Origin of the sequence: Agromyces laixinhei, assembly GCF_006337065.1 — a bacterium.
Classification (GTDB): Bacteria; Actinomycetota; Actinomycetes; order Actinomycetales; family Microbacteriaceae; genus Agromyces; species Agromyces laixinhei.
On the sequence record NZ_CP040872.1, the window covers coordinates 2949910 to 3003896 of the forward strand.

Annotated in this window: 55 protein-coding genes, 2 tRNA genes and 1 pseudogene (2 of these 58 only partly in view); 28 read left to right on the forward strand and 30 right to left on the reverse strand. The window is 70.0% G+C overall.

Annotation, left to right across the window (positions count from 1 at the left end; genetic code table 11):
• Positions 1–800, reverse strand: partial view of an LLM class flavin-dependent oxidoreductase gene (locus FHG54_RS13990; RefSeq protein ID WP_420837429.1) — the 5' portion only. The gene continues 256 nt to the left of window position 1, outside the view; 800 of the gene's 1056 nt are visible here — the first part of the coding sequence; it begins with the start codon at positions 798–800; its stop codon lies off the left edge, out of view.
• Positions 801–962: 162 nt separating this feature from the next.
• Between FHG54_RS13990 and FHG54_RS13995 the strand changes: the two genes are divergently transcribed.
• Together FHG54_RS13995 and FHG54_RS14000 are read left to right on the forward strand one after the other, a co-directional pair.
• Positions 963–1616 carry an NADPH-dependent F420 reductase gene (locus FHG54_RS13995; RefSeq protein WP_139417817.1) on the forward strand — a complete coding sequence of 218 codons (654 nt, stop codon included), beginning with the start codon at positions 963–965 and terminating at the stop codon, positions 1614–1616.
• Positions 1617–1662: 46 nt separating this feature from the next.
• Positions 1663–2376 (forward strand): DNA alkylation repair protein, encoded by a 714-nt coding sequence (locus FHG54_RS14000; protein ID WP_139417818.1) that lies wholly within the window; start codon positions 1663–1665, stop codon positions 2374–2376.
• Positions 2377–2397: 21 nt separating this feature from the next.
• Here the strand turns inward: FHG54_RS14000 and FHG54_RS14005 are convergent, their stop codons facing one another.
• From FHG54_RS14005 to galU, 5 genes are all read right to left on the reverse strand, one after another.
• Positions 2398–3903 carry an MFS transporter gene (locus FHG54_RS14005; RefSeq protein WP_139417819.1) on the reverse strand — a complete coding sequence of 502 codons (1506 nt, stop codon included), beginning with the start codon at positions 3901–3903 and terminating at the stop codon, positions 2398–2400.
• Positions 3904–4002: 99 nt separating this feature from the next.
• Positions 4003–4078: transfer RNA gene (locus FHG54_RS14010), tRNA-Ala, on the reverse strand.
• A 66-nt stretch (positions 4079–4144) separates the two neighbouring features.
• Positions 4145–5212, reverse strand: a complete 1068-nt coding sequence (locus FHG54_RS14015; RefSeq protein WP_139417820.1) for a hypothetical protein — start codon at positions 5210–5212, stop codon at positions 4145–4147.
• A 52-nt stretch (positions 5213–5264) separates the two neighbouring features.
• On the reverse strand, positions 5265–5927 hold the full coding sequence (locus tag FHG54_RS14020) for a GNAT family N-acetyltransferase (protein ID WP_139417821.1): 663 nt from the start codon (positions 5925–5927) through the stop codon (positions 5265–5267).
• Positions 5928–5929: 2 nt separating this feature from the next.
• Complete coding sequence (gene galU, locus FHG54_RS14025; protein WP_139417822.1) at positions 5930–6847, reverse strand: UTP--glucose-1-phosphate uridylyltransferase GalU; 918 nt, start codon at positions 6845–6847, stop codon at positions 5930–5932.
• Between the two features lie 62 nt (positions 6848–6909).
• Here galU and FHG54_RS14030 point away from each other — a divergent pair, with 62 nt between their 5' ends.
• From FHG54_RS14030 to mscL, 3 genes are read left to right on the forward strand one after another with little or no spacing between them, the layout of a single operon-like run.
• Positions 6910–7488, forward strand: a complete 579-nt coding sequence (locus FHG54_RS14030; RefSeq protein WP_139417823.1) for a 5-formyltetrahydrofolate cyclo-ligase — start codon at positions 6910–6912, stop codon at positions 7486–7488.
• A gap of 35 nt (positions 7489–7523) precedes the next feature.
• Positions 7524–7874: an FmdB family zinc ribbon protein gene (locus FHG54_RS14035; protein WP_139417824.1), complete on the forward strand. Its 351-nt coding sequence runs from the start codon at positions 7524–7526 to the stop codon at positions 7872–7874.
• Between the two features lie 33 nt (positions 7875–7907).
• Positions 7908–8384, forward strand: coding sequence for a large conductance mechanosensitive channel protein MscL (mscL, locus tag FHG54_RS14040; protein WP_139417825.1), 477 nt, complete (start codon positions 7908–7910; stop codon positions 8382–8384).
• A gap of 9 nt (positions 8385–8393) precedes the next feature.
• Here mscL and FHG54_RS14045 read toward each other — a convergent pair whose 3' ends face one another.
• Positions 8394–8597 (reverse strand): hypothetical protein, encoded by a 204-nt coding sequence (locus tag FHG54_RS14045; RefSeq protein ID WP_139417826.1) that lies wholly within the window; start codon positions 8595–8597, stop codon positions 8394–8396.
• Positions 8594–12367 (reverse strand): AAA family ATPase, encoded by a 3774-nt coding sequence (locus tag FHG54_RS14050; protein WP_420837417.1) that lies wholly within the window; start codon positions 12365–12367, stop codon positions 8594–8596. Before FHG54_RS14050 ends, FHG54_RS14045 begins: the two co-directional genes overlap by 4 nt.
• Positions 12368–12501: 134 nt before the next feature.
• On the opposite strand from FHG54_RS14050, the gene FHG54_RS14055 reads away from it, so the two are divergent.
• Complete coding sequence (locus FHG54_RS14055) at positions 12502–12810, forward strand: rhodanese-like domain-containing protein (protein WP_139417828.1); 309 nt, start codon at positions 12502–12504, stop codon at positions 12808–12810.
• A 24-nt stretch (positions 12811–12834) separates the two neighbouring features.
• Here the strand turns inward: FHG54_RS14055 and ald are convergent.
• A pseudogene (gene ald, locus FHG54_RS14060) lies at positions 12835–13934 on the reverse strand (alanine dehydrogenase).
• 146 nt (positions 13935–14080) lie between these two features.
• Here ald and FHG54_RS14065 point away from each other — a divergent pair.
• From FHG54_RS14065 to FHG54_RS14080, 4 genes are read left to right on the forward strand one after another with little or no spacing between them, the layout of a single operon-like run.
• Complete coding sequence (locus FHG54_RS14065; RefSeq protein ID WP_139417829.1) at positions 14081–14596, forward strand: Lrp/AsnC family transcriptional regulator; 516 nt, start codon at positions 14081–14083, stop codon at positions 14594–14596.
• A gap of 49 nt (positions 14597–14645) precedes the next feature.
• Positions 14646–15710, forward strand: a complete 1065-nt coding sequence (locus FHG54_RS14070; protein ID WP_168197184.1) for an ATP-dependent DNA ligase — start codon at positions 14646–14648, stop codon at positions 15708–15710.
• Positions 15707–16405, forward strand: coding sequence for a TMEM175 family protein (locus FHG54_RS14075; protein WP_139417830.1), 699 nt, complete (start codon positions 15707–15709; stop codon positions 16403–16405). The genes FHG54_RS14070 and FHG54_RS14075 overlap by 4 nt, the downstream gene beginning before the upstream one ends.
• A gap of 57 nt (positions 16406–16462) precedes the next feature.
• On the forward strand, positions 16463–19858 hold the full coding sequence (locus FHG54_RS14080) for a DEAD/DEAH box helicase (RefSeq protein WP_139417831.1): 3396 nt from the start codon (positions 16463–16465) through the stop codon (positions 19856–19858).
• A gap of 117 nt (positions 19859–19975) precedes the next feature.
• Here FHG54_RS14080 and FHG54_RS14085 read toward each other — a convergent pair.
• Positions 19976–20048: transfer RNA gene (locus FHG54_RS14085), tRNA-Arg, on the reverse strand.
• Positions 20049–20192: 144 nt separating this feature from the next.
• On the opposite strand from FHG54_RS14085, the gene FHG54_RS14090 reads away from it, so the two are divergent.
• On the forward strand, positions 20193–21233 hold the full coding sequence (locus FHG54_RS14090) for a lactonase family protein (RefSeq protein WP_139417832.1): 1041 nt from the start codon (positions 20193–20195) through the stop codon (positions 21231–21233).
• A gap of 4 nt (positions 21234–21237) precedes the next feature.
• On the opposite strand, the gene FHG54_RS14095 is transcribed toward FHG54_RS14090, so the two are convergent.
• The gene (locus FHG54_RS14095; RefSeq protein WP_139417833.1) at positions 21238–21957 is read right to left on the reverse strand and encodes a CHAP domain-containing protein; all 720 of its coding nucleotides are present in this window, start codon (positions 21955–21957) and stop codon (positions 21238–21240) included.
• Positions 21958–22238: 281 nt separating this feature from the next.
• Positions 22239–22733 carry an HNH endonuclease gene (locus FHG54_RS14100; protein WP_139417834.1) on the reverse strand — a complete coding sequence of 165 codons (495 nt, stop codon included), beginning with the start codon at positions 22731–22733 and terminating at the stop codon, positions 22239–22241.
• Between the two features lie 140 nt (positions 22734–22873).
• Between FHG54_RS14100 and FHG54_RS16410 the strand changes: the two genes are divergently transcribed.
• The gene (locus tag FHG54_RS16410) at positions 22874–23029 is read left to right on the forward strand and encodes a hypothetical protein (protein ID WP_157008947.1); all 156 of its coding nucleotides are present in this window, start codon (positions 22874–22876) and stop codon (positions 23027–23029) included.
• Positions 23030–23095: 66 nt separating this feature from the next.
• On the opposite strand, the gene FHG54_RS14105 is transcribed toward FHG54_RS16410, so the two are convergent.
• Complete coding sequence (locus FHG54_RS14105; RefSeq protein WP_232331517.1) at positions 23096–23956, reverse strand: C40 family peptidase; 861 nt, start codon at positions 23954–23956, stop codon at positions 23096–23098.
• 236 nt (positions 23957–24192) lie between these two features.
• Positions 24193–24885: an iron-dependent transcriptional repressor DtxR gene (locus FHG54_RS14110; RefSeq protein WP_139417835.1), complete on the reverse strand. Its 693-nt coding sequence runs from the start codon at positions 24883–24885 to the stop codon at positions 24193–24195.
• A gap of 71 nt (positions 24886–24956) precedes the next feature.
• Here FHG54_RS14110 and serC point away from each other — a divergent pair, with 71 nt between their 5' ends.
• Together serC and FHG54_RS14120 are read left to right on the forward strand one after the other, a co-directional pair.
• On the forward strand, positions 24957–26072 hold the full coding sequence (gene serC, locus FHG54_RS14115) for a phosphoserine transaminase (RefSeq protein ID WP_139417836.1): 1116 nt from the start codon (positions 24957–24959) through the stop codon (positions 26070–26072).
• Between the two features lie 4 nt (positions 26073–26076).
• The gene (locus FHG54_RS14120) at positions 26077–26343 is read left to right on the forward strand and encodes a DUF2530 domain-containing protein (protein WP_139417837.1); all 267 of its coding nucleotides are present in this window, start codon (positions 26077–26079) and stop codon (positions 26341–26343) included.
• On the opposite strand, the gene FHG54_RS14125 is transcribed toward FHG54_RS14120, so the two are convergent.
• Together FHG54_RS14125 and FHG54_RS14130 are read right to left on the reverse strand one after the other, a co-directional pair.
• Positions 26316–26942, reverse strand: a complete 627-nt coding sequence (locus tag FHG54_RS14125; RefSeq protein WP_139417838.1) for a DUF3027 domain-containing protein — start codon at positions 26940–26942, stop codon at positions 26316–26318. The genes FHG54_RS14120 and FHG54_RS14125 overlap by 28 nt on opposite strands.
• Positions 26935–27315, reverse strand: a complete 381-nt coding sequence (locus tag FHG54_RS14130; protein ID WP_139417839.1) for a cold-shock protein — start codon at positions 27313–27315, stop codon at positions 26935–26937. Before FHG54_RS14130 ends, FHG54_RS14125 begins: the two co-directional genes overlap by 8 nt.
• A 109-nt stretch (positions 27316–27424) precedes the next feature.
• On the opposite strand from FHG54_RS14130, the gene FHG54_RS14135 reads away from it, so the two are divergent.
• From FHG54_RS14135 to FHG54_RS14145, 3 genes are read left to right on the forward strand one after another with little or no spacing between them, the layout of a single operon-like run.
• Positions 27425–27697, forward strand: coding sequence for a multidrug ABC transporter ATPase (locus FHG54_RS14135; protein WP_139417840.1), 273 nt, complete (start codon positions 27425–27427; stop codon positions 27695–27697).
• Between the two features lie 39 nt (positions 27698–27736).
• A complete protein-coding gene (locus FHG54_RS14140) occupies positions 27737–29569 on the forward strand; it encodes a helicase-associated domain-containing protein (RefSeq protein WP_168197185.1) in 1833 nt (610 codons plus the stop codon).
• A 58-nt stretch (positions 29570–29627) separates the two neighbouring features.
• On the forward strand, positions 29628–31271 hold the full coding sequence (locus tag FHG54_RS14145) for a DNA repair helicase XPB (protein WP_139417842.1): 1644 nt from the start codon (positions 29628–29630) through the stop codon (positions 31269–31271).
• 196 nt (positions 31272–31467) lie between these two features.
• Here the strand turns inward: FHG54_RS14145 and FHG54_RS14150 are convergent, their stop codons facing one another.
• Together FHG54_RS14150 and folP are read right to left on the reverse strand one after the other, a co-directional pair.
• Positions 31468–32181 carry a pyrimidine reductase family protein gene (locus tag FHG54_RS14150; protein WP_139417843.1) on the reverse strand — a complete coding sequence of 238 codons (714 nt, stop codon included), beginning with the start codon at positions 32179–32181 and terminating at the stop codon, positions 31468–31470.
• Positions 32178–33050, reverse strand: a complete 873-nt coding sequence (gene folP, locus FHG54_RS14155) for a dihydropteroate synthase (protein ID WP_210415432.1) — start codon at positions 33048–33050, stop codon at positions 32178–32180. The genes FHG54_RS14150 and folP overlap by 4 nt, the downstream gene beginning before the upstream one ends.
• A gap of 142 nt (positions 33051–33192) precedes the next feature.
• On the opposite strand from folP, the gene FHG54_RS14160 reads away from it, so the two are divergent.
• The 4 genes from FHG54_RS14160 (at position 33193) to FHG54_RS14175 (ending at position 36662) form a co-directional block, all read left to right on the forward strand.
• Entirely contained in the window at positions 33193–33888 is a 696-nt protein-coding gene (locus FHG54_RS14160) for a response regulator transcription factor (protein WP_139417845.1), read from the forward strand.
• A gap of 31 nt (positions 33889–33919) precedes the next feature.
• On the forward strand, positions 33920–35785 hold the full coding sequence (locus tag FHG54_RS14165) for a sensor histidine kinase (RefSeq protein ID WP_168197186.1): 1866 nt from the start codon (positions 33920–33922) through the stop codon (positions 35783–35785).
• A 179-nt stretch (positions 35786–35964) separates the two neighbouring features.
• On the forward strand, positions 35965–36255 hold the full coding sequence (locus tag FHG54_RS14170) for a WXG100 family type VII secretion target (RefSeq protein WP_139417846.1): 291 nt from the start codon (positions 35965–35967) through the stop codon (positions 36253–36255).
• Between the two features lie 113 nt (positions 36256–36368).
• Complete coding sequence (locus tag FHG54_RS14175) at positions 36369–36662, forward strand: hypothetical protein (protein WP_139417847.1); 294 nt, start codon at positions 36369–36371, stop codon at positions 36660–36662.
• Between the two features lie 11 nt (positions 36663–36673).
• On the opposite strand, the gene FHG54_RS14180 is transcribed toward FHG54_RS14175, so the two are convergent.
• Positions 36674–37822, reverse strand: a complete 1149-nt coding sequence (locus FHG54_RS14180; protein WP_139417848.1) for a glycerate kinase — start codon at positions 37820–37822, stop codon at positions 36674–36676.
• A 62-nt stretch (positions 37823–37884) separates the two neighbouring features.
• Between FHG54_RS14180 and FHG54_RS14185 the strand changes: the two genes are divergently transcribed.
• Positions 37885–39216, forward strand: coding sequence for a GNAT family N-acetyltransferase (locus tag FHG54_RS14185; protein WP_168197187.1), 1332 nt, complete (start codon positions 37885–37887; stop codon positions 39214–39216).
• Positions 39217–39277: 61 nt separating this feature from the next.
• Here the strand turns inward: FHG54_RS14185 and FHG54_RS14190 are convergent, their stop codons facing one another.
• Entirely contained in the window at positions 39278–40408 is a 1131-nt protein-coding gene (locus FHG54_RS14190) for an AI-2E family transporter (RefSeq protein WP_139417850.1), read from the reverse strand.
• Between the two features lie 127 nt (positions 40409–40535).
• Here FHG54_RS14190 and FHG54_RS14195 point away from each other — a divergent pair, with 127 nt between their 5' ends.
• The gene (locus FHG54_RS14195) at positions 40536–42500 is read left to right on the forward strand and encodes an ABC1 kinase family protein (RefSeq protein ID WP_168197188.1); all 1965 of its coding nucleotides are present in this window, start codon (positions 40536–40538) and stop codon (positions 42498–42500) included.
• Between the two features lie 23 nt (positions 42501–42523).
• Here the strand turns inward: FHG54_RS14195 and FHG54_RS14200 are convergent, their stop codons facing one another.
• The 3 genes from FHG54_RS14200 to FHG54_RS14210 form a co-directional block, all read right to left on the reverse strand.
• Positions 42524–44005 (reverse strand): lipase maturation factor family protein, encoded by a 1482-nt coding sequence (locus tag FHG54_RS14200; RefSeq protein WP_139417852.1) that lies wholly within the window; start codon positions 44003–44005, stop codon positions 42524–42526.
• Positions 44006–44150: 145 nt separating this feature from the next.
• A complete protein-coding gene (locus FHG54_RS14205) occupies positions 44151–45581 on the reverse strand; it encodes a phytoene desaturase family protein (protein WP_139417853.1) in 1431 nt (476 codons plus the stop codon).
• Between the two features lie 4 nt (positions 45582–45585).
• Positions 45586–46323 (reverse strand): NUDIX hydrolase, encoded by a 738-nt coding sequence (locus FHG54_RS14210; protein WP_168197189.1) that lies wholly within the window; start codon positions 46321–46323, stop codon positions 45586–45588.
• Between the two features lie 58 nt (positions 46324–46381).
• Here FHG54_RS14210 and FHG54_RS14215 point away from each other — a divergent pair, with 58 nt between their 5' ends.
• Positions 46382–47215 (forward strand): MBL fold metallo-hydrolase, encoded by an 834-nt coding sequence (locus tag FHG54_RS14215; protein WP_139417855.1) that lies wholly within the window; start codon positions 46382–46384, stop codon positions 47213–47215.
• 116 nt (positions 47216–47331) lie between these two features.
• Here the strand turns inward: FHG54_RS14215 and FHG54_RS14220 are convergent, their stop codons facing one another.
• Positions 47332–47904 (reverse strand): NADPH-dependent F420 reductase, encoded by a 573-nt coding sequence (locus tag FHG54_RS14220; RefSeq protein ID WP_139417856.1) that lies wholly within the window; start codon positions 47902–47904, stop codon positions 47332–47334.
• Positions 47905–48007: 103 nt separating this feature from the next.
• Here FHG54_RS14220 and FHG54_RS14225 point away from each other — a divergent pair, with 103 nt between their 5' ends.
• The gene (locus tag FHG54_RS14225; protein ID WP_139417857.1) at positions 48008–48529 is read left to right on the forward strand and encodes a MarR family winged helix-turn-helix transcriptional regulator; all 522 of its coding nucleotides are present in this window, start codon (positions 48008–48010) and stop codon (positions 48527–48529) included.
• A gap of 51 nt (positions 48530–48580) precedes the next feature.
• On the opposite strand, the gene FHG54_RS14230 is transcribed toward FHG54_RS14225, so the two are convergent.
• The gene (locus tag FHG54_RS14230; RefSeq protein WP_139417858.1) at positions 48581–48883 is read right to left on the reverse strand and encodes a DUF1540 domain-containing protein; all 303 of its coding nucleotides are present in this window, start codon (positions 48881–48883) and stop codon (positions 48581–48583) included.
• Positions 48884–49037: 154 nt separating this feature from the next.
• Complete coding sequence (locus FHG54_RS14235; RefSeq protein ID WP_139418478.1) at positions 49038–49946, reverse strand: cytochrome b/b6 domain-containing protein; 909 nt, start codon at positions 49944–49946, stop codon at positions 49038–49040.
• 194 nt (positions 49947–50140) lie between these two features.
• Between FHG54_RS14235 and FHG54_RS14240 the strand changes: the two genes are divergently transcribed.
• Positions 50141–50782, forward strand: a complete 642-nt coding sequence (locus tag FHG54_RS14240) for a ClpP family protease (protein ID WP_139418479.1) — start codon at positions 50141–50143, stop codon at positions 50780–50782.
• Positions 50779–51396, forward strand: a complete 618-nt coding sequence (locus tag FHG54_RS14245) for a ClpP family protease (RefSeq protein WP_139417859.1) — start codon at positions 50779–50781, stop codon at positions 51394–51396. The genes FHG54_RS14240 and FHG54_RS14245 overlap by 4 nt, the downstream gene beginning before the upstream one ends.
• A gap of 43 nt (positions 51397–51439) precedes the next feature.
• Here the strand turns inward: FHG54_RS14245 and FHG54_RS14250 are convergent, their stop codons facing one another.
• From FHG54_RS14250 to FHG54_RS14265, 4 genes are all read right to left on the reverse strand, one after another.
• Positions 51440–52018: a DapH/DapD/GlmU-related protein gene (locus tag FHG54_RS14250; protein WP_139417860.1), complete on the reverse strand. Its 579-nt coding sequence runs from the start codon at positions 52016–52018 to the stop codon at positions 51440–51442.
• On the reverse strand, positions 52018–52491 hold the full coding sequence (locus FHG54_RS14255) for a helix-turn-helix domain-containing protein (protein WP_139417861.1): 474 nt from the start codon (positions 52489–52491) through the stop codon (positions 52018–52020). The genes FHG54_RS14250 and FHG54_RS14255 overlap by 1 nt, the downstream gene beginning before the upstream one ends.
• A 70-nt stretch (positions 52492–52561) precedes the next feature.
• A complete protein-coding gene (locus FHG54_RS14260) occupies positions 52562–52768 on the reverse strand; it encodes a hypothetical protein (protein ID WP_139417862.1) in 207 nt (68 codons plus the stop codon).
• Positions 52769–53059: 291 nt separating this feature from the next.
• Entirely contained in the window at positions 53060–53698 is a 639-nt protein-coding gene (locus FHG54_RS14265) for an SDR family oxidoreductase (protein WP_139417863.1), read from the reverse strand.
• Between the two features lie 74 nt (positions 53699–53772).
• On the opposite strand from FHG54_RS14265, the gene FHG54_RS14270 reads away from it, so the two are divergent.
• Positions 53773–53987, forward strand: partial view of an NUDIX hydrolase gene (locus FHG54_RS14270; RefSeq protein ID WP_139417864.1) — the beginning only. 256 nt of this gene lie beyond the right edge of the window; 215 of the gene's 471 nt are visible here — the first part of the coding sequence; it begins with the start codon at positions 53773–53775; its stop codon lies off the right edge, out of view.

Below are 53987 nucleotides of genomic sequence, written 5' to 3' on the forward strand. Positions count from 1 at the left end.
CGGTCGACGCTGATCTTGTAGTGCGGCCAGAGCGTGTCGAGTGCTTCGGCGTCAGTGTCGGCGATGAAGCCGGGCGAGTGGATCGCAATCGGCTGCGAGGGGTTTCCGAACTGCTCGAGCGCGCGGCGGTAGAGGTCGGCGAGCGGTGCGAAGCGGGCGGGGCTGCCGCCGATGATCGCGAGCACGAGGGGCAGGCCGTAGTGAGCGGCACGCACGACGGACTCGGGGCTGCCGCCGACGCCGACCCAGGTCTTCAGCGGGCCGCGCTCGACGGGAGGGAAGACGCGCTGATCGGTGAGCGGCGCGCGAAGCTTGCCGCTCCACGTGACGGGTTCCTGCGGGAGGAGCGCCGAGAAGAGGTTGAGCTTCTCCTCGAAGAGCTCCTGGTACTGGTCGAGTTCGAAGCCGAAGAGCGGGAAGGACTCGATGAAGGAACCGCGACCGAGGATCACCTCTGCGCGGCCGCCCGAGAGCGCGTCGAGCGTCGCGAAACGCTCGAAGACACGCACGGGCTCGTCGGAACTCAGCACGGTGACCGCCGATCCGAGGTGGATCCGTTCGGTGCGACCGGCGATCGCGCCGAGCACCACTTCGGGTGCAGAGACGGCGAAGTCCTCACGGTGATGCTCGCCGACCCCGAAGAAGTCGAGTCCGAGGCGGTCGGCGAGCACCGCCTGCTCGACGACGTTCCGCAGCACCTGGGCGTGCGGCAGCATCACGCCATCCGGCCCGATCGTCACGTCACCGAAGGTGTCGACACCGAATTCGTACCGCTCAGTCAAGTTCGTACCGCCCAACATGATTCCATGCATCTGCATGCATCATCCGAAACCACTGTCGGAACGAGACTATTCCCGTGAGACTCGCGCCGCACCGCGTTCGGGAATGTGCACCGGAGGCGCCGCGTTCATCTCCATGACGATGCATCGAACGGTGTGCACCGCGGATGGGAGAATCGAAACGTGACGGATCTGCCGGTCATCGGAATCTACGGCGCGGGCAAGGTGGGCACTGCCCTCGCCCGGCTGCTCGTCGCCTCCGGCCACCGAGTGCTCATCGCCGGCTCCCCCCGCCAGACGGCCCTCGACCTGCTCGTCGGCGTGGTCGCCCCCGGCGCTGAAGTCACCTCCCCCGAGACGCTCGCGGCCGGCGCCGACGTCATCATCGTCGCCGTGCCGTTCGGCAAGGCCGGTACCGTGCCCTGGCACGCGTTCGACGATCGCATCGTGGTCGACGCCATGAACTACTGGCCGCCCGTCGACGGCAACATCGCCGAGGTCGACGACGACCCGCGCACCACGAGCGAGCTCAATGCAGCGCGCAACCCGCGCGCCCGCGTCGTGAAGTCGCTCAACCATCTCGGCTACCACGAGATGGAGGACGACAGCATGGCGGCGGGGTCTCCCCTGCGCCGCGCCCTCGCCGTCGTCGGCGACGACGCCGGCGCCCGGGCCGTCGTCGCAGAGATCATCGACGAGCTCGGTTTCGACCCGGTCGACGGCGGCGAGCTCCGCCACGGCATCGCCCTCGAACCCGGCCACCCCGCCTTCGGCCGCGAACTCTCCGCCGCCGAGCTTGCGGCGCTGCTCACCCCCGCCGTGCACCTCGCCGCCTGAGACGGGCCCAGGTGGGCGCGAGCCGCGACATCCGCTCGCTACGCTGATGCCGACGACGGGAGGCACGATGACGGATGCCGCCGCGCTCATCGCGGCGCTCGAGGCGCTTGCCGACGAGACGGAGCGCGAGAAGTACACACGGTACTTTCCGATCGATCCGGATGCCCCGTTCATCGGCGTGCGCATGGGCGCCGTGTTCGGTCTCGCCAAGACCGCGCTCGATCTGCCGGCCGACGAGCTCGAGACGCTGCTCGAACAGCCGACGCACGAGGTGCGCGCGCTCGCCTGCAGCATCATGGGCAAGTCGGCCGCCGAACCGAGAACGCCGGGCGCCCGACGCACCGAACTGTACGAGCTCTACCTGCGTCGCCACGATCGCATCGACCAGTGGGACCTCGTCGATCTCGCCGCACGCGACGTGATCGGCAGGTATCTGCTCGAACGTGACCGTGCGCCGCTCGCCGGTCTCGCGGCATCCACGTTCTGGCCCGAGCGCCGCACCGCTCTCGTCGCGACCTTCGCCTTCCTCCGGCGCGGCGAACTCGACGACGCCTATGAACTCGCAGAGTTGCTCGCCGGAGACCCCGAGCCGTTCGTGCAGAAGGCGCTCGGCTGGGTGCTCAGGGCCGCCGGGGATCTCGATCGCGACCGCCTCACCGCGTTCGAGCGTCACGCCGGCGCGATGCCGCGGGTCGCGCTCCGGGCGGCGATCGAGCATTTCGACAAGTCGGAGCGGGCGCGCATCCTCGCGATCCGCTGAGAGCGCGGCGCCGGCGCTCGGTCAGGCCCCCGGCTCGGCCTCCGGTGCCGCGTCACCGCCGAGCGCGCTCCGCCGGCGCCCTCGGGCACCGAGGTCGAGCACACCGATGCCGAAGGCGATCGCCACGAGCACGGCGACCGCGATCATGCCGACCGCGTAGGCATCGCGGTAGACCGCCAGGTCGGGCGACCCGCTCGACTCGAAGTAGATCGTCGAATAGAAGAGCGAGAGGGTGATCGCGGTGCCGATCGCCGTGCCGATCCGCTGGCCCAGCTGGCCGACGGACCCGGCGAGCCCGCCCTGCTTCACCGGGATGTCGGCGAGTGCGAGCGTCTGGTTCGGCGAGATGACGAATCCGCCGCCCGATCCGGCGATGGTCATCGCAGCGGCGATCGCCCACGGCGTGATCTCGGGCGATGTCGTGAACGCGGCGAGCACCGACAGTCCGACCCCGACGACGATCAGCACGAGGCCCCAGACGACGAGCGGGCGCCCGAGACGATTCACGAGGTTGCCGCCGATGTACGAGGTCACGGCGCTGACGAGGGCGAAGCCGATCGTGACCATGCCGGCGTAGACCGCCTCGAGCCCGAGGCCGTGCTGCAGGTAGAGCGTCGTGAGCAGGAACATCGGCGGGAGCGCCGCGAAGTAGACACTCGCGAGCGCGGTGCCGTTGCGGTACGAACTGATGCCGAAGAGGCTCAGCGGCACGAGCGGATGCTTGCCGCTCGCCGCGTATCGCCGCTCCCATGCGAGGAAAGCGGTGAACGCGAAGACGAAGATCACGAGCACCCACCAGCGGCTCGGATCATCGTCGGGCGACCCTGTCGTGAACAGGAACGGCCACATCAGAGACAGCACGCTGATGCCGAACAGCGCGATGCCGACGGGGTCGAGCGACAACGGCTTGCCAGACGGATGCCGCGTGAGCGGCAGCAGCCAGGCGGCGAGCACGATCGCGATGATGGCCAGCGGCACGTTGATCCAGAAGATGCCGCGCCAGCCGTCTTCGGGCCCGCCGATCGCGATCATCAGACCGCCGAGGGTCGGCCCGAACGCGGTCGCCAAGCCGATGGTCGCACCGAACAGTCCGAACGCCTTGCCGCGCTCCTTGCCGCGGAAGAGCTCCTGGATCAGGCCGAGCACCTGCGGCATCTGAATGCCGGCGGCAACGCCCTGTACGAGCCGAGCGATGAGCAGTACCGTCGCGTTCGGCGCGAGCGCCGCGACGCAACTCGTGAGCGTGAAGAGGCTGAGCCCCACGATGAAGAGCGTCTTGCGCGAGCGCTGGTCGCCGATGCGACCGGCCGGCACGAGCGTGAGCCCGAAGGTGAGCACGTATCCCGCGACGATGAGCTGCAGCTCGGTCGAGCCGGCGTTGAACGCCTCTTCGATGGCTGGCAGCCCGACGTTGACCTTCGAGAGGTCCATGATCGTGAGCGCCGCGACGGCCACGCACACCCAGTACGCGCGCCAACGGTGTGCTTCGGAGACCGGGATCGAGCGTGTGGCTGGCGCGTCTGACATCGCCTCAACCCTACGCCGGGCGGACGGAATCGCCGGGCGCCCCGCCCGACCGGGTCACGCAGAAGTCCCCGCCCGATCATGGGCGGGGACTTCTCGGGATGGTGGACCCAGGGGGATTCGAACCCCCGACCTTCTCATTGCGAACGAGACGCGCTACCAACTGCGCCATGGGCCCGAGCGAGAATGAGCCTATCATCCTGCGGGCGGTGGTTCAGACCGCCCGTACCGGCAGCCGGGCTCGTCAGCCGGCCTGGCGGCGACGGCGGAGCACGGCGTCGAGGTCGTCGAAACCGGGCCGCGCGTCGCTGACGATGCCCATGCGTGCGTACGGGCTCTCCGGCGCATCGTCGCGAACGGCTTCGGTCGTCGGTCGCGCACGAGCAGCGGATGCCGCGACCGACGCCGCGGGAGTGATGGCGGGGGGTTCGGGATCGAGTTCAGCGACCCGCCGAGCGATGTCACTGCCGACCTCGGCGCGCTTCAGCTCGGCGGCGGCCTCGATCGAGGCCATCGCCGTCGCCGCGATCGTGCCGCGTGAGAGGTGCAGCGGCTTGGGCAGCGGCTGCGGCGTCCATTGTTCGGGCCTCGACTCGGACGGGGCGAGATCGATCGGCTCGAACGGTGCCGCTTCTTCGGCTGCGACCGGCCGCGCCTGAGTCGCGGCAGCCGGACGCACGCGCGCAAGTCGCGCGAGCATCGCGAAGGCGAACACGAGCCCCGCCGCGCCGACTGCGGAGATGATGAGCGAGGCGCCGAACATCGCCGCGATGCCGCCGCCGATGACGGTCAGGAGCGACGCGAGCAGCACGAGCGAGCACAGCGCACGTCGACGACGCAGCCGCTTTCGTGCGACAGCGGTGGCCGCAGCATCAGGAGCCGCCTCCGCTCCGGTCGCTCGCACTTGAGCCGTTGTCGGCTCCGCAGGCGCGACGACGGCGATCGGCTCGGTCGCGGCTGCGGCAACGGCGAGCGCCGCGCCCACACGTTCGCGCGCGGCATCCACTGCACTTTCGGCAGCCAAGCGCTCGGCGAGCGCCACTCGTTCCTCGGCCTCGACGGCGAGCCGGGCGGTCGCCTCGCGCTGCTGCAGGATGCGCTGTTGCGCGGCGACCTCTCGAGCGGTCGCCTCGACCCGAACGGGCTCGGGGGTCTCAGCCGTCTCGGCGAGGATGCGGAGGGTCTGCTGGAGCCGCACGGCGTTGCGCTCGGTCGCCAGGTACTGGCGCCGACGCAGCCAGTTCGGCAGGAGGTACGCGACCCACAGCGCGGCAGCCACCGCCACGAGCAGTCCCCCGCCGATCACGTCCATGGGTCAACGCTAGGTCACTGCATGCCCTCGGCCGCATTCGACGCCCGCGTGTTCACCGATCGGGCAGATCCATGGGGAAGGCGGACGCCGCGCGGTGCTCGGCGATCACGTGCGCCGCGTCTTCGGGTGCACGTCCGTCGCGCCACCGGCGGAGCACCCCGTGCGGCACCTCCTCGGTCACGAGGGCGAACGCGAAATGATCGCTCCACACGCCGTTGATGTGGATGAATCGGCGCCGGAATCCCTCGTAGCGGAACCCGAGCTTCTCGACGACTCGGAGGGAAGGAGTGTTCTCGGGGCGGATGCAGATCTCCATGCGGTGAAGCCGCAGCGTGCGGAAGCAGTAGTCGGTCGCGAGTGCGACGGCCGTCGGCGTGATGCCGCGCCCGGCGACCTCCTCGGCCACCCAGTAGCCGATGGACGCTGAGGAGAGCGAGCCATGGGTGATCGACGACACGTTCAGCTGCCCGACCAGGCGGCCGTCGACCTCGATGATGAACGGCAGCGCGTTGCCGGCGCGCGCGTGCGCCAACAGGTTGCGGATGCTCGAGCGCGTGTCGATCGCCGAGCCGCCGCCCGGATACGTGGCCTCCCATTGACGCAGCCACCCGCGATTGGCGAGCAGCACCCGCTCGAGCGGCTTCGCGTCGCGGACTCGGATGGGACGCAGCGTGAGGTGGCCGTCTCGGAGGGTGGGCACGACGACTGCGGGCATGCTCAGACTGTATCGAGCGGTGACGCCGCATCGAGCCGTGACACGTACTCGACGAGCCACGGACGAAGCTCGGGCCCGATGTCGGGGCGATCCGAGGCGAGCTGGATGACCGCCTTGATGTAGTCGAGCTTGTCGCCGGTGTCATAGCGGCGGCCGCGGAAGACGACGCCGTATACACCGCCGGTGCCCTCGACATCGCCGGCCATCGTCATGAGCGCGTCGGTCAGCTGGATCTCGCCGCCCTTGCCCGGCGGCGTGTGCTCGAGAATGTCGAACACCTCGGGCTTCAGCACGTACCGGCCGATGACTGCGTAGTTCGACGGTGCGACCTCTTTCGCAGGCTTCTCGACGAGCCCCGTGATGCGCACCACGTCGGGGTCGTCGGTCTCCTCGACGGCGGCCGCGCCGTAGAGGTGGATCGACTCCGGGTCGACCTCCAGCAGCGCCACGATCGAGGCGTCGCGCGCACCCTGCTCGTCGAGCATGCGGGTCAGCAGCGGGTCACGGGCATCGATGATGTCGTCGCCCAGCAGCACGGCGAAGGGCTGGTTGCCGACGTGCATGTGGGCGCGCAGCACCGCGTGGCCCAGCCCGAGCGGGTCGCCCTGCCGCACATAGTGCATGTCGGCGAGCCCGGTCGACTCGTTGACCTTCTCGAGCTTCACGGTGTCGCCCTTCGCCTCGAGGGTCGCCTCGAGCTCGGCGACCCGGTCGAAGTGGTTCTCGAGGGCGTTCTTGTTGCGACCGGTCACCATGAGCACATCGGTCAGACCCGCATCGACGGCCTCTTCGACGACGTACTGGATGGCCGGCTTGTCGACGACCGGCAGCATCTCCTTGGGCATCGCCTTCGTGGCGGGCAGGAAGCGCGTGCCGAGGCCGGCGGCGGGAATGACCGCCTTCGTGATGCGATGAGTCATGCGGTTCAGCGTACCTCGCACTCCTGCGGCCCGACGCGGCGATACGACATAGGCTGTGTGGCATGCCCGACGATCCCGAGATCGACAAGCGCGTGCTTCGCGCCGAGCTGCGAGAGCGACGCCGGAACATGACGGCGCACGAACGCGAACTCGCCACCGAGGGCGTCACAGCTCGACTCGAGGAGCTCATCGGCTCGACCGGGGCCGAGTCGATCTCCTGCTATCTGTCGATGCCCGCCGAGCCGAACACCCGGCCATTCGTGAACTGGGCCGAGGCCCACGGCCTTCGCGTGTTGTTCCCCGTGACCCGTGAAGACGGCCTGCTCGATTGGACGGTCGGCGAAGAGGATTCCGAGACGCTCGGCCTGCACGGCACGCCCGAAGCGGTCGGTGAACTGCTCGGCCCGATGGCCATCAACGACGTCGACCTCATCGTCGTGCCGGCCGCCGCGGTCGACGCGGCGGGCACACGACTCGGCTGGGGCAGGGGCTATTTCGACAAGACCCTCGGCTCGATGGGAAAATGTCCTCCGGTGTACGCCGTGGTCTTCGACAGCGAGTTCGTCGAAGACCTGCCGCGTGAAGTGCACGACCAGCCCGTGAACGGCATCGTGACGCCCACGCGCATCATCGCGTTCTGACCCCACCGCGTCGCTCGAAATCGGAAGAAAGCACCATGCCCACCTACTCCTACCGCTGCACCGAGTGCGACAACGCCTTCGACATCCACCAGTCGTTCACCGACGACACGCTGACGGTCTGCGATCTCTGCGGCGGCAGGCTGCGCAAGCTCTTCAACACGATCGGCGTGACCTTCAACGGCTCGGGCTTCTACCGCACCGATTCCCGCAGCAGCATCAGCAGCAGCAGCGAGAGCGGTTCCGGTTCCTCCGGATCCGGTTCCTCCGGCTCGGGCTCCGGCTCCTCGGGCGCCGGTTCCTCCGGATCTGGTTCCTCGGGCTCCGGTTCCTCGAGCTCCGGCTCGGGCTCCTCGGGCAGCGGCGGCTCCTCGGCTAGCGTGGCCTAGGTCGCAATGGGCGACGCGAACAGAGGAGGGGCTGTGCTCAAGGGTTTCCAAGAGTTCATCATGCGGGGCAACGTCATCGACCTCGCCGTCGCCGTGGTCATCGGAGCTGCGTTCACCGCGGTCGTGAACTCGCTCGTGAACAACGTCTTCAACCCGCTGATCGGTGCGATCTTCAAGGCCGAGAGCCTTGACGGTGCGCTCATCCTCTCGATCCCGACCATGGACGGCGGTGTGGCCGAGGTGAAGTTCGGCGCCTTCATCGGTGCCCTCCTCACGTTCGTGATCGTCGCTGCCGTCGTGTACTTCGTCTTCGTGCTGCCGATCAACACCATGAAGAAGCACGCCGAAGAGCGCCTGAAGCGCGGAGCGGCCCCCGACGTGAGCGAGCCCGAAGCCGAGACCGAACTCGTGCTTCTCAGCCAGATCCGGGACCTGCTCGTCGAGCAGCGCATCGGTGGAGACGGAGTCAGCGCGAACGAGTCCGGCGGGGGCAGGCACCAGCAGTCCTGAGCAGCCGGCTCAGCCCCAGTGGGGCGGCCGTTCGCGAGTGATCCGATCGTCATCGGCGGATGCTTCCCGCTTGCCGTTCCGGGGCGGCGGGGAGTCGTCGACTCCCGGCGACGCGGTCTCAGGCGACGGGTCGGAGCCCGGGGCCGGGGTGAGCCGGGCACGGCGCGCGCGCCCGGCGGCGCGTTCGACGCGCTGACGTGGCTGCTCGGTCATCGGCGTTCGGCCGCGACATCCGCCGGTCGCTCGGCGTCGGGACGCCCGAGCAGTGACGCGACGCGTGCGGCGACCGCCTCGGGGTTGCCGAAGAGCTCGAAGCTGTGCACCCGAATGTAGTGCCAGCCGAGGCGGCGCAGCACGTCGGGTCGCAGCCGCAGCGACTCGCGCAGGCTGAGGCCCGCGAGCGCGTCGTCGGTCTCGACGACGACGGCCTTGCCCGCGTTCGCGGCGGCGAGTGCGAGCCGGCCGCGATGGCCGACGCTCACGCGGATGCCGCGGCGCTCGAGCCGTGCGGCGAGATCGTGCAGCATCGAGGGCGCCTCGCCCGTCGCACTCGGAGCCGCTGCACGCTCTTCCGACTGGGTGAGCACGTTCGCGAGGGCGAGCACGCCGTGGCTCTGCCGCTCCTCGTCGATGTCGTCGGGGCGGAAGGCCGAGACCACGTCCATCGAGCGGCGCGCACGGGTCATGCCGACGGCGAGCAGCCGGTCGCCGCCCGCCTCGCCGAGTGATCCGAAGTTCGAGAGCAGGCGGCCGTGCGGCGTGCGGCCGTAGCCGACCGAGAAGATCACGCGGTCGCGACTCTGTGCGACGGCCTGCTCGAGCGTCAGCACCGTGAACGGTTCGGCGCGATCCTTCAGGATGAAGTCCGACAGATCGGTGCGCTTCGCGAACGCCGCGAGCACGGCCTGGTGCACGCGTCCGGCGTGCTTCGTGCTCGCGGTGATGACCATGAGGGACTCACGCGGGCGTTTGACGGCGTGCTCCATGACGAGTTCGACGACCTTGGCGACCTCGGTGTCGATGGACTCGACGGTGCCGGTGACGGTGTCGGGCAGGCCGTTGCCCGTGACGTAGTGCAGGGCGAGACTGCCGTGGCCGAGGAAGCTCCCCGCCCAGGGCAACGACGCGATGCGGCCGGCGTAGAAGCGGTTGTTCACGAGTTCGGCGAGGTCTTCGCCGCCCGCACGGTAGCTGAGCGTCAGCGTCAGCGTCGGCAGCAGTTCGCCGAGACGCGCGAGCGCCGAATCCGCGTGCAGCGCGTCGACGCCCTGCTCGGACGACGGCACCTGCGTCTGCTCGGTGTCATCGATGCCGGTCTCGAAGAGCGTCGGCGTCTGCGTGACGGGATCGCCGAACGCGACGACCTGCTTCGCACGGCGGATGGCCCCGAGGTTCTCGGCGATGCTCGTGGCGCCGGCGTCGACGAGGATCACGGTGTCGAAGCCGATCGAGTCGTCGATCGCCGCGACGTCGTACGGCGACGCGAGCCACACCGGTGCGAGCACGCGGAAGAGATGCGGGGTCTCGGCCTGCAGCGTCTCGGGGCGCACGCGATCTCCGCGGAGCATCCGCTTCAACCGGCCGGCCTCGTCGGCGTGGTCGACGATCGCGACCTTCCAGTTCTCTGCGAGCCGCCAGGCGAGCAACGGACCCGCGGCCGAGGCGTGCGCTTCGTCGACGAGCCGGAAGTCGCTCTCGAGACGGTCGAGCACCGAGGTGTTCGCTCCGAGCAGTGCCTTCTCGGCGCCGAGCACCGACTCCAGCACCGACTGCCACCAGGCGAGCTCGAGTTCGGCGGCCACGCCCCGCTCGGGCACGTGACGCTGGGCGAGGTCGAGCAGCAGCGGGTCGAGGCCGAGGTCTCGAAGCCGGCCGAGCACGGCGGTGCGCTCCTGCAGGTTCGCCAGCACCTCGGACTCGGCGGCCAGGCCGGCGAGGGCCGCGATGAGATTGCGAACCGGCCTGGCGGCGAGCTGCCTGGGCGTGCCGGCGACGCCGAGCGGCGCATCGAGGGCGGCGAGGTCGCCCATCACGTGCTGGTAGGCGACGTGCACGTCATCGAGGCCGACAGGGACGCCGGGGATCGCCCCGGCGTCGGAGTATCGCTGCCACAGGGTGCGCTGCTGCTGGATGCCGCGGAGCGCGGCGTTCAGGTCGGAGACGTTCACCCCGGGGCGCACGAACTCGAGTGCGTGCCTGCGCAGGCGCCGACGATTGGCACCCGACATCCCCGGCGAATCGCGGCGCGAGGCGGTAGCCGTGATGAGCTCGCCGAGCGGCCGGTCGAAGACCGAGGGCTGGAAGCGGTCGAGCGTCTCGCGCACGTCGAGCAGGAGACGGAGGAACACGCCGAACTCCGCGACCGACTCGAACTCGCGGAGACGGGTCTGCGCGATGAGCGCGCGGCCACGGTCGAGCAGGCGCGGCAGGTCGCGGTTGGAGAGTCGCTTGGCGAGGTCGTGCGCCTCGGTCGCCTCTTCAGACGTCCTGAACGATGCGCCGTACCAGGGCGAGTCGCCGGGGCCGTAGCGGAACTCGCCGAGCGCGGCGGCCCTCGCGAGTTCGCGGGCGACCTCGTCACGGCCCGTGGCGAGCGCCACGAGTGCGGAATGATCGAGCCGCGCGGTCGTCGACGGCGCCCCTTCGACGAGCGCGAGCCTCGAGAGCTCACCGAGCGCGTCGAGCACCGACACGTGCAGTTCGGGATCGGTGCGCGTGAGCGCCGAGCGGTAGTCGAGCAGCACCTTGCGGAGACGCACGAGCGCGTCGTCGACATCCGCCACTCGCGGACGCTCGGCCTTCTCGTTGCGCGAGATCGACTGGATGAGTTCTCGGCGCAGGCCCGCGGTGGTCACGGCGGCCCCGCCGAGCCCGACCTGTCCGAGCCGATGGGCGATGCCGTCGAGGCTCGCCCGGCGTGCGCCGACGACGAGCACGCGCTTGTCCTTCGCGACGAGCGCGCCGATCGCGTTCACGATCGTCTGCGTGCCGCCCGTGCCCGGCAGCGTCTTCACGACGACCGAGTTGCCCGCCTCGATCTCGGCGACCGCCTGCTCCTGTTCGGAGTCGGCGTCGAGCAGCAGGGTGTCGGTCGAGGGCGGGCGCGCGTCGGGTGACACGGCGCGCACCCGCTCACCGGTCGCGGCGACGACGGACGCGCGAGTGGCGGGGTTGCCGGCGATCGCGTCGATGACGGGGTGGTCGAGCCTCGCGGCATCCGCTGCCATGTCGGGGCCCACCTCGGCGAACGAGGAGACGACGAGACGCGGCGCCACCTGGAACCACGGCAGGTGGCTCGTGAGACCGCGAAGCCGGTCGATCACGGGCTGCGGCTTGAACACGCCGTTCGTGATGGCGAGCGCGACGAAGGCCTCGGCGTCGAGGGTGATCTGGAACTGCTCGCGGAGCTCACGGGCGAGCGCCGGGTTCAGGAACGGCTGGCCCTTGAGCTTCAGCTCGAAGTCACGGCCGTACCGCCGGATCGCGAGCGGGCGCAGCAGCACGGGAGCCAGGAACTCCTCGCCGGCGTTGCGCCACGACGCGAGGCCGATCGCCAGATGCACCGACTCGATGCCGCGCACGGAGCGCAGCTCGATGCCCTTCTGCGTGATCTCGGCCGCGGCGAGGCGCGCGTTGCGCAGCGCGAGCTCATCGCGGATGAGACTCGACAACAGCGTGGACTTGCCGGTGATGAACTGGGGCAGGCCGCCGGGATGCGTCGTCGAGAGTTCGATGCGGGTGCGCGGGGTGTCGACGAAGCGCACGAGCGGCGATCGACCGCCGACGGCGGCGAGCTCGGTGTTCCAGCGACGCCAGGCGGGTTCGGCGACGTTGCCGGCAACGAAGTCGGGGGTGCCGAGGCTCAGCGCCTGGGGGCTCGTGATGTCGTGTGGCATGTGATCGGGAGTGAGGTCGTCGGCGGCAGCATCGATCTCGGGGTCGAGGATGTCTTCCTCGTCGCTGTTCCGATCGAGCCGCCGCACACGGACACCATACGTGCAATCACGCGGAATCCTCGGAGCATCGCCGCGCGAGGCCCGGTTTCGATACCCCCAGGGCATCGTGCTACCGTCGCGCTCCAGAGCCCAGCACGCGGTCCGAGAGCCGAGGAGACGAGATGCGATCCACCACCCCCGATGACGTCTACGCGATCACGGGCGCCGTCATCCTCGACGTGCGCGAGCCCTCCGAACACGCGCAGGCCCGCATCGAGGGCACGATCGATATCCCCCTCGGCGAGCTCGTCGAGCGATTGGCCGAAGTTCCCGGCGACTCCACCGTCTACGTGCTCTGCCACGTCGGCGGTCGCAGCGCACAGGCAGCGCAGTACCTCGAGGCACAGGGCATCGACGCGGTGAACATCGACGGCGGTCTCGTGGCGTGGTACCGGGCGGGCCTCCCGCTCGTGCACGGCGGAGCGTCGTGACCTGCTCCGACGCGGCTCACGGCGTCAGCCCACCGCCTGCAACTCGAGGCCGTGGGCCCTCGCGACACCCTCGTTCGTGAGCCGGCCGGCCGTGGCGTTCAACCCCTTGGCGAGCGCGGGGTCGGCGGCGAGCGCGGCCTCCCAGCCGAGATCGGCGATTCTCAGCGTGTAGGGCAGCGTCGAGTTGGTGAGCGCAGGTGTCGAGGTCGCGGGCACCGCACCGGGCATGTTGGCGACGCAGTAGTAGATGGCGTCGTGCACGCGGAACGTCGGCTCGGCATGGGTCGTCGGGCGCGAGCCCTCGAAGCATCCGCCCTGGTCGATGGCGATGTCGACGAGCACGGAGCCCGGCTTCATGGTCGCCACCATCGCATCGCTGACGACCTTGGGCGCCGCGGCGCCGGGCACGAGCACGGCGCCGACGACGAGATCGGCGTCTTTCAGCTGTCGCGCGATCTCGTACGGCGACGAGGCGAGGGTGTGGATGCGGTGGTCGTAGCGAGCGTCGATCTCGCGCAGCTTCGGCAGCGAGATGTCGAACACGGTGACGTCGGCGCCGAGGCCGAGCGCCGTCGCGGCGGCCTGCTCGCCGGCGACGCCGCCTCCGATGACGACGACCTTCGCGGGAGAGGTGCCGGGCACGCCGGCGAGCAGCACGCCGCGGCCGCCCCGCGAGGCGAGGAGTTCTGCGGCGCCCACCTGCGGTGCGAGCCGGCCTGCGACCTCGCTCATCGGGGTGAGGAGCGGCAGCGAACGGTCGGCGAGCTGCACCGTCTCGTAGGCGATCGCCGTGACGCCGGAGTCGAGGATCGCCCGGGTCAGGGGCAGGTCGGCCGCGAGGTGGAGATAGGTGAAGAGCGTGAGGTCGGCGCGGAGGAAGCCGTACTCGGCCTCGATCGGCTCCTTGACCTTCAGCACGAGGTCGGCCGACCAGGCTTCGGAGGCGGTCGCGACGATCGTGGCACCGGCCTCGACGTAGTCGGCGTCGAGGTAACCGGCCGATGCCCGCGGCCGGCCTGAATGGCGACGTTGTGGCCACGTCCGGCGAGCGCATGCACGCCCGCGGGCGTCATGGCGACGCGAAACTCGTTGTTCTTGATCTCTGCAGGCACGCCGATGTGCATGGGTCGCTCCGATTGCCGTGTGTCGAATGTCGCGGTGGCGACTGACATCAAGTCTCGCCGCTTGTTCGTCATTCCGACAGATCAATCGAACAGAATTCGGTAGGATTGGGGCATCCGCTGCACTCATTCGAATCAAGGATGTCTCGATGACCGATGCACCGCAGATCATCGCACCCGGTGCCGAGCCCTCGCCCGTCGTGCTCGACGCGATCGACCGGCAGATCATCACCCGGCTGCACGAGAACGCGCGCATCCCCAACGTCGATCTCGCCCGTGCGGTGGGTGTCTCGCCGTCGACCTGCCTTGCCAGGGTGCGCTCGCTCCGTGAGCGCGGCGTCATCGTGCGCTACACCGCCGAGATCGATCCCGCAGCGCTCGGGTACCACCTCCAGGCGCTCGTGAGCGTGCGCATACGGCCGGGCGCCCGCCACCTCATGGAGCAGATCTCCGACGAACTCCGCACCCAGCCCGAGGTCGCCCAGCTCTTCTTCCTCGGCGGTTCTGAGGACTTCCTCATCCATGTTCGCGTGCGCGACAGCGATCACGTGCGCCAGTTCGTGTTGAAGAACCTCTCGGCGAATCCCGCGGTCGCGCTGACCGAGACGAACCTCGTGTTCGAGCACCACACCGCCCTGTCGGCGGGACTCCGTGCCGTGATCTGAGGCACGCCCGCTCTCGCCAGCTGTGGCATCCGGCAATATCGTTGACGGCATGGCGCCCAACGAGATCGTCGCCCCCATGCTCGCGAAGGCCGTGCCCGGCGTGCCCGATCCGGATTCGGTCGCCGGCGGCCTCGCCTACGAACCGAAGTGGGACGGCTTTCGCGGCATCGTGTCGTTCGACGGCGACGACGTCGAGATCGGCAGTCGTGGCGCGAAGCCGCTCACGCGCTACTTCCCCGAACTCGTCGACGCATTCGCGCGACTGCTGCCGGTCCCGTGCGTGCTCGACGGGGAGATCGTGATCCGGGCGGCACGCAGCGGGCAGGCGCACCTCGACTGGGAGGCGCTCTCGCAGCGCATCCATCCCGCCGCGAGCCGCGTCGAGATGCTCTCTCGTGAGACGCCCGCGATGTTCGTGGCATTCGACCTGATCGAAGCCGATGGCGTGTCGCTGCTCGATCAGCCGTTCTCCGAGCGCCGAGCCGCACTCGAACGTCTCGTCGGCGAGCTCGGCGACCCGATTCGCCTGACCCGCATCACGAGGGATGTCGAGCTCGCCCGCCGCTGGCTCGAGGAGTTCGAAGGTGCGGGGCTCGACGGCGTCGTCGCCAAGCCGCTCGCTGCGCCGTACTCTCCCGGCAAACGGGTCATGCTGAAGGCGAAGCACCACCGCACCGCCGACGTCGTGGCACTCGGGTATCGCATCCACGCCTCGGGGAGCGGCGTGGGCTCGATCCTGCTCGGCCTCTACGACCACGAGGGGCGGCTCCGCAACGTCGGCGGCATGTCGGCGTTCTCGAACGCCCGCCGGCTCGAGCTTCTCGACGAGCTCGCACCGTACGTCGAGCGCGCCGACGACGGCGGTGCGGTCACGGGCGAGACGGAACGCGGCCGGTTCTCGTCGGGCCGCGACGTCTCGTTCGTACAGCTGCGGCCCGAACTCGTCGCCGAAGTGCGCTACGACCAGCTCGAGGGCGACCGGTTCCGCCACACCGCGCAGTTCGAACGCTGGCGGCCCGACCGTGAACCCCGCTCGTGCACCTTCGAGCAGATCGAGCGCCCGGTCGCGTACGACCTCGACGAGGTGCTCGGCACGGGCGGCGTCGACTCGTGAGCACCGGGGCCGCGGCGACACTCAGATACGAACGTGAGAGCGTCGAGTTCGCGCGCACCTTCGCGTTCCTCGACGCGGTCTACGCGATCGCCCTCACGCTGCTCGTGATCAACATCGATCCGCCCGAGGCATCCGCGTGGACGAGCGTGAGCGCACTGCTCTCGAGCGGGCTCGGCTGGCAGCTGCTCGGATTCGCCATCAGCTTCGCAGTGATCGCCGTGTTCTGGCGTGTCAACCACCGCATCGTCTCGGGCTTCAGCGCGATCAGTCCGGCGACGATCACGGTGAACCTCGTGGCCATCGCCTTCATCGTGCTCATTCCCTTCTCGACCCAGGGGATCAGCGATGTCGCGCTCACCGACGAGCCGCTCACCGTGGCCGTCTACGCACTGAACATCAGCCTCGCCGTGCTCGCACAGGCAACGGTCTACATCGTCGCCCGGCGCGACGGATTGCTGCGCGATCCCCTCCCGCGTCGCGCCGACGCGGTGAATCTCATCGACACCCTCACGACGCCGGTCATCTTCCTCGCCTCGATTCCGGTCGCCTACCTTCTCGGCGCCGATTGGGGGCGGTACACCTGGCTCCTCCTGCTCGTCGTCGGCCCGATCAGCGGGGCATGGGCGAAGCGGCGCGTCGCCCTGATCACGGCATCGGCGGCGGGGCATCCCGCTGACCGCGACGTTGCGACCTGAGCACCGCGCGGAGCGCGCGTGTGCATTCCGGCCTGCGCGAAGTGCGACGATTGAAGGATGCCCGTCGACACGTACCCGTTCGTGGAAGAGCTCGCGATCGCGAGGTTCGTCGGACCGCTGAACCTGAGCCGCGGCCGCACGGTCGAGCGCGCCGGCGCCGTCGTGTCGCTCAGCTGGGATCCGGCGCACTTCCAACTGAGCGCCGACGTGCAGGGCACGGCGGCCCGGCCGTATCGCTCCGACGTGAGACTCGACCTCGGCATCCCCGGCCGCACGACGATCCTCACGGGCGCCTGCACCTGCCCCGTCGGCCGCAACTGCAAGCATGTCGCCGCGACCCTGCTCGCGGCTGCCGAACGCAACCGACGCGAACAGGCAGAGCTCGCCGAAGCCGACGGTCATGATGCGACGACCGCGACAGCGGCCGGGTGGCGCGGCGAGCTGGCGGCGCTCGCCGGCACGCGGGACGGTTCCGACGAGCGAGCGGATGCCGCGGCGACGCGCCAACCGCTCGCGCTCCAGTTCGAACTGCGCGAGCGCGTCGCGCGGCGGAGGAGCGCCCGCCAGGCGGCTCGAGACGAACCCGCGTCGTCCGCGGCATCCGTCGACCGTCTCGCCGTTCGCCCGGTGACGCGCGGCGCCCGCGGCGGCTGGATCAAGGGCAACCTCACGTGGCAGAACGTCGGATTCCAGGGTCGAGCGGGCGGATTCGATCCGGTGCAGGCGCGATGGTTCGCCGAGTTCTCGCTGCTGAAGGGCACTCGGCACTCCGCCTTCGCGGAGTACGGCTCGGCCTGGATCTCGCTCGACGAGTACGAGAGCCGCACGCTGTGGGCGCTGCTCGAGGCGGCACCGCGCCTCGGCATCGCACTCGTCGGCTCGACGGCGCGCACCGAGATCGAGGTCGCCGGACCCGCGGTCATCGGACTCGACGCGCGGCGAGCGGCAGGCGCGCCGTCCGAGCAGGATGGCGACGACGACGCAGCCGCTCACAACTCCAACAGCACTGCCGACCTCGTGCTCACGCCGTCGGTCACGGTCGACGGCGTCGTGCACCCGAGCGAGCAGGTGCGCCTGATCGGTGCCCACGGGGTGTACGCCTACGACTTCGCGGAGGGCCGGATCACCCTCGCATCCCTCGCGGCTCCCCTCACCGCCGCCGGCCGTGCCGCCGTGCGGCGACGCGCTCCGATCGTCGTGCCCGCCGATGAGGTCGAAGCCTTCGTCGAGGAGCAGTACTCGACACTCGCTCGGTCGCTTCGGCTCGCGAGCGGAGACGGCAGCTTCGCGCTGCCCGAACTGCCACCGGCGACCCTCGTCGCCACGATGCACCACGAGCCGAACCATGTCGTGCGACTCGAGTGGGAATGGGAGACCGACGGAGGTCGCAGGTTCGCGCTCGACGCACCCGACGAAGAGTTCCACGACCCCGACCGGGAGCGGCTCGTCGCGACATCCGCCGCCCTGCTGCTCGCCGACGACCCCGCCGGGCTGCCGACGGTGACCCCGGGTTCCGAACCGCGACTCCGCCCCGAAGCGACGCTGCGCGGGCTCGCGAGCGCCGAATTCGCCGCACGGCTCGTGCCCCGGCTGCAGGAACTCGAACGGCTGCGGCTCGTCGTGATCGGCGATCCGCCCGCCTATCGCGAACTCGTCGCGGCGCCGCAGCTGACCGTCACGACGGTCGAGAGCGAACGCACCGACTGGTTCGACCTCGGCGTCATCGTCACCGTCGAGGGCAAGAAGGTGCCGTTCGGGCCGCTGTTCAGCGCCCTCGCGAAGGGTCGGCCGAAACTGCTGCTCGTCGATGGAAGCTATCTGTCGCTCAAGCAGCCCGTGTTCGATCCACTGCGGGAGCTCATCGACGAGGCCGGTTCGCTGCGCGAGTGGGAGGCGGGAATCCGCATCAGCCGCTACCAGACGAGCCTCTGGGCGGAGTTCGAGGATCTCGCCGACCAGTCGGAGACGGCAGTGGCCTGGCGCGAGACCGTCGCCGGACTCCGCGAAGCCGACCAGGTGGAGGAGATCGCGCCGCCCGTCGGGCTCGCCCTCGAGCTGCGCCCGTACCAGCTCGCCGGGTTCCGATGGCTCGCCTTCCTGTACCGGCACGGGCTCGGCGGAATCCTCGCCGACGACATGGGCCTCGGCAAGACCGCGCAGACCCTTGCGCTCATCGCCCACGCCGGCGAGAGCGCGCCGGAGGGTCGGCGGTTCCCCTTCCTCGTCGTGGCCCCGACCTCGGTCGTCTCGAACTGGGCGGCCGAGGCGGCGCGCTTCGTGCCGGGTCTCCGGGTCGAAACGGTGGCCGCCACGCAGGCGGCCAGCCGCACGCGGCTCGCGGATGTCGCGGCGCGCGCCGACATCGTCGTGACGAGCTACGCGATCCTGCGCCTCGACGCTCCCGAGTTCGCCGGGCTCGAATGGGCCGGGCTCGTGCTCGACGAGGCGCAGTTCGTGAAGAACGCGTCATCGAAGGCGAATGCCGCGGCACGCGACATCCGTGCGCCGTTCCGGCTGGCCGTCACCGGCACGCCCGTCGAGAACAACCTGATGGAGCTGTGGGCGCTCCTGAAGATCGTCGCACCCGGGCTCTTCCCTTCGGGTCGAGGGTTCGCGGAGCGATTCGCCCGCCCGATCGAGAACGACCACAACGCCGACCGACTCGCGGCGCTGCGCCGCCGCATCCGCCCGTTCATGCTGCGCCGCACCAAGGAGGTCGTCGCGCCGGAACTGCCCCCGAAGCAGGAGCAGGTGCTGACGGTGCAGCTCGACCCGGAACACCAACGCGTGTACGACGCGTTCCTGCAGCTCGAACGACAGAAGCTGCTGGGCCTCATCGACGACCTGGATCGCAACCGGTTCACGGTCTTCCGTTCGCTGACGCTGCTGCGCATGCTGAGTCTGCACGCCGCGCTCATCGACCCGGAACAATACGCCGAGGTGCCGTCGGCGAAGCTCGACGCCCTCTTCGAGCAGCTCGACGAGGTCGTCGCCGAGGGGCACCGTGCGCTCGTGTTCAGCCAGTTCACCTCGTTCCTGCAGTTGGCAGCCGCGCGGCTCGAAGCGACGGGCGTGCCGTACGCCTACCTCGACGGCTCGACCACGCGGCGCGGCGACGTCATCGCGAAGTTCCGCGAGGGCGACGCCCCCGTGTTCCTGATCAGCCTCAAGGCGGGCGGGTTCGGTCTGAACCTCACCGAAGCCGACTACGTCTTCCTCCTCGACCCGTGGTGGAACCCCGCGAGCGAAGCCCAGGCCGTCGACCGGGCGCACCGCATCGGCCAGTCGAAGCCCGTGAACGTCTACCGCATGGTCGCCGAGGGCACGATCGAGGAGAAGGTCATGGCGCTGAAGGCCCGCAAGGCGAAGCTCGTCTCGTCGCTCATGGACGACGGCGAGCTCTTCAGCGAAACGCTCACGGCAGACGACATCAGGGGGCTGATCGGCGGGTGAGCCGTACTCGTGCGGGAGTCAGGGGTTGGGCTTGCCGCCGGTGACGCTGAGGGTCTCGCCGACGACGTAGCTTGACGTGACCCTTACAAGCAGCACCCACCCACACTGGAACACCGGTGCCCCCGGGCAGGATTCGAACCTGCGCTTCCGACTTAGGAGGTCGGCACTCTATCCCCTGAGTTACGGGGGCGGCCGTAAGAGTCTACTTGCTGCGATCGCCGCTCGCGGGCGGCATCGAGGTTCGCCCGGCCGCCGTGACGCTCGCCCGCGGTACCGTGTTGTGCAGCGTGCGTGTGCTGCAGCGACCACCGACAGGCCGAGAGAACGGGATGGTATGAGCGAGTCGATTGGCACGAGATTCTGGGTCGGCGCGTCGACGACGGGTGCGCTGGGAACCGCGGCCCGCGGCATCCGCTCGCTCGACATCGCACCAGACGGCCGCTCGACGCTCGGCGAACCCATCGACGTCGGACGGAACCCCATGTTCCTGGCGGTCGCGCAGGGCACCGGCCTGCTCGGGATCGTGCACGAGCTCGACGACGGCCTCGTCTCGACGTGGACGATCGAGGGCGACACCATCACGCCGTTCGGTCTGCCCGGAACGACCGGAGCCGGCAGCCCCTGTCACCTCGCCTTCGACGAGGCCGGCTCGCTCATCTTCGCCGCCAACTACGCGGGTGCGCGGCTCTCGGTGCATCGTGCAGCGCCGGATGTCGCGGCCGACGTCGTGCTCGCGGCCGACTTCACCGGCTCCGGCCCGAACCGCGAGCGGCAGGCATCGTCGCATCCCCATCAGGCGGTCGTCGACACCGCTCGCAACCAGCTGCTCGTGCCCGACCTCGGCTCCGACCGTGTGCGGGTTCTGGCTCTCGACACCCTCCCCGAAGCGCTGCAGCACGACGAGAGACGTGACATCGTCATGCACGCCGGCGCGGGCCCCCGGCACCTCGTGATCACCGGCGACCTGGCCATCACCGCCAACGAGCTCGACCGCTCGGCGAGCATCATCGATCTCGTCGAGGGGCGCGAGGTCGCATGGTGCACGATCGGCGATGACGTCGAACCCCGCGGCTTGGGATGCTCGGCGATCCGTCTCAGCAGCGGCGGCATCGTGCTCATCGGCGACCGCGACGCCGATGCCCTGCGCGGGCTGCGACTCGACGCCGAAGCGCGCACGCTCGAACTCGTGGCGACGGTCGTGACGGGCGGGCGGCATCCGCGCGATCTCGAACTGACGCACGACGAGCGGTTCGCACTCGTCGCGGATCAGGCGTCCGACTCGATCGCCGTCGTCGCGCTCGACGCGGGAGGCGTTCCGACCGAGGTGGTCGACGTGATCGAGACGCCGGCGCCGGCGTGCCTGGCGCGCGTGTAGAGCCTCAGCCCGGCGGGTAGAGGTAGAGCGCCCCGCCCGCCGGAATCGTGCGGCGGTGGTAGGAATGGTCGGAGTTCTGGTTGTACTCCTCGATGTTCACGCTGCCGTCGGCGTTGATCGACTGCACGTACGCCACGTGGTTGTAGGGGAACCACGCGACCGCACCGACGACGGGCTCGCTCGACGTCGGCCAGCCCTTGCTCGCCCACTCGTCGGCCCACGCGTGCGCACTGCCCGAGGCGAGGTTCGACCAGTCCCACTTCCACGGGGCACTCGTGACACCGGCGTCACGATTCATGCGCCACGCGACGAAGTCGACGCACTCGCGGAAGTAGTAGCGGAGCGGTGAGAGCCCGCCGCCGAAGTCGTCGGGCGTCTGGTCCCACCAGGGGTAGTCGTCGCCCTCGGCCTTGACGGTGTGCACCGCGTAACTGCCCGAACCGCTGCGCGATGCGAGGTTCGCCTCCCAAGCCGCCTTGTCTGCCGCCTCCTGCGCGAGCTGGGCCGCCTCGATGTCGGCCTTCGTCTCCACGGTGTACTGATCGCTCGACTTCGCGGCGCCGCTCACGAGCGACGAGACCTCGATGTCTTGAGCCTCGGCCTTGGCGAGACTGAAGCTTCCGGATGCCGCGAATGTCTCGCCGCCCGGCATGAGCGCGTATGCCGGCAACGCCATCGTGCCGACGATCGCCGGCACGACCAGCACGGTCGCGAAGACGCGCATCGGACGACTGCGGCCGACGGCCGGGCGCGTGGCGCGTGGTGCGCTGCTTCGACGGCTCCGTGCTCGATCGGCCGATCGACGCGAGGAGCGCGGGCGCTCCGTTGCGTCGTGGGTGTCGTCAACGTTCAACTGCGGGACCTCCGGGCACCGCCTCGAAGCCGCAGCGCAGCCGGGAAGCGGGGTGGGTTCTCGGGTGCCGGCAGCCTCTGTGGCGCCGGGCTCGTCTCACACTAGGGCACGGCTCACCGCTTGTCACGACATGATCGCGTGTCGCCGAACGATCAGGCCGCGACGAGGTACTCGTTCCACTGCGGCAGCGGCCGTTCGAACCCGCGCACGACCCAGTTGCGCCCGTTCGGGCGGCCCGGGCTGAACCGCAGCTGCCAGCCCATCTCGGCCGGGGTGCGGTCGCTCTTCGTGTTGTTGCAGCGCAGGCAGCATGCGACGAGGTTCTCCCAGGTGTCACGCCCGCCGCGCGAGCGCGGGAGTACGTGGTCGATCGTGGCTGCCGTGCGGCCGCAGTACGCGCAGCGGTGGTCGTCGCGGCGCAGCACTCCGCGCCGGCTCACCGGCGCCTGGCTGAACCGGGGCGGGCGAACGTAACGGGTGAGCAGGATGACGCTCGGTCGTTGCCACGAACCGCTCGCGGCGCATACCGGATTGCCTGCCTCATGCTCGATGACCGTGGCCTTGTGATTCATGACGAGCAGCAGCGCGCGCTTGAATGAGATGACGGCGAGCGGCTCATAGCCCGCGTTGAGCACGAGGGTGCGCATGAGGTGCCTTTCGATCGGTGCTGGATGGCTTCCAGCCGCGTGAACGGTTCGGCGTTCCGTGAGAGCGTCGGGCGACAGCGGGCGTTGCCCAGATGCGGGGGGCCGAATGAGCCGCAGAACAGCGAACGGGCACTGTCGTGATGACAGTACCCGTCGAGGTCTCGGCCCGGTTCGTGCTCGTGCGACTACTGCGCCGTTGGTCGAAGAGCGCGCGCGCATCCGTGGAATGGATGCTGCACGACTTCACCATCGGCTTCCCCTGCCCGGTCTCTCGGATCGTCAGGGTCTCAGCGTAGAACACGAATGGCGCGCCGGAAACTTCCGGCGCGCCATTCACGTGCGGTGTCACGCGATGTTCATCATCAGATGCCGATGCGAACGATGTAGTAGTCGCTCGTCCAGATGGGCTGCACTCGAACGGATGCCCCCTCGTAGGGCGCGTGCAGGATCATGCCGTTTCCGGCGTAGAACCCGTCGTGGCCCGGCATGATGACGAGGTCGCCGGGTTGCGCGTCGGCCTCGGCGATGCGGGTGCCCATGGCGCCCTGCCCTGCGGAGGAGTGGGGCATGCTGATGCCGAACTGCGCGTAGACGTACATCACGAAGCCCGAGCAGTCGAAGCCGGCCGGGGTCGCGCCGCCGTAGACGTAGGGCGTGCCGATGTACTGCGTGGCGACGTTGTAGACGCTCGCGAGGTCGAAGCTGGGGTACGGGGGGTTCGCGAGGAAGTCGCCGACCGACGGACCCGAGTACGACGCCGCGTACGACGTCATGGCCGTCTCGGCGGCGACGCGCGCCGCTTCGGCCGCAGCCGCAGCGTCGGCCGCAGCCTGGATCTCGGCTCCCGTGACCGTGTCGTAGCCGTCTTTCGTGACCGGTGCGGCGATGACGTCGTCGGTCACCTCGACCGACTGCGCCTCGGCCTTCGTGAGCTTCGTGACGTCGGTCTGGGCGAATTGCGGGCCGCCGGATCCCGGAGCGAAGGCGTACGCGGGGATGGCGAGCGTGCCGATGATGCCGGCCGCGACCGACATGACGAGCACGTTGGCGAGGGGCCCGCGCCGGAGACGACGCGTCGACGGCAGTGTGGACGCGGCGACGCGTGCGGCCGCGTCAGGCTGTGGAGAACCGGGGGAAACGGGCGCTTTCGCGGCGATGATCGCCTTCGTCGCGGCACCGCGGGCGGGGTTTCTGGTGAGACGCCGCCGTGAGATTCGAGCCAAGATGTGTACCTCCGTCGCTCCACGACATCAGATGTCACCCCACCGGATGCGCGCGCGGCGCTTACGGGTACTTGATCGAGCGGTGGGCTTGGGAAGCGTCTCGACCCTGGTCCTCCGACTGGCTTCTTGCCGGCGGACTCGAAAGAGACTACGCGACGGGAGCCAGAATGTCACATTCTGATTACGGCGTGCCGCTGATCAGGGGTTTCAGGGGCAGCAGTGGTTGTGCGCAGAGGTCACGCTGCGATGAAGAGGTGCCCCGCGACCTCGCTCGGCAGCTCGAGACCGCCGTCGACGCCGTCGACCTCGACGAGCACGTAGCCGCCGACACGGCGGAACGTCGCCGCGGCGCCCGGCATGACGCCGGCCTGCCGCATCTGGGCGAGGAGTTCGGGGTCGAACTGCATCGGTTCGCCGAGGCGACGCACCACGCCGCGGATCGGCTCCTCGCTCGCATCGACCGCCTCGACGAGGTTCACGACACCCGACATGAAGGGGTCGGACGGCAGCAGGCCGAGTTCTTCGAGCCCGGGGATGGGGTTGCCGTAGGGCGACTCGCGCGGGCTGCCGAGGATCTCGATGAGACGACGCTCGACCTGTTCGCTCATGACGTGTTCCCAGCGGCAGGCCTCGTCGTGCACGAACTCCCACTCGAGCCCGATGACGTCGGAGAGCAGTCGTTCGGCGAGACGGTGCTTGCGCATGACGTGCACCGCCTTCGAGCGGCCGTCGGGCGTGAGCTCGAGGTGGCGGTCGCCGGAGACGACGACGAGTCCGTCGCGCTCCATGCGGGCGACCGTCTGCGAGACGGTCGGGCCGGAGTGACCGAGGCGTTCGGAGATTCGTGCGCGCAAGGGCACGATGTTCTCCTCCTCGAGATCGAGGATGGTGCGGAGATACATCTCCGTGGTGTCGATCAGGTCGGTCACGCGCCAGCCTCCCGTTGTCACAGCCCGTCGTCCAGCCTAGCGGGCGGCGCCGGCTCGCTAGACTCGACGGCATGCCGAGCATCGTGATTCCCCGTGACCTGCTGCCAGCCGACGGACGCTTCGGCTGCGGTCCGTCCAAGGTCCGGCCCGAGCAGCTCGCCCACCTCGCAGCGCTCGGCCCCTCGATCCTCGGCACCTCGCACCGCCAGGCTCCGGTGAAGAACCTCGTCGGCCGGGTGCGCAGCGGGCTCACCGACCTCTTCTCACTGCCCGACGGCTACGAGGTCGTACTCGGCAACGGCGGTTCGACCGCGTTCTGGGATGCAGCGGCCTTCGGCCTGATCGAGGAACGTGCACAGCTCGCCTCGTTCGGCGAGTTCGGCGCGAAGTTCGCCGCCGCGGCCGCGGCCCCATGGCTCCAGGCGCCCGACGTGCGCAAGGCGGCCCCCGGATCCCGGGCCGAACCCGACGTGATCGCGGGCATCGACGTCTACGCCTGGCCGCAGAACGAGACCTCCACCGGAGTGATGGCGCCCGTCGCCCGGGTGGCCGGCGACGACGGCGCGCTGACCGTCATCGATGCCACGAGTGCAGCGGGCGGCATCCTCGTCGACCCGACGCAGTTCGACGTCTACTACTTCGCCCCGCAGAAGAACTTCGCCTCCGACGGCGGCATCTGGTTCGCGCTCCTCTCGCCGGCGGCGATCGAGCGCGTCGAGCGCGTCGCGGCGAGCGGGCGGTACATTCCCGAGTTCCTGTCGCTGAAGAACGCCGTCGACAATTCACGGCTGAACCAGACGCTGAACACGCCGGCGCTCGCGACCCTGCTGCTGCTCGAGAACCAGCTCGAGTGGATGAACGCCTCCGGCGGCCTCGCCTGGGCCGACGCCCGCACCCGCGAGTCCTCATCGGTGCTCTACGACTGGGCCGAGCGCACCTCGGTCGCGACGCCGTTCGTCAGCGACGCCGCGCACCGCTCGCAGGTGGTCGTCACGATCGACTTCGACGAGTCGACGGATGCCGCGGCGCTCGCCGCGGTGCTCCGCGAGAACGGAATCGTCGACACGGAGCCCTACCGCAAGCTCGGCCGCAACCAGCTGCGGGTCGCGACCTTCACCGCGATCGAACCCGACGATGTTCGCGCGCTGACCGCCTCGATCGACCACGTGCTCGCGCAGATCGGCTGATCACATGCGGCTCTGGCTCAGCGACGGGGAACGACGCCCCGATCCGGCGCCCGCGCGTGCCGACGGCCGCAAGGCCGTGGTCGCGGGCACGATCGGCTGGATCGTCGCGCTCGTCGCGTGCCTCGTCTTCCGGGCGCAACTCGAGTCGGCGGGCCTCGCGTGGCTCACCGGCGCCGCGATCACCGGCGCGGCGATCGGCCTCATCGGCCTCGTGGTCGTGCAGGTGATCAGGCGGCGATCGGGTCAGGCGTCGGAGCCCTCGACGGACTGATCTTCGGGCTCGTCGTCGCCCTCGGGCTCGTCGTCGCCCGATTCGTCGAACGCATCGATGTCGATGCCGTCGAACTCCTCATCGTCGTCGACGTCATCCTCGTCGTCGTCAGCATCGGCGTCGTCAGCATCGGCGTCGGCGTCCTCGGATTCAGCTGCAGCAGCGGCGACCGCCTCCTGTGCGGCGCGGTAGTCGGCCAGCCGCTCCGACCACGGCACCCAGTCGGGCGCGAGCAGCGCAGCCTCGCCCGGCATGAGTTCGGTGCTCAGCACCGTGGGCTCGGCGGTGTCGTCGAACCGTGAGAGCGTGACGCTCCAGTGCCATCCGGGGTACCCGCTGAGGTCGGACGCGAAGAGCAGCGTCAGCACATGCTCACCCTCGACCAGGTGTCCGGCGACCGAACCGACCGTCTCGGGTGCGGTGACCTCGAGCAACGCCTGCCGGGCGAGATCCACCGACGACAGCAGCACCTCGTCGGCCACGACGGCCACCGCGGGTTCGGTCGCCGCGAGCTGGGCCTGCGCCGGTTCGGTGCCTGACCGTTCGGGGTGTTCGATCTGTTCCTGTTCGGCCCGATCGGCTTCCGTCGGTTCAGGCATCGAGATCGTCAGCCACCTTGCGCAGCACTGCGGCGACGGTGCGTGCCTTCGATTTCTCGGGGTAGCGACCACGCCGGAGGTCGGCGCCGATGCCGTCGAGCACCTTCACGACGTCTTCGACGATGATCGCCATGTCGTCGGCGGGCTTGCGGTTGATCTTGGTGAGGCTCACCGGGGTGTCGAGCACGCGCACCGACAGCGCCTGGGCGCCGCGCTTGCCGGCGGCGACGCCGAACTCGAGTCGACTGCCCGCTCGCACGACCGCGCCGGCGGGAAGTGCGGATGCATGGAGGAAGACCTCCTCGCCGTCGTCGGAGCTGATGAAGCCGAAGCCCTTCTCCTCGTCGTAGAACTTGACCTTGCCGGTTGGCATCGTGTGAACCTCGCTCATGTCTGCAGGCGCGCTGAATCACAGCGCCGTCCTCGTTCCAGTCTATTGCGCGGCGCCCCCGCGAGCGCGTCGCCTGCCCTATTCTGAAGGAGTGAGCGACTCCGGCCCCATCATCGACAATCGCGCCGAACGCGTCCTCGCATACATGTTCGCCGCCATCGTCGCGCTCTGCATCATCTGCTTCTTCGCCGTGATGATCGGCACCTTCTCCGGCGTGAGCCGTGAAGAGATGGGTGCCGGCATCTGGCCCGTCGTGTTGATGCTGCCCTGGTTCGGCCTCCCCGTCGCCTTCCTCCTCCTCATTGCACTGCTCATCGTCAACGGCGTGCGGCGGGGCCGCGCGGCGCGAGCCGGATCGAGCTGATCGGAGACGATGCTCGAACTCGCCGCACGACTCCGCGGGATGTCGCGAGACTCCCTCGCAACAGCCCTGCACTCGCGCGAGTTCGAGCCGGCGGGCGTGCGCGACCTCTTCGATCTCGCCGAAGCGGTGCTCACCCCCGATTCGGTCGACCACGCGGTCGGCCGCCTCGATCGGCGGCGTCTCGCAGTGCTCGCCGCCGCCGTCGAACTCGCCGCAAGCGGCGGCACCACGGTCTCGGCAGTCCACGGCGAACTGATGCGGCACGCGGCATCCGCTGAGCTGTCGGATGCCGCAGGCGAACTGCTCGACGCGCTGACCGAGCTGATGCTCGTGGTGCCGGTCGACCACGGCATCCACGTGCCCGCAGCGGTCACGGCCCGGGTGGCACCGCGCCTCGGGGCAGATCTGCCGTCCGCGGCCGAGCTCGCGACTCCGGCGCCGCCGGTGCTCGTCTCCGGCGACGACGTCGACCGCTCGCTCATCGACCGGCGCGCCGCCGAGACCGCGTACGCGACGGTCGCGGCGACGGCCGAGGTGCTCGCCGCGCTCGGCGTGCAGCCTGCTCGCGAACTCGCGAAGGGCGGTCTCGCGCTCCCCGATTCCAAGCGGCTCGCCGAGGCGAGCGGCGTGACGCTCGAGGCCCTGCCCCGGCTCTTCCACCGTGCCGAGGAGGCCGGTCTCGTCGTGCGCGAGGGCGCCTACTGGCTCGAGTCCGAGCAGGGCGCGGCCTGGTCGCTCGAGTCCTCCGAAGGGCGCTGGCGGCATCTGGCCGCGTGCTGGCGCGACCGCATCCCCGAACTGCTGCGCGAACTCGTGGCCCGCAGGAGCGAGTCCCTCACCGCGAGCACCCTCCGCGACGACGTGCGTTGGTTCTACCCGGCGGGCGGACGCTGGCTCGACGAGGGCCTCGAGCGGCTCATCGGCGAGGCCGAAGCACTCGGTCTCGCGGTCACGGGCGAGCCCGCGCCGACCACGCTGCTCGTGCTCGACGGCGAACTCGAGCAGGCGTCGGCCCGACTGGCGGCGCACTTCCCGGCCCAGGTCGAGCAGATCTACCTGCAGCACGACCTCTCGATCGTCTCGCCGGGCCCGCTCGAACCGGCGCTCGACGCACGATTGCGCGGCTTCGCCGACGTCGAGGGTCGCGACCTCGCCTCGACGTATCGCGTCAGCGCGGCATCCGTCAATCGCGGACTCGCCGTGGGTGAGACGGCCGAGTCGATCCTCGCCTTCCTCGACGACATCTCGCTCACCGGAATCCCGCAGCCGCTCGCCTACCTCGTGGCCGAGGCGGCCGCGAAGTTCGGGTCGCTGCGGGTCGCGCTCGCCGGCGAAGCGGATGCCCCGGCGCGGGCGGTCGTGCACTCCGACGACGAGCAGCTCGTGCGAACACTGACCGTCGACCAGACACTCTCCTCGATCGGGCTGCGCCAGGCCGGGCCCGATCGCCTGCTCTCGCGCTTCGCGCCCGAGGTCGTCTTCTGGGCGCTCTCCGACGCCCGCTATCCCGTCGCGGCCGAAGACGCTGAGGGCAACATCATCCGTCTGAGCCGGCACCACCTCGCGACCGCGCCGGCGCCGACGCCGAAGTCCGACCCGATCGAGGCGTTGCTCGACCTCGTGTTCGCCGAGGGTGAAGACGGCGCGACCGAGCAGGCATGGCTGGCTCGGCAGCTCGAGGCCGCTGCGCGGTCGAAGGAGACGCTCACCGTCACCGTGCGCATGCCCGGTGGCGACACCGCCGATTACCTGCTCGCCCCAGCGAGCGTCGCCAACGGACGGCTCCGCGCTCGCGACCGCAAGGCCGACATCGAGCGCACGCTGCCCCTGTCTGCGATCGCGGCGGTGACCCCCGCGCCGGCCGGCACCTGACGAGCGATTCCCGCCCGCGCGGCCGACCTCCCATGAACCGGGCGTAGACTCGACCGCTATGTCAGACGGCCCACTCATCGTGCAGAGCGACCGAACCGTCCTCCTCGAGGTCGCCCATCCGCTCGCCGAAGACGCGCGCCACGACCTCGCCGTGTTCGCCGAGCTCGAACGGGCGCCCGAGCACATGCACACGTACCGCATCACGCGGCTGGGGCTCTGGAACGCGCGGGCCGCCGGTCACGGCGCCGACGACATGCTCGCGACGCTCGAACGATACGCGAAGTTCCCCGTGCCGCAGACCGTGGCAGTCGACATGCGCGAGACGGTCGGGCGCTACGGGCGGCTCGTCGTCGACCGCACCGGCGACGGAGCGCTTCGGCTGCACAGCGACGACATCGCAGTGCTCACCGAGGTGGCCTCGGCCAAGCGCATCGCCCCGCTGCTCGTCGAGCGCCTCGACGACCGGAGCTTCCTCGTCGCAGCGTGGGCGCGCGGCACTCTCAAACAAGAGCTCGTGAAACTCGGTTGGCCCGCCGAAGACCACGCCGGGTACACCCCGGGAACGCCGCATCCGATGGCGCTCGAACAGGCCGACTGGCACCTGCGCGGGTACCAGCAGCAGGCCATCGACAACTTCTTCGACGGCGGCTCGGGCGTCGTCGTGCTGCCCTGCGGCGCAGGCAAGACCCTCGTCGGCGCCGGGGCGATGGCGACGGCGAAGACCACCACGCTGATTCTCGTGACGAACACCGTCTCGGCCCGCCAGTGGCGCGACGAGCTGCTGCGCCGCACGACGCTGACCGCAGATGAGATCGGCGAGTACTCGGGGCAGGTGAAAGAAGTCAAGCCCGTCACGATCGCGACGTACCAGATCCTCACCGCGAAGCGGAAGGGCGAGTACGCGCACCTCGCACTCCTCGACGCCCTCGATTGGGGTCTCGTCGTCTACGACGAGGTCCACCTGCTGCCCGCACCGGTGTTCAAGCTCACCGCCGAGCTGCAGGCGCGACGGCGCCTCGGCCTCACCGCGACGCTCGTGCGCGAAGACGGCCGTGAGGGCGATGTCTTCAGCCTCATCGGCCCGAAGCGCTTCGACGCGCCGTGGAAGGAGATCGAAGCGCAGGGCTTCATCTCCCCCGCCGCCTGTTACGAGGTGCGCATCGACCTCCCGCAGTCCGAGCGGCTGACGTACGCGGCATCCGCTGATGACGAGCGCTATCGCCTCGCCGCGACCGCGCCCGCGAAACTCGACGTCGTGCAGGAGCTCGTCGCCAAGCATGCGGGCGAGCGGATCCTCGTGATCGGCCAGTACCTCGACCAGATCGACGAGCTCGCCGAGGTGCTCGATGCCCCGAAGCTGACCGGTTCGACGCCCGTCGACGAGCGCGAGCGGCTCTACCAGGAGTTCCGCGACGGGCGCACGCCGGTGCTCGTCGTCTCGAAGGTCGCGAACTTCTCGGTCGACCTGCCCGAGGCGACCGTGGCGATCCAGGTGTCCGGCTCGTTCGGCTCGCGCCAGGAGGAGGCGCAGCGACTCGGCCGGCTCCTGCGGCCCAAGGAGTCGGGGCTCAGCGCGAACTTCTACACCCTCGTCTCACGCGACACCGTCGACCAGGACTTCGCGCAGAACCGCCAGCGGTTCCTCGCCGAGCAGGGCTACAGCTACACGATCCTCGACGCCCACTCCCTCGAGGCCGCCTGACCCACCCCGCCGCATCCCCACTCTTGCCGCATCCCCACCCTTGCCGCATCCCCACTCTTTTCAGGAGTTCTTCGTTCGGATCGGTCGAAAACGATGATTACTTCCTGAAAAGGGTGTCGAATCCCGGCCGGGTTCCTGAAAAGAGTGGGGATGCGGCGGGGCGGGCGAGTGGGGAGGCGGCGGGGCGGGCGATGGGTCAGTGTCGGCGGTAGCGGAGCAGGAGCAGGTCGCCCGCGGGCCTGGCGTGCACGAGGTGCATGCGACGCGCGAGTTCGGGCGTTCCGCGCACGATGCGGCCCGCGGCCCCGCCGACGAGCGTCGGGCTGAGCGAGAGGCAGAGCTCGTCGACGAGGTCTTCCTCGAGCAGCGCGCCGAAGAGATGCGGCCCGCCTTCGCAGAGCACCTGCCGGAGCCCGCGATCGGCGAGCGCGTCGAGCATGCCGTGCAGCTCGACCGCCCGTTCGCCCGCCACGACGACATCGGCGACCCGGGCGAGCTCGGCGCCGCGTGCCTCGGGCGCCGCTGCGTGCGTCACGACGATCGGGCGCGTCGCGGCGGCCGTGAAGAACGCCGATGCGGGGTCGAGGTCGAGCGACGAGGAGACGACCGCGAGCCGGGGCTGCTCGGGCAGACCGCGGGCGGTGCGCCACGCGGCATCCGCTTCGCTCACGGCGAGCCCGCCGTAGCCCTCGACCCGAACCGTGCCTGCTCCGACCAGCACGACGTCGGCGAGGGCGCGCAGCACCTGCATCGCGAGCCGATCGCTCTCGTCGCCGAGCCCGCCGCTCCGGCCGTCGAGCGTTGCCGCTCCGTCGAGGCTCGCGACGAAGTTCATGCGCACGCACCGCTTCTCGCGATCCGGCAGGGCATATGCGGCGAAGAGCGCCTCGCGGTCGGGCGTCGCGGTCATCGGTTGTGCTCCAGGAACGCCGGATGCCGCCAACCCTCGATCGCCTCGATCATGCGCATGGCGTCGACGGTCTCGCGCACGTTGTGCACACGCACGATGCGGGCGCCCCGCATGACGCAGTACACGGCGGCGGCGATCGAACCCTCGATGCGCTGCTCGCGCGGCCGGCCGAGGCTCTCGCCGACGAAGTCCTTGTTCGAGAGCGCGACGAGGGTCGGGTAGCCGAGGCTCGTGACCTCACCGAGGCGGCGGGTCAGCTCGAGCGAGTGCAGTGTGTGCTTGTTGAGGTCGTGGCCGGGGTCGATGACGATTCGATCGGATGCCACGCCTCGCGACTCCGCGAGGGCGACGCGCTCCGTGAGGAAGGCCGACACCTCGGCGACGACGTCGCCGTACTGCGGCGAAGGATACGGCGTACGGGGTTCAGCAAGGCTGTGCGTCACGACGATCGTCGCCCCGGTCTCTGCGATGACATCGGCCATGACGGGGTCGTGGAGGCCCGTCGTGTCGTTGACGACGTGCGCGCCGGCGGCGATCGCCGCACGGGCCACCTCAGGGTGGAAGGTGTCGACCGAGATGACGGACCCCGAGCCGGCGAGCGCGGCGACGACGGGCACGACCCGGTCGATCTCCTCGGCGACGGGGACCGCCGGACCCGGGGCGAACTTCGCGCCGCCGACGTCGATCCAGTCGGCGCCCTCCTCGATCGCGGCCGTCGCCGCGGCCACGGCGGCGTCGAGCGCCGCGGTGCGCCCGCGATCATAGAAGGAATCCGGGGTGCGATTCACGATCGCCATGACTGCGACCTCATGCGAGAAATCGAACTCGCGGGGGCCGATGCGCCGGATCACCGGGGTTCGATTCACCATGCTGCCGAGTCTTCCACGCGCAACGCGAGGCGCCAACGCACGCGGCATCCGTGCACCGGGCCCCGTGGCATCCGGCCGAGCGGATCGGCGACCCTCGAAGAACGCTCAGGAAAGTTCCAGCTGATGCGCAGATAATCGTCACATGAGCGACGGACCACGCATTCTCATCGTCGACGACGAGCCCAACATCCGCGACCTCCTCACGACGAGCCTGCGTTTCGCCGGCTTCGCGGTGCGCGCCGTCGGCAACGGCGCGCAGACCATCTCGGCGGTGCTCGAGGAGGAGCCCGACCTCATCATCCTCGACGTGATGCTGCCCGACATGAACGGCTTCGGCGTCACCAAGCGTCTGCGATCGGCCGGATACACCGCGCCGATCCTCTTCCTCACGGCGAAAGACGACACCGAAGACAAGATCACGGGCCTCACCGTGGGCGGCGACGACTACGTCACGAAGCCCTTCAGTCTCGACGAGATCGTCGCACGCATCAAGGCGATCCTGCGCCGCACGATGCATGCCGAAGAAGACGCGGTGATCCGCACGGGTGAGCTCACGATGGACCAGGACACGCATGAGGTGCTCGTGGGCGACGTGCCCGTCGAGCTCTCCCCCACCGAGTTCAAGCTGCTGCGCTACCTCATGCTGAACCCCAACCGGGTGCTGTCGAAGGCGCAGATCCTCGATCACGTGTGGGAGTACGACTTCAACGGCGATGCCGGCATCGTGGAGAGCTACATCTCCTACCTCCGTCGCAAGCTCGACCTGCACTCCGCGGAGCCGCTGATCCAGACCAAGCGCGGATTCGGCTACATGCTGAAGTCCTCCTCCAAGCCCTGACTCAGGAAGGCGCACCTAGACTCGGCCCGCCATGAATCAGATCTCCGAGCGGTGGAACCGCATCTCACTGCGCACCAAGATCACGGGTGTCACCGTGCTCATGTTGACGCTCGGACTCCTGGTCTCCGGAATCGGCACGGCGGCGATGCTGCGCTCGTACGTCGATTCTCAGACGAAGGGCAAGCTCGAGACCATCGCCTCGGGCGACCTCGGCAAGTACTTCGCCGACGACGGCGAGCAGGCGAGCAAGGGGTCCGACCTCGACGACCTCGTGTTCCGCCCCGATCCCGACGTGTTCATCGCGGTGTACGACGTGCAGACGGGCGAGCTCAAGAAGCACAACTGGCGCGAACGCGACCCTGCCGTCTGGCCGCAGCTCCCCGAGACGCTGACCACGGCACAGGTCAACTCGACCAACGCCGGCGGGTACGAGGTGCTCGCCCTTCGCGACGCCGCCGGCAACTCCACGTTCCGTGGGGTCGCGGCGCTCATGACGACCGACAACCATGGCACCCTCGCGCCGATCATCATCGCGGTCTCCTCGAAGGACACCGAGCAGCTGCTCACGATGTACCTCACGATCTTCTTCGGGTTCGGGCTCGGCGTCGTGCTCGTCGGCGCCCTGCTCACCCGAATGCTCGTCACCACCACGTTCATGCCGCTCCGCGAGGTCGAACGCACCGCATCGGCCATCGCCGACGGCGACTTCAGTCAGCGCCTCGCGGGCGCCACGCCGAACACCGAGGTCGGTCGCCTCAATCGCTCGCTCAACACGATGCTGAACCGCATCGACCGGGCGTTCCGCGATCGCGCCCGCACGATCGACCAGATGCGCCGCTTCGTCGGTGACGCCTCGCACGAGCTGCGCACGCCGCTCGTGTCGGTGCGCGGGTACGCCGAGCTCTACCGCATGGGTGCGTTGCAGTCGCCCGACGAAGTCGGCCAGGCGATGGAGCGCATCGAGAAGGAGGCCATCCGCATGGGCCTCCTCGTCGAGGACCTGCTCGCTCTCGCACGACTCGATGAGGCGAAGCCGCTCGATCTCGCGGAGGTCGATCTCGTGCCGCTGGCGCGCGACGCCGCGCTCGACACCATGGCGGCGCACCCGACTCGGACGATCACGGTGATCGCCCCCGAAGACGTGAGCGCCACGGATGCTCCTGGCGACCCCGCTCCCGACCTCGAGGTCGAGCTCGACCCCACGGCCGACCGGGCCCCCACCGGAGCGATCTCCTTCGCCGAGGCGACGCTTGCACGCCTGCGCGGCCGTCGTCCGCGCGGCGACGCGGCGACCGGAGCGACCGGGGCGAATACGCGCCGGGCACCGGCGAAGGCCGGTGGCTCGTCGGCGTCGGCGAAGCGTGCGGCACGTGCCTCGGCCGCGGCGTCGGCGGCTGCTTCGGCGGCCGCGGCTCCCGGTGCTCCCGGTGCTCCCGGTGCTCCCGGTGCTTCCGGTGCTCCCGGTGCTCCCGGTGCTCCCGGGCAGCAGAAGCCGGTGCGGCGCACCGTCGTGCTCGCCGAGGAGAACAAGATCCGCCAGGTGATCACGAACCTCATGGGCAACGCGATTCGCTTCACCTCGTCCGGTTGCCCGATCGAGATCCGCATCTCGGTCGACGATGCCACCGAACGCGCGATGATCGAGGTCGTCGACCACGGTGACGGCATTCCGCCGCAGATCCGCGAGAAGATCTTCCAGCGCTTCTGGCGCGCCGACACGTCGCGCACGCGGGAGACCGGAGGATCCGGTCTCGGCCTCGCCATCGTGTCGTCGATCGTCGCGGCCCACAACGGCACGGTCGACGCGGTCGAGACGCCCGGCGGCGGTGCGACCTTCCGCGTGCAACTGCCGCTCGCGGGTTCCGCCGCGGCCCCGCAGCGGGTCTCCGGCGACTGACCGGGGTGCGAGTGAGCTGATCGGACGTTCCTCGCGCGTCGTTCCGAGCGGCTCTCGCCGCACCACTCGTCCTCCACAGGCGACGGCCGGCGGCTGGAGCCCGCCGTTCGGCCGAGCGGCCGTCTGCCGCATCTCGGCGGCGCGTAGCGTGGCGCGCACACCGAACGAAAGGGGCCGAGATGGCCGTCTACCAGGTCGATGCCGAACAGGTGTCCGCCGCGACTCAGACCGTGCAGGGCACGATCGGCCGCATCCAGTCCGAGGTCGCATCATTGCTCGGCCAGCTCACAGGCCTGCAGTCGTCGTGGTCGGGTCAGGCCTCCGATGCATTCCAAGGCGCGGTCGTCGATTGGCGCGCGACGCAGCTGCAGGTCGAAGAGAGCCTCGCCGGCCTCAACCGCGCGCTCGGGGTCGCCGCAATGCAGTACTCCGACGCTGAGCAGGCGAATGCGCGGTTGTTCCTGCGCTGAACGTTTTCCGCGTGGCACCGCACATCCCTTCCTTTCGCGCCGCAGACGCCTAGCATGGAGAACGAGACGTCGCCCCGAGGACGGCGCCCCGACCAACAAGTGAGGGAGCGATGATGTCTGAATCGAACCGACCCGCTGAGCCCCCCGACGAGGCGGCCGCCGCCGCCGCAGGCGACTCCACCGACGATCTCGAGGGCAGCTACACCGAAGTCGACGGTGACGGGCCCCACGAGCGCACCGTCGCGGGCGCGTACATCCGCACCGACGGCGCCGATGACGACGAAACCAGTGTCAGCGACTACACCTCGAGCGAGGGCCACCCCGATTCCCATGAGCCGGCCGAGCGTCACGGCAAGTTCGTCCGGACGGAACCGCCGAAGCCGCACCCCGGCCTGCACCACGCCTGACCGGCGTTCGCTCAGGTCCCACCCGGGGTCCGACTCGAATGCCCGCGGGCGAGTCGGGCGCCTGCGGCCTCGAGCCACCGCACCGGGTCCGCCATCGCGGCCGCCCGGTCTCCGGCGAGACCGGCCAGAGCGACGGATGCCGCGAACCCGCGCGGCTCGGCGGTGATCGACCCGGCAATGAGCGCCACCGGCGCACCTGCCTCGGCAGCCAACCGGGCGACGTGGCTCGGCGCCTTGCCCGCCTCGGACTGCCCGTCGAAGCGGCCCTCGCCGGTGACCACCAGGTCGGCGCCGACGAGATCGTGAGCAAGCCCGGCGGCGCTCGCCACGAGTGCCGCCCCTCCGCCCATCTCCGCGCCCCAGGCGAGCAGGCCGAAGCCGGCTCCGCCCGCGGCACCCGCGCCCGGCGCCTCCGCTGAGACCCCGGGCACGAGACGTGCGAACCGGGCGAGATTGGCCTCGAGCACGATGATGTCGGCAGCATCCGCCCCCTTCTGCGGACCGAAGACGGCAGCGGCGCCGCCCTCGCCGAGGAGCGGGTTCGTGACGTCGCCGAGAACCACCGCCCCGCCATCGGGGAGCGGGCGGAGGCCGGAGAGTTCGACCCGATCGAGTCGACCGAGCGCCCGATTGCCGAGGCCGACCGGGCGTCCGTCGACGCCGAGGAATCGAGCGCCGAGCGCCGACAGAGCGCCCACGCCGCCATCCGTCGATGCGCTGCCGCCGACCGCGAGCAGGAGTCGCTTCACGCCCGCGTCGAGGGCGGCGGCGATCGCGTCGCCGAAGCCGGCGGTGTGCGCATCGAACGGCGCGAGCGGGTCGACCAGCGAGAGGGCCGACGTCGCCGCGAGTTCGACGACCCCTGTGCCGCCGGGCAGCAGCAGCCAGTGCGTCGCGATCGGTGCCGAGTCGGTCGCCCGCCCCTGCACCGCGACCCGCCCCTGCACCGCGACCGGCCCGCGCACCGTGATCGGCATGCGCCGGGCATCGGGCACGGCGGCTTCGAACGCGTCGAGGGTTCCCTCGCCGCCGTCGGCCATGGGGCGCTCGACGACCTCGTCATCGGCGCGGACGGAGCGCCATCCGCGCGCGATCGCGGCCGCGGCATCCGCTGCACTCGCCGTGCCCTTGAACGAGTCGGGGGCGATGACGACATGCATGGCGCCTCCTCGGCTCTCTCGGCGCCCATCGTAGCGCCGCCGCCCGCGGCTACGATGGGATGATGTCGTTCGACCTGCAGGGGTTCCCCGCTGATTCCGAAGCGCTCGCCTCGCTCGCCGCGAGAGGACTCGACTACCGTCTGGTCGACACCGCAGACGCGGCGGCGACGTCGGCGTGGGTCGAAGCCGACTTCCGCGGGTTCCACCACGCCCGCCCGAGGCAGATCGACCTCGACTACGATCGCGGCTTGCTCGCCGAGCGACGGGTGCACGGTGTCTACGACCGGGCCATCCTCGAACCGGCGATTCCCGTCGCCACCGTCTCGAGTTGGCCGACGGGGCTGAGCGTGCCCGGCGGGCGCAGTGTCGACGCCTGGGCCGTGAGTTCGGTCACGGTTTCACCGACGCATCGGCGCCGCGGCATCGCCAGGGCGCTCATGCTCGCCGAATTGCAGAACGCGCGTGCGGCGGGCGCCGCGCTCGCGATGCTGACCGCCACCGAAGCCACGATCTACGGCAGGTACGGGTACGCTCCGGCAGCGCGCGCCGCGACCGTGTTCGTCGATCGGCGGCGCGTGCACTGGGTCGGGCCGGATGCCCCGGGCCGCGTGCAGTTCGTCGACGGGGCCGCCATCCGCGAGATCGCTCCGGGCATCGCGCGGCGTGCCGTGGCGCGCACTCCAGGCGAGATCGACCGCTGGCCGGCGCTCCTCGATCGCGTGCTCGGCCTCTTCGACCCCGACAGCGAGCGCTCGAGGGCGCGCCGCGTCGTGCGCTACGACGACGAACGGGGCCAGGCCCAGGGCTTCGCCGTCTTCCACGTGACTCGCCCGCCCAACGAACCGGGCGTCGCCGAGTTCGACTTCCTCGCGGCGGCGACCGACGACGCCGAGCGCGCACTCTGGCGGTTCCTCATCGAGCAGGACTTCGTGTCGGGCACGCGCGGGTTGCTCCGATCGATCGACGAGCCGCTCCCCTGGCTCCTCGAAGATCCGCGGGCCGTCACCTTCTCCGAGGTCGTCGACCACCTGTGGCTCCGCATGATCGACCCGATCGCCGCGCTCGCCGCACGACGCTACGGCGCGCCGGGGCGACTCGTCATCGAGGTCGACGACCCCATGGGCATCGCGGGCGGCCGGTTCGAACTCGTCGTCGACGACAGCGGACGTGCAGAGGTCACTGCCCTCGAGCAGTCGGATGCTTCGGCATCCGCGAGGGGTGTTCGCCGCATCGGCCTCGGGGTGCGCGAACTCGGGGCGATCTACCTCGGCGGGGTGCATCCGTCTGTGCTCGCGCGTGCGGGGCGCATCACCGAGCGCTCACGCGGGTCGATCGCAGCGGCCGACGCCATGTTCGCCGCGCAGCGCACGCCGCACCTCAGCATCTGGTTCTGAGGCCGGATGCCCGGGCGCCTGGCCCGGCGACTCGGCCCGGCCGCCCGGCCCGGCGGCGCCGTCAGATCGTGTCCTGCCTCGGGAAGATGACCTTCTCCACGATGATGATGAGCGACGCCGCGACGGGGATCGCGACGAGGGCGCCGAGGACCCCGCCGAGCGTGCCGCCCGCGACGGCCGCGATCACGACGAGCGCACCCGGCACCGCGACCGCTCGGCTCATGATGCGCGGGCTCAGCACGTAGGCCTCGACCTGCATGTAGATCAGGTAGTAGACGGCGGCGGCGAGCGCCGTCGTCGGCGACGCCGCGAACGAGACGAGCGAGATGATGACCGCGCCCGTCAGTGTGCCGACGAGCGGCACGAGCGAGAAGAGGAAGGCGATGAACGCCAGGAGGATCGGCGCGGGTGCCCCGATGATCGACAGGTAGATGAGGCTCAGCACACCGTTGATCGCCCCGAGCCCGAACTGCCCGATGACGTAGCGGCCGACGGATCCCGTGATCTCCTCCGAAACGTCTCGATACCCGGGGCGCGAAGTCGCCGGCACGAACCGGGCCGCGTAGCGCTTCATGGAGTCGAGCGAGGCGAGGAAGTAGAGGGTGAGGATGAGCACGATCGTCGCGCCCGTGAACCCGCCTGCGATGCCGGCACCGACCGCGAGGATGCCGCCGCCGAGCGAACCGAGGTTCGCCGGATCGGCGAGCCACAGGCCGGCCGACTCGATCGCGTCCTTGATCGCGTGCCCGGTGCCGGTGAGATTGTCGAGCCACACCCTGAAGTCGCTGTTCTGCACGTTCTCGACGATGACGTCCCAGTTCTCGACGATGTTGGTGGTCTGTTCGACGACGATCGGCACGATCGTGGCGATGAGCCCGACGAAGATGCCGATCACCGCAGCGAACACGATGACGATCGCGATCCAGCGGGCCATCCCGCGCCGCTGCAGCCAGCTCACGACCGGGTCGAGACCGAGCGCGAGGAAGAGTGCGAGCGCGACGTAGAGGATGACGGTGCCGAGCTCGGCGACGATGCCGCCGATGAGGACCGCGAGCAGCACGCCGAGCGCGCCGACGAAGCCGATGCGGAACGCGTTGATCCGAACCTCGGGCGCGCGGGAGTCCCCGGCGCCGGTGATCTCTGCTGCAGCGGGTGGTGGCGTGGGCTGCACTCGTTTCGTACGGATCCTCATGCGTCTGACGGTAGTGTGCGCAGCCGACCGCCGCGCGCGGTCGGCACGGCGAGTTCGATCCGCCGGGGCGCGGTCCCGGCCGTACGCTGAGGATGGGTCGATCGACTCCGACCCGGGGGGAGCAGCGATGTCGGCGAGTTCCATCATTCTCGGCGTGCTCGCCGTGACCGTGGTGACGATCATCTTCATGGTGCTCCTCGCGGCGATCTCACGGCGATTTCTCGGTGTGCAGGTCGGCACCGGGCGCATCATCCTCGCCGGACTCATCGCGCTCGGCGCTGAGCTCGGGTTCGAGTCGCAGTTCGTCTGGCGTGCGGGTGAGGCCAACCTGGCGCTCGTGCCGATCCAGCTCGGCATCATCGTGCTCGTGGCGATCGGCTTCCTCGTCATCGCCGAACTCGTCGTTCCGAGCGGCACGATTCCGCGACCCGATCGCTGGATCCCCGATCTCCGGCGCAGCATCGACCGCGGTCGCCGCTACTCCGAGGTGACGCGCATCGCAGTGCGCAACGGCCTCGTGCCGTTCAAGCCCGACCGTGCACGCAGCCCGGCCGCCGATGAGGCTCGCCGCACACATGCGAAGGCGCTCCGGATCTCGCTCGAGGAGGCGGGACCGGTGTTCGTGAAGCTCGGTCAGATGCTCTCGACCCGCACCGAACTGCTGCCCCGCGAGTACCTCGCCGAGCTCGAACGCCTGCAGCAGAACGTTCCGCCTGCCGCGTGGACGGAGATCGATGCGCTGATCCACCACGAGCTCGGGGCGAGCGCCGACGAGGCGTTCGCCGAGTTCGATCCCGAACCGTTCGCCGCAGCATCGATCGGGCAGGTGCACCATGCCCGGCTCGCGTCTGGGCAGCAAGTGGCGGTCAAGGTGCAGCGGCCGGGCATCATCCCCGGCGTCGAGCGCGACCTCGACATCGTGCAGCGCATCGCTCGCAAGCTCGAGAACGAGACGGAATGGGGCCGGTCTCTCGGGCTCCGCTCGGTGGCCGCGGCGTTCGTCGAATCGCTCCGCGCCGAGCTCGACTACCGCTCGGAGGCGGGCAATCTCGCTGCGATCGAGGCGACCCAGGCCAGGCATCCGGAGCGCGAGCGTCTCACGATCCCGCATTGCTTCCGTGGCCTGTCGACGGCACGCGTGCTCGTCATGGAATTCATGCCCGGCCGCGCCCTCAGCGACGACGACGGCACTCGCCCCGATTCGGTGAAGAAGGCCCAGGCGTCGCTGCTCTTCGAGTCGCTCATCACCCAGGTGATCGACGACGGCGTCTTCCACGCCGACCTGCACCCCGGCAACGTGATGCTGCTCGAGAGCGGCGGCCTCGGCCTCGTCGATTTCGGCTCGGTCGGGCGGCTCGACTCCGAGATGCGCGAGAGCATCGGTGAGATCCTGATGGCCTTCTACCGCGGTGACGCGCGCGCCATGAGCGATGCACTGCTCGCCCTCGTCGAGTTGCCCGACGACGTCGACGAGTTCGTGCTGCGGCGCGAGATCGGCGGGTTCGTGGCATCCAGGCTCGGACCGGGCTCGGCGCTCGACTCGACGATCGTGGCCGATATGACACGGCTGCTCTCGGAGAATCGGCTGGCGATCCCGCCCGAGCTCGCCTCCGCATTCCGCGCGGTCGCGGTCGCCGAGGGCACCCTGCGAGTGCTCGACCCCGAGTTCGATCTCTTGGCGGCGGCGAGCGGACTCGCGGAGGAGCGCGTCTTCGCTGCGATCCGGCCCGGTTCTCTGAAGGAGGCGGTCGTCGACGAGGTCGGCACGATGCTGCCGATCCTTCGCCGCATCCCCCACCGCTTCGACCAGATCTCGGGTTCTCTCGCGAACGGACGCCTCAGTGTCAACGTGCGGCTCTTCGCCGACCGCCGCGATCGCTCGCTGCTCCGCTCACTCGTGAACCAGGTCGTGCTCGCGTTCCTCGCCGGCGTGCTCGGCGTGATGGCCGCGATGCTCCTCATCAGCGATGCCGGCCCGCAGGTCACCGAGACGCTCAGCCTCTTCCAGATCTTCGGCTACCTGCTCGTGGTGGTGTCGGCGCTGTTCGTGCTGCGGGTGCTGTTCGACGTCTTCCGGCGACGGCGCGAGTAACGACGGCGCCGCCGGAACCGCGCTCACTCGAGCCCCGACGGCGGCACGACCTCACCCACCAGCGTTCGCACCCAACGGTCGCCGCTCTCGCGGAACTCCGCCCGTGTCGCGAACCGGTAGTGGTACGCGCGGGCGCGAATCCACCGCGGGGCGGCGCGGTCGAACGGGTCGGTCTCGAGCAGCGCGAGGGTCGGGGCATCCGCTTCGAGCAGTCGCAGCAGGAAGACCTCGAACCACGGTTCCCACATACGCCCGAGCGGCAGGAACCACATGAGCCAGTCGAGGCGCAGGTGGTACGGCGCCCACTGCCGCGGGATGGCGCGGAGCGCGCCCGGCTTGCCCTTGAACGCGTACTCGCGCCATCCGCCGTCGCCGCCCGGCGCGTCGGTGCCCGCATCGTCGCCGCCATCGTCGCCGCCCGGCGCGTCGGCGAGCGTGCCTTCGACGACGATCTCGATGCGCCGCTTCGTGACGGTACCGAAGGCACCGTAGGCGTTCACGAGCATCCAACGATTGAATGACGCGTTCATGAGCTGGCGACGCGACACGAGGTTCCTGATCGGCCAGAAGCTCAGCACGACGAGCAGTGCGGATGCCGCGAGCACCACGACCGCCCACCAGATCGGCGTCGCCGCGGCATCCGTGCCCAGGTCGGGTGGAATCGCCGGAATCAGCCAGTGCCAGACCGAATCGGTGATGGCGGATGCCGCGAGAACCACGGTGATCCAGTTGAGCCATGCGAAGTTGCCGGTCACGATGAGCCAGAGCTGGGTGAGGATCACGATCGCCGCGGCCGACGACCCCACCGGCCCCGGCACGAAGAGCAGGAACGGTACGAGGAGCTGGGCGAAGTGGTTGCCGAGCACCTCGCCGCGGTGGAACCACTTCGGCAGCAGGTGCGCCTGCCTGCTGAGCGGCCCCGGCATCGGCTGCGTCTCGTGGTGGTACATGAGGGCCGTGAGGTCTCGCCACTCCCGCCCGCCGCGGATCTTGATCATGCCCGCGCCGAACTCGAGGCGGAACACGAGCCACCATACGGCGATGACGATCGTCAGTGGCGGGGGCGTCTGGTCGGAGCCGAGGAACGCGACCGTGAAGAGCGCCTCGCAGAGGAGCATCTCCCAGCCGAAGCCGTAGAACGTCTGGCCGACATTCACGATCGAGAGGTAGAGGCCCCAGAGCGCGAGGAAGACGCAGAGCGGCAGCCACGGCGGCCCGAGCTGCGGCAGACCCGCCACGACGGATGCCGCGAGCACGAGGCCTGCCGCGGAGACGGCGACGAGACGCCGGTCGGTGTAGCCCCAGCGGAAGAGCGTCGGCCCGCGCAGCCGCGAAGCGCGGCGCAGCAGCTCGGGCACGGGCAGCAGGCCGTGCTCGCCGAGGAGCGGCCGGAACTGGTTCAGCGTCGAGAGGAAGGCCACGAAGGCGAACGCGCCCACCCCGCGCTGCAGGATCTGCCGTGCGACCTCGTAGTCGTGCGCGTCGAACCAAGCGACTGCGTCCACCCCCTCACGCTACGCCCGCAGCATCCGACTCACTCTTCTCAGGAGTTTTTCCTCGCGGGGGGCGCTGGAGGCCGGAAATCTCCTGAGAAGCGCCCCGAATCACGGGGTGGTTCCTGAGAAGGGAGAAAAACAGGGTGGGGAGGGGTCAGTGGTGGCCGAAGCGCTCGCGCAGGGCGAGTTTCGCGGCGAACCATCCGTTCATGCCGTGCACGGCGGGGCCCGGCGGCGTCGCGCTCGAGCAGAGGTAGACGCCCTCGACCGGTGTGCGCCAGGGTGTCGGCGAGACGACCGGGCGCTTCAGCAACTGCGCCATCGTGAGCGCGCCCGAGTAGATGTCGCCGCCGATGTAGTTCGCGTTGTACCGGCCGATCTCGGCCGCCGAACTCGCGGCCGAGGCGAGCACGACGTCGCGGAATCCCGGCGCGAAGCGCTCGACCTCGGCGGTGACGAGTTCGGTCGCGTCGAGCGTCGACCCGGCGGGAACATGCGTGTACGCCCACAGCACGTGCTTGCCCGCAGGCGCCCGGCTCGGGTCGACGACGGTCGGCTGGGTCACGAGCACGTACGGATGCCGCGGGCCACCGGCAACCCCGGGTTGCACTCCACGGGCGACGGCGTTCTCGGCCGCCGCGATCTCGGCGCGGCTGCCGCCGAGGTGCACGGTGGGGGCGAGCCGCACCTCGGGGTTTCGCCACGGCACCGGCCCGCTGAGCGCGAAGTCGACCTTCGCCACGCCGGAGCCGTACCGGTAGCGGCGCAGGGCCCGCGCGTAGCGGGCGGGCAACTCCGCGGTGAAGAGCAGCTCGGGCGAGGTGTCGAGCAACACCGCCCGCGAGCCCGAGACCTCGGCGAGCGAGCCCACCGGGGCATCCGTCACGATCTCGCCGCCGCGCGCGCGAAGCTCGTCGGCAAGCGCGTCGGCGATCGTCTGCGAGCCGCCGACCGGCAGCCCCCACCCGACGCCGTGCCCGTGCATCGCGATGAGCAGGCCGGCTCCGGCAGCGGCGAGCGAGGGCATGCCGCCCGCGGCATGTGCCACGGCTCCGGTGAAGAGCGCGGGAGCGACCTCGCCGACGAACCGCGCGTTCCACGCCGCCGTGCCCTGCTCGAGCGCGCGCAGCCCGAACCGCAGCGCGGCGATCGGGTCGCGCGGCACGCGCAGCAACTGCGAGCCGGTGAAGTCGACCACGCCGCGGCTGCGAGCGAGGAGCGGCGCGAGAAGGCTGCGCCAGGCCGCACCGTCAGCTTCCAGACTGTCGACCGTGCGATCGAGGTCACGCCAGGCGACGCCCGCCCGGCCGCCGTCGAGCGGGTGCGCGTACGACACCTCGGGCACCACCCAGTCGACCCGATCGAGCAGTCCGAGCTTCTTGAACACCGGTGAGGCGAGGCCCGCAGGATGCACCGTCGAGCAGACGTCGTGCCGGAATCCGGGCAGCGTGAGTTCGGCCGTGCGAAGGCCGCCGCCGATCGTCGGCGCCGCTTCGAGCACGCGCACCGAGAGCCCCGCGCGGGCCGCGACCACTGCGGCCACGAGCCCGTTGGGCCCGCTGCCGACGACCGTGACGTCGGTCATTCGCTCAGAACCCCGTGTCGACGGTGTTGATGTAGGTCCACGGCAGCCGGTCCATCATGAGTCGGTGGCGACTGCCGACGGCGGGGCCGTCATCGGGCATCGAAACGTCACGCGCCTCGGGCGGGTGCTCGGCAGCGTACTCGTCGTCACCCTGCCAGAGGACCATCCGTCGCTCGGCGACGATCTTCGTGACGAACGACTTCACCTCTGCGGTGCGGAGTTCGGCGAGCGCCTCATCGACGGATGCCGCGTGCGACAGTCCGTGCAGCGTCACCCAGGTCGGGGGCCAGAGTGTCAGGCTCCCTGCCGTATGCCGGTCGAGGGCATCCACCGGGCGCAGCCACGCCGCCTCGGTGACCTCGTCGGGCGCGAGCCGCAGCTCGCCGTCGGGCACGCGCACGGCGAAGAACGTCGTGGTGAGCGACTTCGGCGAGCCCTTCGGGGGCGTCCAATGCGAGAACGGCACGAGCTCGTCGGCGTCGAGCACGAGCCCGACCTCCTCGAAGGTCTCGCGCACTGCGGCGCGGCGAGCGGCTTCGATGCCCCCGATGGGATCGCCCGCGGCATCCGCTTCGTCGACCGCACCGCCGGGGAAGACCCACGCTCCTGGGAACGACCCGCGGCCGCTGGGGCGTTCGGCCAGCAGCATCTCCACACCCCGCTCGCCGTCGCGCAGGAGCACGACCGTCGCGGCCGCACTCGGCCGTGCGGGATTCGTCGATGACTCGCGCGTGCTGTCCATGCACTTCAGACTATGACGGGGCAGGCCCTCATGCACCGGACGCCGGTACACTTCCGGCATGGATGAGCCTGTCGCCCCCGGCCGCCCCGTGTCGACCCTCGCACGTCTCGTGCTCGCTCCGAACGCGGGGCCGATGACGCTCGACGGCACGAACTCGTATGTGCTCCGCGCACCGGGCGCCGACGGCGTCGTCGTGGTCGACCCGGGCCCGGCAGACGCGACGCATCTCACGACGCTCGCCGGCAGCGGCAGGGTCGAGCTCGTGCTCGTCACCCACCGTCATGCCGACCACACCGAGTCGCTCGAGACCTTCCATGCGATGACGGATGCCCCGGTGCGCGCGATCGACCCGGCGCTGTGCCTGGCCGGGGCGCCGCTGGCCGACGGCGAACGCATCCTCGCCGCAGGGCTCGAGATCGAGGTGGTCGCGACGCCCGGGCATACGGCGGATTCGGTGTGCTTCGCGCTGCCCGGCGACGACCTCGGCGGCGTTGGACGCGCCGCCAGCGTCGGCGGCACGATGCTCACGGGCGACACGATCCTCGGGCGCGGCACCACGATCATCGCCGACCCCGACGGCGCCCTCGGCCCCTACCTCGACTCGCTCGAGCGGCTTCTGGCGCTCGGCACGCCCGCGCCGGTCGGCGTACTGCCCGGGCACGGCCCCGTGCTGCCCGATCTCGCCGTGATCTGCCGGGCCTACCTCGCACATCGCGCCGAGCGGCTGGATCAGGTGCGGGCGGCGCTCCGTGAACTCGGCGAAGGTGCGACGCCCGACGCGGTCACCGACCTCGTCTACGCCGACACGGATGCCTCGGTGCGAAGTGCGGCCGAGGCATCCGTTCGAGCGCAATTGGCCTACCTGCGCCACGCGCGGAACTCACCGGAGTGAGGCTGTCTGGTCGGAGGTGACGAATCCGTTGCCTCCGACCAGACGGTCGTCCTTCGACGCACGCGGCGCAACGCGGCGCAGCGCGGCGCAGCGTGGCGCAGCGCGGCGCAGCGTGGTCAGGCGACGAGCGCGACGCCGGCGTTCCAGCCGACCTTCTCCTGCACGGCGAGGGTGAGCTGCAGGAAGCCCACCGACTCGAGCTCGCGGGCCCGGGAGAGGCGCCCGGCGTCGACCGCGAGCACGCCGCCCGCGCGCACCACCTCGGCGAGGGCGAGCTTCGCATCGTCGTCGTCGCCGGCGATGAGCACGGTGGTCGGGTTCTGGCCCACGGTCTTGGCGGCGAGGGTCGCGGCGAAGTTCGTGTTGAAGGCCTTGAGCACCTTCGAGTCGGGCAGGGCTGCGGCGAGCTCGCTCGCGGCAGATCCGTCGGCGGGCACGACGAGGCTGTCGAAGGTCGTGAAGTCGAGCGGGTTCGTGATGTCGACCACGACCTTGCCCGAGAGCTCAGCACCACGCTGGGCGACGATGTCGGCGAGCGCCGGGTGCGGCACGGCGAGCACGACGATGTCGCCCGTGATCTGCTGCGCGGAGTCGCGCCCGATGAACTCGGCGGTGTTGCCGCCCGCGGCGACGATGCCGCCGATGGCGGTGCCCATGCTGCCGTTCCCGATGATGCTGACGGTCGTCATGTCAATTCCTCCCCGCGTCGTTCGACGCGTTTACTTGTTCTGACAACTAACACCGTATCGCCTATTCAGTTGTTGCGTCAACCAATACGGTAGACTCTCAGCCATGACGGATGACACGAGGTGGCTGGCCCCCGAGGAGTCGGCCGCATGGGTGCGCCTCGTGGCGCTCGCCGAACTGCTGCCCGGCGCTCTCGACGCGCAGTTGTTGCGGGATGCCGGTCTCACGCACTTCGAGTACGGCGCCCTCATGGCGCTCGGCGCCGCGCCCTCGCGCACGCTGCGCATGACCGAGCTGGCCTCTCGCACGAACGCGACGCTTCCCCGACTCTCGCACGTCGCCAAACGCCTCGAGGAGCGCGGGCTCATCGAGCGCTTCCCGTGCCCTGAAGACCGCCGCGCCACGAACGCGACGATCACCGCCGCCGGCCTGGCCCTGATCTCCGAAGCGGCTCCCGGCCACGTCGAGACGGTGCGCGCGAACGTGCTCGACGCCCTCTCTCCCGAGCAGCTCGAACAGCTCTACGCGATCGCGGGCGCGGTGCTCGCGCGACTCGACCCCGACGCGCGCCTCTCGGCCACGTCATGCCAGTTCAGCGAGGGCCCCGTCGATCATGTCGTGGCCTGACGACGCCGCGCCCTGCGAGGGCCGCCTGCGCCCGAGGCGCCTGCTCGCGCCTCAGCGCGGGTCGTAGGTGAGGCAGTCGGCGTCGTCGGCTCCTGCGCCGATGCGCACCGAGGGCGCCGTGCACTCGAGCGACTCGTTGTGCACGCACTCCGCCCGCTGGCACGCGCCGACGTGCGTGAGCACCTTGTCGAGCCCGCCTTTCGTGCCGAGCGGAATGAAGGTCGCGCACTCCGCATCGCCGACCGAGCCGCCGATCGTGACCGCGGCGGCGTGGCAATGGGAATGATCGTTGTAGGAGCATCCGGCCACCGAGCATTCGGCGACGGCGGGCAGTTCGTCGAGCGTCATGCTCATGGTGACCTCCCAGTGCGGTGACTGACCTTCGTTGCCCGTGATCGTACGCCCGCGAACCACGATCATGCAGCATCGGCGGGACGATTTTCCGCAGATCAACGCTACTTTCTTCTGAGGTGAGCCTTACCTGTGCGAGCGCCCGACGGCGCTCTGCTCACCGAGAGACGGTGCCTGTGAGACTCGCGATGGGCTTCAGCACCGCGGGCCGCACGGCGAACCACGCTCCGATCATGGCCGCGAGCGACACCGCGAAGATCGCGAAGCCGAGCCAGGATGCATCGTCGCGGCTCGCGTACATCGCGTCGAGATTGCGCAACGCTCCGGTCGCGAAGACGAGCGTCACGTGCACGATGACGAACGCCACGAATGCGAGCATCACCGGATAGTGCACGGCCTTCGCGAGCGAGCGCGTGTACACCCGATTCACCCGGTCGGCGCCCTGCGGCCACACCGAGGAGAGACGCAGGCCCGTGAGCACGGCGAGCGGTGCGACGACGAACACGATCGCGAAGTAGGTGAGCAATTGCAGGCTGTTGTAGTTGACCCAGGCGTGCTCGACCGGCCAGTCGAGCGAGGCATACTGCAGGCCCGCCGAGACGGCGTTCGGCCAGACGTCGGCGCTGGTCGGCACGATGCGCATCCACTGACCGGTGACGACGAGCAGCACGATGAAGACGATGCCGTTGGCCACCCAGAGCACGTCGACCGTGTAGTGCAGCCAGAGGTGGATGCTCACCTTCCACGGCGGGTTCTTCGTGCGGATGAGCCCCTCGTTGCCTCGCACCCAACGCGCAGGCGGACGACCGCCCTTGCGGAGCAGCAACCCCGAGCGCACGAGCAGCACGAGGAAGAACCCATTGAGGAAGTGCTGCCAGCCGAGCCAGGCCGGAATGCCGACGGGTGCCCCTTCGGGCAACGGCGTCGTGCCGGGGTACCGGGCGATGAACTCCTGCACCGCGGGCTGGGCGCGCAACCAGATCGCCACGAGCACGACCCCGCCGAGCAGCGCGACGCCGGCAACGACGGCGAGCGCGACCGGGAGCCACCCGGTGCGTCGACGCAGCGCGTGATGCGCGGGCTGGTCGGTGAGGCGGGTCACCGGAGTATTTTGGCATGACCGCCCGAGTGATCGCAGGCTCGGCGACCCGCAGTGTCACGGATGCCGCTGCCCTCGCCGCTCGGCGGCATCTGCTCGCAGCAGCACTGCTGTCAGCGGCATCCGGCCCGCGTCGCATCGGCCGCGCGCACGCTGGGGGCATGAGCGAACACGATTCCCCACCGATCCATCCGATCGACGCCGACCTCACGAAGCGGCTCTTCCACGAGCGCATCATCGTGCTCGGCGACGAACTCGACCAGCAGGGCGGCAACCGGCTCTGCGCACAGCTCGTCACCCTCGCGGCCGACGACCCTCGCCGCGACATCCGATTCTGGATCAATTCACCCGGCGGCTCGGTGTCGGCGATGCTCGCGATCGCCGACGTCATGCGATCGATCCCGAACGACGTGTCGACGATCGCGGTCGGCATCGCGGCGAGCGCGGGCCAGTTCCTGCTCTCGGCGGGCACGAGGGGCAAGCGATTCGCACTGCCGCACTCCCGGATCCTCATGCACCAGGGGTCCGCCGGCATCGGCGGCACCGCGGTCGACATCGAACTGCAGGCCGACGACCTGCGGTACACGCGCGACACGGTGCTCGGCATCACCGCGGAGAACACGGGGCAGCCGATCGAGCGCATCGCCGAGGACTCGCTGCGCGACCGCTGGTACTCCGCGACCGAGGCCGTCGACTACGGCTTCATCGACCGCATCGCCGACGGATTCGGCGAGATGTTCCCTGGGGGCGACCGGCCCCGGGTGGGACTGCAGGCCCGCACCGGAACAGGAGCCCCGTCATGACGAGCTACACGATCCCCTACGTCACGGAGAAGCGCGGCAACAGCGAGCGCTCGCTCGACGTCTACAGCCGACTGCTCTCGGAGCGCATCGTCTACCTCGGCACCGAGATCGACGACGGGGTCGCGAACGTGCTGATCGCGCAGTTCCTGCACCTCGCGTCGGAGTCGAGCGAGACGCCGATCAGCCTCTACCTGAACTCCCCCGGCGGCTCGCCCGGTGCGGCCCTCGCGGTCTACGACACGATGCAGCACATCCGGCCGGATGTCGCGACCACGTGCGTCGGTCAGGCGGGCGGGCCTGCCGCAGTGCTCCTCGCCGGCGGCGCGAAGGGCATGCGGGCGATCCTGCCGCACGGCCGCGTCGTGCTGCACCAGCCGTCGACGCAGGGTCGCGGCACGATCCCCGACCTGATCCTGCACGCCGACGAGGTCGTTCGGGTGCGCGCCGAACTCGAGGCGGCCCTCGCCGTCGACACGGGTCGCGACGCGACGACGCTGCGCCGCGACAGCGATCGCGACCTCATCCTGCCCGCGGCGGCGGCCGTCGAGTACGGTCTCGCCGATCACGTGCTGACGGCGCAGGCCCTGGTCGGGGCCGGCTCCGAGCCCGGCTGAGGCCGCCGGCTCCGGGCCCGGCTGAGGCCGCCGCGGCCGGTCGCTACCAGCTCCGCCGCACGGTGCCCTTCGGCCCGGCGACGAGGCTCGCCGCCGGCACGTCGTCGGCCACGACCGCGCCGGCGGCGATCACGGCGTCGCGACCGATGCTCACACCGGGCAGGATCATCGCGCCCGCGCCGATCCACACGTTCTCGGCCACGTCGATGGGGGCGCCGCTGAGGAACCGGCGGCGCTCCTCGGGGTCGACCGGGTGCCCCATCGTGATGAACGTGGCCTTCGGGCCCACCATGACGCCATCGCCCAACCTGATGCCCGCGTAGTCGAGGAACGTGCAGCCCTGGTTGACGAAGACCCGCTCCCCGAGCTCCAGCCGCAGGCCGTGATCGGTGTAGAAGGGCGGGTAGATCGTCAGTTTCGGCGGCAGCGGGCGGCCCAGGATCTGCTCGAGCGCCTCAGCCCTGCCCGCCTCATCGTCGAAGGGCAGCGCGTTCAGTCGAGACGTCAATGCGGTGACCGCCAGCACGCGCTCGCTCATCGCGGAGAACTCGTCGCCGAACACGCGCTCGCCTCTCGCCAGCAGCTCCGGATCGTGGATCTGCAGGAAGCGGTCGTCGGTCATCAGGCGGCGAGCAGGTACGCGTTCGAGACTGCGGGTGCGACGGGCGCTGCGTCGAGCGGATGCTCCGGGCCGACGTCGAGGGGAGCGTTCGCGTCGGCACGGAAGGCGAACGACGTCTCGATCCTCAGCAACTCGCGGAGCTCGGTCTCGCGTCGCTCGACATCTCGTCGTTCGCCGAGCAGCCCGCCGACCCGCTGCACGACATCGACGAGGTCGAGCCCGAGCGCCTCGGCGACGGAACCGAGCACCTCCGACGAGGGCTCCTTGCGACCGCGCTCGATCTCCGAGAGGTACTGGGGCGAGACGCCCGCCGTCGCCGCGACCTCGGTCAGGATCCGTTCCTGCCCGAGCCGTTCACCGCGCAGCACCTCGCCGAGTGCATGTCGCCAGAGCGGCTTCGCAGGACCTCGCTCGGCACCCGGCTTCGACGTCTGCGAAGCAGCGACCCGTGTGAACTCGACGACCTTGCCCATGCCGAGAGGCTAGCCGCGGCATCCGCTCGCCGACAGCCCGATCCGCTCAGAGCAGAACGCTGCGCGCCGACTACGCCGGAGGGTTCTCGGGGTCGACGGTCTCGATCGAGTCGGCCTCGACCGCGTTGTCGGCGTCGAGGTCGTTGGGGTCGTCGCCGGTGTCACCGTCGGGGCCGGTATCACGGTCTGGATCTGCAAGGTCGTCGTGCTGCTCGGAGTCGGATCGGGCGGAGCGCCGAGGGTCATGTGGCGGGATCGTGTCTCGTGGTTCGGTCATCGTTCCTCCCGGATCGGCATGGTTCCAGCGTGCGCGCCGCCCACGACCTCCGTCAAGCGGGCGACCCCGCCGCCTTCCGGGCGGAATGGTGGCGGTCGCGGTCGTCGGCGTGCAGAATGAAGCAACTGATGTGGAGGTGGGCGATGTCGACGGAATCCGTGATCTGGTCGATTCTCGGAACTTTCCTGGCCGTCGGGGGCCTTCTGGGGCTCGCGGCGCTCTGGTCGCTCATCCGGCATCCGCGCGACCACTGACCGCCGCGAACACGTGGCATGGGTCGAGCAACGACGGTCAGGCGAGCGCCTCGGCGATCGGCGTGCCGCCGCCGTTGAACCGGAGGGTGCGGCCCACCGTCGAGTCTCGGTGCACCGATTCGAGGGCGACTGCCGCGACATCCGCCCGGTCGACGGTGCCGCTGCTGGTCGCGCCGACGTCGATGAGTCCGGTGCCCTCGCCGTCGGTCAGCGTGCTCGGGCCGAGGATGGTCCAGTGCAGCGACGAGGCCGCGAGGCGCTCATCGGCCGCCGCCTTCGACTCGGCGTAGGCGTGGAACGAGTCGCCCTCGGGCACGCGGTGATCGGGCGAGCCGAAGTACGACACCATGACGTACCGGGTGACGCCCGCCTGTTCGGCCGCCGTCATCGACCTGATCGCCGCGTCGCGGTCGACCGCGTACGTACGGGCCGGATCGCCGCCGCCTGCCCCCGCCGACCAGACCACGGCGTCGTGGCCGTGCAGGATCTCGGCGACGTCGTCGACGTCGAGGCGCTCGATGTCGGCGACGATCGGGCGCGCTCCCGCCGCAACGACGTCGTCGGCATGCTCGGGATTGCGAATGATCGCGTCGACCTCGTCGCCCCGCTCGGCAGCGAGGCGTGCGAGTCGCAGAGCGATCTTGCCGTGGCCTCCGAAGATCACGATGCGTGCCATGGATTCCTCCTTCGAGTGGTCCGTTCCACGTTACCCCCGGATGAGGTACGCCTCTCCGACCTCGGTGGTGCGCCATGCCGGTGAAGAGCGCGGGCCTGCTGCTGTACCGCAAGTCGACCGGCGTCGAGGTGTTCATCGCGCACATGGGCGGGCCGTTCTGGGCCGGTCGCCAGGCTGGTGCCTGGTCGATCCCGAAGGGCGAGTTCACGAGCGAGCGCCCGCTCACCGCCGCCCGGCGCGAGTTCACCGAAGAGATCGGCGTGACGCCGCCAGATGCCGAGGCCGTCGA

Excerpts from the sequence above, each read along its gene's own strand:
- FHG54_RS14000 (WP_139417818.1), top strand. The coding sequence starts at position 1,663 with ATGCCGACGACGGGAGGCACGATGACGGATGCCGCCGCGCTCATCGCG.
- FHG54_RS14005 (WP_139417819.1), bottom strand. The coding sequence starts at position 3,903 with ATGTCAGACGCGCCAGCCACACGCTCGATCCCGGTCTCCGAAGCACAC.
- FHG54_RS14015 (WP_139417820.1), bottom strand. The coding sequence starts at position 5,212 with ATGGACGTGATCGGCGGGGGACTGCTCGTGGCGGTGGCTGCCGCGCTG.
- FHG54_RS14020 (WP_139417821.1), bottom strand. The coding sequence starts at position 5,927 with ATGCCCGCAGTCGTCGTGCCCACCCTCCGAGACGGCCACCTCACGCTG.
- galU (WP_139417822.1), bottom strand. The coding sequence starts at position 6,847 with ATGACTCATCGCATCACGAAGGCGGTCATTCCCGCCGCCGGCCTCGGC.
- FHG54_RS14030 (WP_139417823.1), top strand. The coding sequence starts at position 6,910 with ATGCCCGACGATCCCGAGATCGACAAGCGCGTGCTTCGCGCCGAGCTG.
- FHG54_RS14035 (WP_139417824.1), top strand. The coding sequence starts at position 7,524 with ATGCCCACCTACTCCTACCGCTGCACCGAGTGCGACAACGCCTTCGAC.
- FHG54_RS14045 (WP_139417826.1), bottom strand. The coding sequence starts at position 8,597 with ATGACCGAGCAGCCACGTCAGCGCGTCGAACGCGCCGCCGGGCGCGCG.
- FHG54_RS14055 (WP_139417828.1), top strand. The coding sequence starts at position 12,502 with ATGCGATCCACCACCCCCGATGACGTCTACGCGATCACGGGCGCCGTC.
- FHG54_RS14065 (WP_139417829.1), top strand. The coding sequence starts at position 14,081 with ATGACCGATGCACCGCAGATCATCGCACCCGGTGCCGAGCCCTCGCCC.
- FHG54_RS14070 (WP_168197184.1), top strand. The coding sequence starts at position 14,646 with ATGGCGCCCAACGAGATCGTCGCCCCCATGCTCGCGAAGGCCGTGCCC.
- FHG54_RS14080 (WP_139417831.1), top strand. The coding sequence starts at position 16,463 with ATGCCCGTCGACACGTACCCGTTCGTGGAAGAGCTCGCGATCGCGAGG.
- FHG54_RS14090 (WP_139417832.1), top strand. The coding sequence starts at position 20,193 with ATGAGCGAGTCGATTGGCACGAGATTCTGGGTCGGCGCGTCGACGACG.
- FHG54_RS14095 (WP_139417833.1), bottom strand. The coding sequence starts at position 21,957 with ATGCGCGTCTTCGCGACCGTGCTGGTCGTGCCGGCGATCGTCGGCACG.
- FHG54_RS14100 (WP_139417834.1), bottom strand. The coding sequence starts at position 22,733 with ATGCGCACCCTCGTGCTCAACGCGGGCTATGAGCCGCTCGCCGTCATC.
- FHG54_RS16410 (WP_157008947.1), top strand. The coding sequence starts at position 22,874 with ATGACAGTACCCGTCGAGGTCTCGGCCCGGTTCGTGCTCGTGCGACTA.
- serC (WP_139417836.1), top strand. The coding sequence starts at position 24,957 with ATGCCGAGCATCGTGATTCCCCGTGACCTGCTGCCAGCCGACGGACGC.
- FHG54_RS14120 (WP_139417837.1), top strand. The coding sequence starts at position 26,077 with ATGCGGCTCTGGCTCAGCGACGGGGAACGACGCCCCGATCCGGCGCCC.
- FHG54_RS14125 (WP_139417838.1), bottom strand. The coding sequence starts at position 26,942 with ATGCCTGAACCGACGGAAGCCGATCGGGCCGAACAGGAACAGATCGAA.
- FHG54_RS14130 (WP_139417839.1), bottom strand. The coding sequence starts at position 27,315 with ATGCCAACCGGCAAGGTCAAGTTCTACGACGAGGAGAAGGGCTTCGGC.
- FHG54_RS14140 (WP_168197185.1), top strand. The coding sequence starts at position 27,737 with ATGTCGCGAGACTCCCTCGCAACAGCCCTGCACTCGCGCGAGTTCGAG.
- FHG54_RS14145 (WP_139417842.1), top strand. The coding sequence starts at position 29,628 with ATGTCAGACGGCCCACTCATCGTGCAGAGCGACCGAACCGTCCTCCTC.
- FHG54_RS14150 (WP_139417843.1), bottom strand. The coding sequence starts at position 32,181 with ATGACCGCGACGCCCGACCGCGAGGCGCTCTTCGCCGCATATGCCCTG.
- folP (WP_210415432.1), bottom strand. The coding sequence starts at position 33,050 with ATGGTGAATCGAACCCCGGTGATCCGGCGCATCGGCCCCCGCGAGTTC.
- FHG54_RS14160 (WP_139417845.1), top strand. The coding sequence starts at position 33,193 with ATGAGCGACGGACCACGCATTCTCATCGTCGACGACGAGCCCAACATC.
- FHG54_RS14165 (WP_168197186.1), top strand. The coding sequence starts at position 33,920 with ATGAATCAGATCTCCGAGCGGTGGAACCGCATCTCACTGCGCACCAAG.
- FHG54_RS14170 (WP_139417846.1), top strand. The coding sequence starts at position 35,965 with ATGGCCGTCTACCAGGTCGATGCCGAACAGGTGTCCGCCGCGACTCAG.
- FHG54_RS14175 (WP_139417847.1), top strand. The coding sequence starts at position 36,369 with ATGTCTGAATCGAACCGACCCGCTGAGCCCCCCGACGAGGCGGCCGCC.
- FHG54_RS14180 (WP_139417848.1), bottom strand. The coding sequence starts at position 37,822 with ATGCATGTCGTCATCGCCCCCGACTCGTTCAAGGGCACGGCGAGTGCA.
- FHG54_RS14185 (WP_168197187.1), top strand. The coding sequence starts at position 37,885 with ATGTCGTTCGACCTGCAGGGGTTCCCCGCTGATTCCGAAGCGCTCGCC.
- FHG54_RS14190 (WP_139417850.1), bottom strand. The coding sequence starts at position 40,408 with ATGAGGATCCGTACGAAACGAGTGCAGCCCACGCCACCACCCGCTGCA.
- FHG54_RS14195 (WP_168197188.1), top strand. The coding sequence starts at position 40,536 with ATGTCGGCGAGTTCCATCATTCTCGGCGTGCTCGCCGTGACCGTGGTG.
- FHG54_RS14205 (WP_139417853.1), bottom strand. The coding sequence starts at position 45,581 with ATGACCGACGTCACGGTCGTCGGCAGCGGGCCCAACGGGCTCGTGGCC.
- FHG54_RS14210 (WP_168197189.1), bottom strand. The coding sequence starts at position 46,323 with ATGGACAGCACGCGCGAGTCATCGACGAATCCCGCACGGCCGAGTGCG.
- FHG54_RS14215 (WP_139417855.1), top strand. The coding sequence starts at position 46,382 with ATGGATGAGCCTGTCGCCCCCGGCCGCCCCGTGTCGACCCTCGCACGT.
- FHG54_RS14220 (WP_139417856.1), bottom strand. The coding sequence starts at position 47,904 with ATGACGACCGTCAGCATCATCGGGAACGGCAGCATGGGCACCGCCATC.
- FHG54_RS14225 (WP_139417857.1), top strand. The coding sequence starts at position 48,008 with ATGACGGATGACACGAGGTGGCTGGCCCCCGAGGAGTCGGCCGCATGG.
- FHG54_RS14230 (WP_139417858.1), bottom strand. The coding sequence starts at position 48,883 with ATGAGCATGACGCTCGACGAACTGCCCGCCGTCGCCGAATGCTCGGTG.
- FHG54_RS14240 (WP_139418479.1), top strand. The coding sequence starts at position 50,141 with ATGAGCGAACACGATTCCCCACCGATCCATCCGATCGACGCCGACCTC.
- FHG54_RS14245 (WP_139417859.1), top strand. The coding sequence starts at position 50,779 with ATGACGAGCTACACGATCCCCTACGTCACGGAGAAGCGCGGCAACAGC.
- FHG54_RS14250 (WP_139417860.1), bottom strand. The coding sequence starts at position 52,018 with ATGACCGACGACCGCTTCCTGCAGATCCACGATCCGGAGCTGCTGGCG.
- FHG54_RS14255 (WP_139417861.1), bottom strand. The coding sequence starts at position 52,491 with ATGGGCAAGGTCGTCGAGTTCACACGGGTCGCTGCTTCGCAGACGTCG.
- FHG54_RS14260 (WP_139417862.1), bottom strand. The coding sequence starts at position 52,768 with ATGACCGAACCACGAGACACGATCCCGCCACATGACCCTCGGCGCTCC.
- FHG54_RS14265 (WP_139417863.1), bottom strand. The coding sequence starts at position 53,698 with ATGGCACGCATCGTGATCTTCGGAGGCCACGGCAAGATCGCTCTGCGA.